Source organism: Scandinavium sp. UTDF21-P1B (genome assembly GCF_040750395.1).
Classification (GTDB): Bacteria; Pseudomonadota; Gammaproteobacteria; order Enterobacterales; family Enterobacteriaceae; genus Scandinavium.
Genome location: NZ_JBFLVD010000015.1, coordinates 227,458 through 283,393 on the forward strand (window position 1 = coordinate 227,458; position 55,936 = coordinate 283,393).

Here is a 55,936-nt window from a genome sequence, read left to right on the forward strand (position 1 = left end):
CTGGTAAAACCATTTCTTTTCAGTTTACCGGACACGTCACGCGTTACCAGTTCTGCTAAGATAACCTTAGTTTCATTATCCTTGATGAAAATGATGTAGTTACTCATGCCGCCTCCTGATAAAAACCTTCCTGATACCCAGAACAGATATGAAGCCAGTTAAACCTTATGTCGAATAATGCAAAGTACGCCATTTAAGAAACAAAAATCAATATTTTTCAGGTTGTTCATCACAAAATACGTTAGTTCTATTTTTATAACCATCATTTATAGCATTAAAGCTGCTGATTAATTCCAAATATGTAACAGGCCCGCTTCGCTTGCATTTAATAATGAGAGGTTGCTTCCGGGAATAGCGCTTGTCTAAATAATCCTTGCCCTGTATTTTTATTTTCGCATTTGCAAAACAGATGCCGGGATTGACCTCCTGAAATCCACACTACAACGACACGAGTTTTGTGTCGGGCACACGGCTACGCTACAATGGCGAGCCGGGCGGGGGCGTCGCAAGACGCGCCGGTGTCCAGTGTGGCCGGTAAGGTCAACCCCGCTCGGTTCCGCCACCCGTGAGATTGACCTCTCCAGTGGTGGATTTAAAAACTACACACCGGAGTTTTAGCTATGACAACTGATCCCGATCACGATCTCCTGACCATTCCCTTCAGCGCCACCACAGACTTTACCGATCTGGCCGACTACTGCGACCGTTTTGCCCTGGCGCTGATGGAGAGTAACGACGTCCCCTACCAGACCGCGCTGCTCGACCGCCTCGGCGCCTGTCTCACCCTGCTTCGCCCTACTCTCGGCGAACCCATCCCCGATCATTTACTTAGCCGTTTTGTCGTGGATACGCTGCCTGAAAGCAAGACAGAGTTTGAACCAGATGCCGAAGCGCTATGTGACTATTGCCAGTCGCTGACGCAGCTATTGAGTGACCAGACACTGTCGCCGGAAACCGAAAAAACGCTGAAGGGATTGTTGTGTGAACTGGTATGGATGTTTGCCGCAGATCTCAAGGCCCCTCGCTGGCTCAGAACGAAGCTGGTGTAATGAGGCGGTTCTCCCCCGGTCTGACCGGGGGCTCATGCTGTAAGCGAAGTTTATGGGAAAACAAGAGCTCCAATTATCGTAATGAACGGCAAAAGGGTAGCAACCGTCCTGCACTCTTTTCCATCAGGATTTTAATTTCGCGACGTAAGGGAGATTGCGGTATTTGTTCTCCCACGGCATGCCAAAACCGATAAGCAGATCGTCATTGTCCATCTCCAGCGCATAGTATTGCTGCGCATCAATCGCCACTCGCCCGGGTTTAACAAACAAGATTGCGACAGAGACCGATCGCGGCGAATAATGCGTTTTCAGGTGCTCAACCAGACGACGCATGGTTCCGCCGGATTCAATGGCATCATCCACCAGGATCACGTCCTTGCCGTTAATATCGCTATTCTGGTGATAGACAATGGTTGAACTGTTATTCCTGTCGCCCGGCGTATGGGGGCAAGAGATGTAATCCATATTGATGTCAAAGGTCAGCTTCCGTACCAGGTCTGCCGTAAAGAGCATGCCGCCCGGCACAACGGTGACAACCACCGCATGGTCAAAATTCTTATTCAGCTGAGCGGCCACTTTCTCTACGCCATGGGAAATCGCCATTTCATCCAGAACCACTGACCCAATATGCTTGTGTTCCATTTCACGTCCTCTTAATAGTCTTTCCCATTGTCAGAGCGTTCACGTTATCAGCAGGCACTGTGGATGAAAACCGCTTATTTACGAGCGGCTACGCAGAATCATCACGTATAACTGAAACGCCTCAACTTCAGGTTTACGCTTCTCCCGTCGCCACAATCAATCATTTTAAAGGGTGTACATAGTACCCACTGAAGTGTACTATGTACCTGCACACGGAGAACGTGCCTGTGAATGAGCATCATGCTATTGAGTTTATAGAGACGGCTTTATTTACCCGCCAGATTAAAGCCATTGCCACAGACGATGAACTGAGGGAGCTGCAAAGGGAGCTCATCCAGTTTCCGAACCGGGGCGATGTTATTCAGAACACTGGTGGGTTGCGGAAAATTCGCCTGGCAACGGGCGTTCAGGGCAAAAGCGGCGGCGCAAGGGTTATCTACTTCGTAGCAACAGCAGAGATTATCTGGTTTGTGCTGGCTTACCCAAAAAACGTAAAAGATACCCTGACAAACGTCGAGAAAGCCGAACTGAAGAGACTGACCAGAAAGTTAAAAGATGAGGTATGAGATGACTTTTTTTAACGAACTAAAGGCATCGCTGGAAGAAGCGGTCGAAATCAAAGAAGGCAAGAAAGCCGCCGGGCGCGTGACCCGCTATGAAATCGCCGATGTGAAAGCGATTCGCGAGCAGCTGAACGTTTCCCAGAGCGAAATGGCCGCCGCATTGGGCACCAGCGTCGATACCATCAAAAGCTGGGAATCCAGAAGGCGTAATCCAACGGGGCTGGCGGCGAAGGTGCTGGCCGTGATCCAGTCGAATCCTGCTTTCTTTTACGAGCTGGCGGCACACTGAGCGCCGAACATGAGAGTGCCGGATGGCGCTGGCGCTTATCCGGCCTACAAAAACCTGCTGACGTTACACCAGGGCATTCACGCAGGGCCGTCCGGCACATTGCATGACTCTCAATAACGCACACAAACCGATTTTGTTTCGCACCAGCCGTCCAGCCAGTCCGGGCCGAAATCGCGCCCTGTACCGGACTGCTTCATGCCGCCGAAGGGCAGGTTCGGATCGATAAGCGTATGGCTGTTCACCCACACCGTCCCCGCCTGCAGGCGATCGCTGTAGCTCAGCGCCTGAGAAAGGTTCTGCGTCCAGACGCTGGCGGTAAGACCGTATTCGGTTTCATTCGCCAGCCGCAGGGCTTCGTCACCGTTGGCCACGCGTACCAGATTGACGACCGGGCCAAATACTTCCTCACGCGTCAGACGCAGACGCGCATCCGGATTCACGACTAACGTCGGGCGTACATAATACCCCTGGCCGCCAGGCCCTGCGTTACCGCTAATTAACTCCGCTTTGTTCTGCTCTGCTTCGTGCAGGAAAGCCGCGACCTTATCGCAGTGCGCACGTGATGCCAGAGGGTTAATCTGTGCGCTTTCAGACATCCCCGGCCCGACGCTAAGCGATTTCACCGCCTGCTCAAATCCCGTCACCAGCGTATCGAACAGCGGCGCTTCAATATAGATGCGGGAGCTGGCCGCGCAGACCTGACCCTGGTTGAGGAAACTCCCCATCATCAGACCTTCGATAACCCATTGCGGATCGGCGTCTTTCAGTACAATCGCCGGGTTTTTACCGCCCAGCTCCAGCGTGACGCGCGTCAGCCTGTCGGCAGCGGTACGGGCAATCTGTTTGCCCGTTTGCGTGGAGCCGGTAAAACTCACTTTGGCGACGTGCGGGTGCGACGTCAGCGCCGCGCCGCATTCCACCCCGCTTCCTGTCACAACGTTGAACACGCCTTCCGGTACGCCTGCTTCGCTTGCCAGTTCGGCCACGCGCAGCAGCGTCAGCGGTGTAGTTTCTGAAGGTTTGATGACTATCGAACAGCCCGCTGCCAGCGCAGGCATCACTTTCCACATGCCAATCATTAGCGGGAAGTTCCACGGCACAATGCCTGCGACCACACCAACCGGCTCTTTACGCGTCCACGCCTGATAACGTGCGCCCGCAGGCATCGGAATGGAAACGTCCAGCGTCTGCCCGGTAATTTTGGTAGCAAGCCCGGCGGTATAGCGCATCCAGTTCAGGGTACAGGCCACTTCAAACGCACGGGAGATATTGATGGATTTGCCCTGCTCCAGCGTTTCCAGCTGGGCCAGTTCTTCGGCGTGCTTTTCCACTAAATCAGCGAAGCGCAGCAAAATACGCTCGCGTTCGGCAGGCATACGCCCCGCCCAGCGGCGGTCGACGAATGCGCGCCAGGCTGACATAACGGCTGCGTCCACGTCTGCGCTGTTGGCATCCGCGGTTGTGGCGATGGCATTGCCCGTCGCCGGATCCCAGACCGTCAGTCTCTTGTCGCTACGTGACGCCTGCTGCGCCCCGTCGATGTAGTTCCCGTGCTGGCGCGCCAGGAAGTGTTGCACGCTCTCAAGCAGTGCGACCTGTGAATCAGACATATCAGCTCCTTATTACCCTTCACGGTTTTATCCAGTGTAGAAGCCGGACGCAGATTCTGTTTTTGTCTCTCTGTCATTCGCTTTGTCGCCTGTGACAGCCCTCGCAAACGGTGACAATAGTCATTCACGCGTCTGTCGTGGGTGATAGTTCTTTCGTATAGTCATCAGGGCATCCTTGTTTACGCAACATAAATGCAACAATGTGGTAGCACTTCAACGACTGAGGCAGATATGGCGCAAATTTCCGGCACCGAGCAGTTCCAGCAATGGCTGGCCCAGATTAACCAGGAGTGCGGCAATTTTGCTGCTCGCCCGCTGGACGGCGAATTCTCTGGTCACCTCGAAACCGGCTATACCCGCGCCCTTAAGCTCAGCACCGTTACCACCGCCAACGTCAATCTTTACCGCACTCAGAACGAGATCAAGGACCACAATGACAGCTGGTTTTACACCGTTTTTCAGCTGGAAGGTCAGGCCATTATTGAACAACACGACAGGCAGACGGTGATCCTGCCGGGCGACATCACACTGGTGGACGCCTCACGCCCCTGCTCCATGGTCTGGCAGCAACCGTCGCGGCAGATCTCGCTGTTGCTGCCCCGAATTTTGCTGGAACAGCAGCTGCGCGTCGGCGAGGCGCACTGCGTACAGAGGCTGGGTAAAAATCTGCCGATGGTACAGATGAGCCATCGCCTGTTGCAGGAAAGCATGAGCAATCGCGACCTGTCCGGCACGGAAAGTGAAGCGGCCCTGGAAGCGATTGTCTGCCTGTTGCGCCCGGTTTTACAGCAACAGGACGTGCAGCCATCGCGCCGCGACAGGCAGTTTGAGAAGGTCGTTCAGATGATTGATGACCATATTCAGGCCGAAACGTTGCGTCCGGAATGGCTGGCAAATGAAGCCGGTATGTCGGTGAGAAGCCTGTACAGAATGTTTGCGGATAAAGGACTGGTGGTGGCGCAGTACATCAAAAACCGTCGGCTCGACCTCTGCGCCAGAGCGCTGCGCCACGCGTCAGATGATGAAAAACTGGCCGGAATTGGCTTTAGCTGGGGATTTACCGATCACAGCCATTTCTCCACCGCATTTCGCCAGCGCTTTGGCGTATCGCCGGGAGAATACCGTAAGCGCTACCGCTAACTATCGTCAGGTGGCGCTTCGCTTACCTGACCTACAAAACCGTAACCATACCGTAGGCCGGATAAGCGTCAGCGCGATCCGGCAGGACGTCACTTGCGTAGCCACTTGCCGTTAATACCCTTCACATATTCGCCGGATTGCGCCCGGGAGACGAGCTTTTGCCCGGCCATCTTCGCCACTTCATCCACCGGCAGATTATTGCTGTCCGCCAGCTGCTGATAGCTTTCGCTGCGGGCATCGTTAATTTTCTTCACCAGAGCCAGGGTCTCTTTATCCTGCTCGCGTGGCGCCAGGTAACCACTCAGCGTTTCCCCCACGCGCCCCTGCGCCCGCGCTTCATCCAGCGTTAGCGCCTGCACGCTCTGGCTGAGCAACCCAAGGCTAAACACAGCCATTAATATGCTTTTTTTCATAGCGGCCTCAGAACAGATCGCTGCGGGATTTCAGCAGGTTTTCAACGTCTTTATCCACTTTAATATGGATTTCATGCTCGATTTTGACGTTCATGTTGATGGTAATGGGCTCCTTCGGAGCGGCCACCTCTATCCGTGGCGTACAGCCGCTGAGGCTTAAAACCATCACTCCGCTCAGCATGGCGGTTATCGCTTTCATTGTTGCTCCTTACAGTCCTTGCCTGCCTGGCAACGCGGGTCCGGAAGGGCCGCGTTTTGCTCAAGCCATGCCTGAAGATTGTCGCCAAAGCGCAAGCTGCGCCAGAGATCGAACACGTTCTCTTCATGGGTATAGTTTAAATTGACCTTGCCGGTTTTTCCGTCGGCCCGACTGGTGCCGGATACCGTGGCCTGCAGGGTCAGCTTCCCGAGATTATCAAGATTGATTTTTGTCCATGACCGGGAAATTTCCATATAGCGCAGCCAGTTAATCGCCGCTCCGGCGGCCATGTTGTCCTTAACCACCGCATCGGCGGTGTCTTTGTCGATACGCAAGGTCATCGTGCCGGGGTTGGTCAGCCAGCCGTCTTTGATTATCCATTTGTCGTTGTCGAGCCACAGCGGCATCGCCCCGCTGACCGGCCCGGACATGGTGAACTGCTTTGGATTTACGGCGCTGATAAGTTCGCTGGTGGAGATATTCTGCACGCGCAGCAGCGCCGGGTCGTGCTGCGGCATGCGCAGCTGCAGCATAGACAGTTTCCCGCCAAGCAGATCAACGGTAACGTCGCTCAGCAGCAGCGGAGCGCTTTCGCTCCAGGGATAGCTACCCTGCAAATCGGCAGAAAAATTGTGTGCGGTGATCTGGTTGACGATTTCACCAATGCGCAGCGACACAGGGCCACGCGTTCCAAGCTGCCAGACGCCTTCACTGAAGCGGAACGGCAGCACAAAATCGACGCCGTTGATTTGGTTATCCGGCATCCAGGCGCTGCCGCCTTTCAGCACGCCGTGGCCACCCGCCTCAAAGCCTTGCCCTGCCGCCGCCGAAAACGCGACCTGGGCGTACAGCGAACCGTCCCGGAGATTCATTTTTAAGTCCGGCGGCACCAGTGGCTGGAAGACCGTCAGCGACTGTTTTGGCCACCAGGCTTCGCCACGCAGGCGTATGCCGTCCCAGCGGCCGTTAACCCGGACCGGGCCAATCGCTTCGGCATGCAAATCGCCTTTGAACTGGAACCATGTCGGATCGCGCCCGTCCACGCTGAATTTCAGGGTCGACGGCGGAAGCACGCTGCCGCCGCTGAAATGCGTCGGACCTGCGTCCAGCGACAGCGCCCCGCTCAGCGACGGATGCTGTTCATCGCGGATCCAGTGAATGGGTTGATCCAGCACCAGCCGCGGCTGGCTGACGGTCATCGTGCCGTACTGAAGTTTATCGAACCCGGTCGACAGGCTGTTGAGCACAATCGCGCTGTCGCGCCACTCGCCGTCGCCCTTCACGTCCCATTTCGCCTGCATCGGCGTAAAGTGTCCGTCGCCCCAGTATCGCCAGCGCCAGCTGCCTTTGTCCGGCAGGAAGTTTTCCGCCTGGCCATCGAGGTGCAGCACAAAATCGCCCATCTCCTGCTCATGAGCACGCAGAATGGCCTGCAAACGCCCGTCCACGCCCTGGCTGCTGACGTGCACACCGGCAAGCGGCCATCGGATCTCATCGATATTCAGGGAATCAATCACTCGCCCGCGCGAGCGCAGCAGTGCGCCAGGCGCGAAGCTCAACAGCGGGTCGGTTAATGGGCCGCTCAGCTGCGCCGGTAAAATGGCATACAGCACCAGATCGTCGTATTTGGCTTCACCGGTCAGCTGTAACGGCATCGCACTGTTATCCATGCTGAGCGTGCCCGGGCCGATCGTCAGTACGGCGTTGCCTTTCCCTGCGGCGCCCTGCGTCAGCACGTTCATTCGCCCGGCGATCTGCATTTTGTCGATGCCCTGCTGCCAGTTATCCACCTTCAGCCCGACTCTGCCGCTCAGCGGTAAACCTTCCTGCCACGGCCAGTTCCAGCGCCCGTCACTGATGGTCAACCGCTCACGGGTCAGCTCCCATGGCAAATCCAGCAATGGATCTGAGTTATCGCGCGCCGTCACCACCAGTTGCCCCTGATTCTCTCGCCACTCCAGTTCAGCATCGACCAGATCCGCCGGATCGGGGAGCAGGAAAGTCGTCACCACGTGGCCGTTCACAGGCAGCCCATCCGGCACCAGCGGCATGGTGAATTCCCCAACCAGTTTTATCGGCGGTTTGTCATCCTGCACCCGTGCTTCGAGACGACTTACGGTGAGCTGTTGCCCTTTCAGGCTGGCCTGAAGATGTACCGCTTCACCGTCATAGCTGAGCTCCTGTTTTGCCGGGGTTAACGATACAGCCAGTTTGCCCTGCCATTTTTCCCACGGCGAAAGACGCAGCTGGTCGATGGTCAGCCAGCTGTTCGGCAGCATGGATTGCCACTCGGCAAGGCTGCGCGGCGCGCCGGGAGCGGGCGTACTTTCCGGGATTTTGCTCAGGCAGGCCGAATTGATATCAAGCGCACCGACGTGCAGTCGCCAGCGGCTGGGATGAGAAAGTTCAACGTTGGTGACTTCCGCCAGCTGGCAGTCGCCCACCAGATAGCGCAGCTCAGGCAAGCGCACAGAGTTTCGGGTTAAGCGCGGGCTGTGATCGATGGCGATTCGCGTTCCCGCCGGAAGCCAGATACCCGCAAGGGTCGGCACCCAGTGCGTCAACGTCAGCAGCAACGTGAGCGGCAGGAGAATAAGAAGCAACAGTAGCGCGATCGCGGCTTTCCAGGTACCCTTCATGGGCGGTTAACATCCTGATTTGTTGTAAGTAAAAGCCGAATTGGCCCGTATTGTGGCATGTTTAGCCCAGTCGTTAAAGTCACCGTCAGGTTTAAGCATAGATGCAGGACTTTGCCTCTTCCTGAGGATCCCTAAAACATCTGCACAATATGCTCTACACTCTCTGATATAACCTGCTAATTAAACTAATTTTTAAAATTTGTATGATTATTTTAAATATGCTACCGTGACGTTAATATCACTGGAGAAAAGTCTTATGAAAATCGCAGTTTACAGCACAAAGCAGTACGATAAAAAGTATCTGCAAGATGTTAATGATGCATTTGGCTTTGAACTTGAATTTTTTGACTTCCTGCTAAGCGAAAAAACAGCCAAAACCGCTCATGGCTGTGATGCCGTCTGTATTTTCGTTAACGACGACGGCAGCCGCCCGGTTCTGGAAGAGTTAAAAAACCATGGTGTTAAGTACATCGCTCTGCGCTGCGCCGGGTTTAACAACGTCGATCTGGATGCGGCTAAAGAGCTGGGCCTGCGCGTGGTTCGTGTGCCTGCGTATTCACCTGAAGCGGTAGCCGAACATGCGATTGGTCTGATGATGTCGCTGAACCGTCGTATTCACCGGGCTTATCAACGCACCCGTGATGCAAACTTCTCCCTGGAAGGCCTGTGCGGTTTTACTATGCACGGTAAAACCGCGGGCGTCATCGGCACCGGGAAAATCGGCGTGGCGACGTTGCGTATTCTGAAAGGCTTCGGCATGAAGCTACTGGCCTTCGACCCGTACCCAAGCGAAGCGGCTCTGGAGCTGGGTGTGGAATATGTCGACCTGCCGACGCTGTTCTCCCGGTCAGACATTATCTCTCTGCATTGCCCGCTGACGCCGGAAAACTATCACCTGCTGGACCATGCCGCATTCAGTCAGATGAAGGACGGCGTCATGGTGATCAACACCAGCCGTGGCGGTCTGATTGATTCTCAGGCAGCGATTGAAGCGCTAAAAACCCAGAAAATCGGCGCGCTGGGAATGGACGTATATGAAAACGAGCGCGATCTGTTCTTCGAAGATAAGTCCAACGACGTGATTCAGGATGACGTCTTCCGTCGCCTGTCGGCCTGCCATAACGTGCTGTTTACCGGGCATCAGGCCTTCCTCACCGCCGAGGCGCTGACCAGCATTTCCGAAACCACGCTGGAAAACCTGCGCCAAATCGATAATGGCGAAACCAGCCCGAACGCCCTCGTTTAACCTTTTCTGCTCCCCGTTTTCGGGGAGCACTTTCGGATAATCCCCACTCTTCAGCCCGGCACTACAGTGTCATGCTGTGTTGGTATTATTTATTTGGTGAATATTTGATGAGCAGTATGAAACTGACGCTCGCCCTGGTGGCGGCAACTCTCCTGGCAGGCTGTGTCTCCACCAGCAAGGTGACCACGCAGCCGGAACAGCTTCAACACCATCGCTTTGTGCTTGAAAGCGTAAACGGCAACAATGTCAGCCCGGCAAAACCGCTGGAGCTGAGCTTCGGTGAGAAAATGCACATTTCAGGGAATATGTGCAACCGCTTTACCGGCGAAGGAAAGCTGTCAGACGGCGAGCTGAAGGTGAAAAACCTGGCGATGACGCGCATGCTCTGCACGGATGCGCAGCTGAATCAGCTGGACGCACTGGTCGGCGCTATGCTGCACGACGGTGTACAGGTTGACCTCACGGAAAACCAGCTGACCCTTGCAACGTCCCATGATTCGCTGGTGTATAAGCTCGCCGATCTGGTGAACTAACGTCAATAGTTACCACAGGACCCGGTGGCAAGAGACTGCTCGCTGCATCGCTTGCCATTGGGAAGTGCGCACATACCGATGGCAGAGCCATCCAGCTGACGGGCAACGGATAATGCGCCGCCAATCATCGCGCAGTTGGCCTGCCCTGAGTCAGACATCGCCGCCCGCATACCTGGCGTGACATGCGCCGCCGTGGCCTGCTGTACGGGTTCACTGCTGCATGCCGACAGCAAAAGTGCCGCGCATCCTACCCAAAAAGCTGCTCGCATTCTCTTTATTCCCCTGTCAAATACGGTTCGCAAAACCTGTTCATAATAGGCAGCAAGCGACGTGACGTCGAGAGACGAGGCACGCATTTTGCCTTTTTGAAACAAATTCTAGCAATTTATCGCCCAAGGGATTGACCTGCTCGTTGTTAAAAGGAATACCAGGGGCGCAAAAGTATAAATGGGGACCTCTGGTTTCAGTCTGACCGTTTAGAAATTTACCATGTTTGAACGTTATTCAGGCCCAAATTCGCCAAGAAGACCTCGCCTGCATAGCCGCAGGGACGATACAACGTCAGGTCCGCAATAAAAATATTATTGTCACAAACAGGCGGTAAGCTGATGTTTCTGTCCATTTGAATTCTCCTCAGGAAGCCCGGATGGCTAAAATAAAATTTGCTAATTAATACTCACCGTGCATTAATGAATGAGTCAAATCAACACACAGACGAACGTAAAAACATTTTACAGAGCAATCCTCATAACCAGGCGCTATCGCTGATATCCCCTCCTTTTGAGTCCATAAGTTTAATATTATACGTTTATAATCAATACTACATTTTTAAAATGGTCAACAGGAGTCAGTATGTCCACAAGAATTAAAGGCCTGGTTAAGTGGTTTAACGAAGGCAAAGGTTTTGGTTTTATCTCCCCGCTTGATGGGAGCAAAGATGTGTTTGTACATTTTTCAGCTCTTCAGGGTGATAACTTCAAAACGCTCTTTGAAGGCCAGAAGGTTGAATTCGCGATTCATAGTGGTGACAAGGGTCCTGCTGCTGCCAGCGTAATACTTTGCGACAAATAAACATTTGTGGGGCTGCGACAACGATGATGGATTATTCCTGAGTAGACAGTCCCCAAACCTGTAGCGCCCGGATTTTTCGGACAAATCGGCCAGTATATTTTAGATTTTACATGAAAATGCTGACTGATATAATGAAGATCAGATTTACTGCATGAACAGCTTGAAAACAGAAGCTAACGGCATATAAAAATAAAGTTAAGAGGCCTGACGACCTCCAAAAGCATCACTTCATTTACTTTGCCGGGTTAGTCACTGTCAATTTCAGTTACCTTATGGAAATATTCAAGAAAAATTAAGTGATCTTATCCCCTGACAGGTGCTTTTCTTTTAAATCACTTTGCTGACTTGAATAAAGTACTACAGTAAGGGCAGACAAGCTGAGACCCTTTTTGAACACGGCTAAAGCTATGCTCAGAATCTTTTGAACAGTTAGGGCAAGGGCATTTTACTAAGTGATTACGACGGGTTTGTGTGTTTTTACGTCCAGACATAGGCATCTCCTGGTTTAAGGGACTGCCACCATACACGTTAAATCACATTCTTGCTTGCCTTTATGGCAACGACTTGCAAAAAAACGAAAATGCAAGGCTTTTCTGCTACTGGCTCCAACTAAAAATCATTAACGAGGTAAATAATATTACTATAAACATTCATTTCAGATGTCCATGCTGTCATGGCTCTCAATACCGAACGTCAATTTTTGATGTGTCCGAGAAAAATCCATTTGGCGCAAAGTGTATTTTCTGTAAATCGACAATGACGTTTGATAACAGCCATCAATTCAGCAAAAATGATATTTTAAGAAATAATACATAGTTGCTCCGGGTTTGTTGTTAACAAACTATCGAGTCTCCTTTTGCAGGGATTTTATATCCATGAAAAAAATCAACAACTCCAGGGTGGCATATGAAAAAGGTAATCGTTTTTTTTAATGCTGAACCTTGCAAGGTCATTACCGTTCTTAAGGGCATTACATCTATCCGTAAGGAGTATCCAAACGGTGAAGAGACACATCTCCAGATAATGTCTGCCGGTTTTCCTTCGCTGACGGGTGATCATGGCATTGTTTACGTAGCATCAGACAGAGAGCTGACTTCACAGGAGATCCGGGATGCTGCCAAAAAACATTTATGATATCTCTAAAATGTTTATCTTCCGTATCATGTTAAAACCTGGGTTTAATCACAACTATAACTCCCCCATTTTATCGGATAAATCATATACAAAAATAATAAGATAAAAATTATTGTTACCCTGCCCAGCATCATTTTTTGTTGTTCGTTATGACTCGAACAAAATTTCTGTTCAGAAAGTTATGAACTTAGACTGGTGCAGATTGTCTAAAAAATCACTCTCAACAGAAAAGGTGATGCTATGACATCCTTAATATTAACAACGGTCATTGCTGCATTTATTGGTTTGATGCTGCTCAGTCTGGTTCAAGTTTGGATCGGTACATCTAACAATCCCGATAAACAGTAGTAAATTCAGGTGCCACATCAGAGAGACTTCCTGCCCAGTAACGGCCAACCGCGATACGTTCCTGCACGGCGGTCAACAGCTTCTTCACGAAGATGTCTCCTGTATTGGTGCTTCAATCGTTTTCTTTACTTCTGCTGATTCCATGTACGATCACCTGGCATATCCAGATGTAAATCTGTTCAGCACTCACCGGGGTATGTTCGTTGGCTCGCCAGCAACAATCATCTAAGACTCAACTGCAAAGCAGCGCTTGAAAGTGGAAACAGCCAGCGAGCCACTGTCGTCGGCGCTAATCTCTGCAGAACACAGACAGTTTCCGTTGATAGCCTGCGGGATTTCTACTGTCCAGCCTTCCGAATTCAGACCAGGACTTCCTGCTACCTGTTAAACCCCGATCGATTTTTTCGTTTCCCCTACATCTTCGTCATTGTATTTCAGAATACCGCCCAAACAATCGCACACTACCGGCAAGACTATCTTGATGAATACGTTCGTATCGAGGGGGCTGTTTGACCTTTCAAACAACCTCCATGGCGAAGTATTTGAAGTGATGAGTCCCGGTCAGCGTCAAATGCTCCAATCTCCATCACATTTGACTTTGCTGTGCCGATATCACGAATAGCACTGCTTCCTCAACCATAAGCAGCTCTCATCGCCAGCCAGATGGGGCATGAAAACGCAAAGATGGTTTACGAGGTATACTCAAAGTGGATCGGGGAAAGGGAGCAGGTTGCCTTAGTGAATGAAAAGCTTGAAAACATTTTGCCCCAAATGCGCCCCATTTGTCCGATAGTGCCCAGGAAGGTTTCACAACTTCAATGAGTTACACGGCAGTCCTATAATAGAACAATAATTACAGGACTCGCCGAGGTTATCGCGGGTCCCTTTTTCTTGCGCAATGTAAGGGTGTCACATGATTACAACTGACGGTAATGGCGCTTGCGCGTCGGTGGCGTTTCGCACCAGTGAAGTTATCGCCATCTACCCGATCACGCCAAGCTCGACGATGGCGGAACAGGCCGATGCCTGGGCGGGAAACGGCCTTAAGAACGTCTGGGGCGACGTTCCGCGAGTCGTGGAAATGCAGTCTGAGGCAGGCGCGATAGCCGCCGTGCACGGTGCGCTGCAAACGGGTGCCCTCTCCACTTCCTTTACCTCCTCGCAGGGCTTGCTGTTAATGATCCCGACGCTGTACAAACTGGCCGGTCAGCTGACGCCGTTTGTACTGCACGTCGCCGCGCGCACCGTTGCCACACACGCGCTGTCGATTTTTGGCGATCATTCCGACGTCATGGCCGTACGCCAGACAGGCTGCGCAATGCTCAGCGCGGCAAACGTTCAGGAAGCGCAGGATTTTGCGCTGATCTCAACGATCGCGACGCTGAAAAGCCGCGTGCCGTTCATTCATTTCTTTGATGGCTTCCGCACGTCCCACGAGATCAACAAAATTGTTCCGCTGGCGGATGACACGATCCTCAACCTGATGCCACAGGCAGAAATCGACGCGCACCGTGAACGCGCGCTGAACCCGGAGCATCCGGTTATTCGCGGCACCTCCGCTAACCCGGACACTTACTTCCAGTCCCGCGAAGCCACTAACCCGTGGTACAACGCGGTGTACGAGCACGTTGAACAGGCGATGAATGACTTCGCCAGCGCCACGGGCCGTCAGTACAAACCGTTTGAATATTACGGCCATCCGCAGGCTGAGCGCGTCATCGTACTGATGGGTTCCGCAATCGGCACGTGTGAAGAAGTGGTGGATGAACTGCTGACCCGAGGCGAAAAAGTCGGCGTGCTGAAAGTGCGCCTGTATCGCCCGTTCTCGGCTAAACATCTGCTGGCCGAACTGCCGGATAGCGTAAAAACCGTTGCCGTGCTGGATCGTACCAAAGAGCCTGGCGCGCACGCCGAGCCGCTGTATCTGGATGTGATGACCGCGCTGGCGGAAGCTTTTAACAGTGGTGAACGCGAAACGCTGCCGCGGGTGATTGGCGGCCGCTATGGCCTCTCCTCGAAAGAGTTTGGCCCTGAGTGCGTGCTGGCAATTTTCAATGAGCTCAGCACCAGCAAGCCAAAATCACGCTTCACCGTTGGTATTTACGATGACGTGACCAACCTGTCGCTGGCCCTGCCGGAAAACACGTTGCCCTCCACCGCGAAGCTGGAAGCGCTGTTTTACGGGCTCGGCAGCGACGGCAGCGTTTCCGCTACCAAGAACAACATCAAGATTATCGGTAACTCCACGCCGTGGTACGCCCAGGGCTATTTCGTCTATGACTCGAAAAAGGCCGGTGGACTGACCGTCTCGCATCTTCGCGTCTCTGAACAGCCGGTGCGCTCAGCCTATCTGGTTTCGCAGGCGGATTTTGTCGGCTGCCACCAGTTACAGTTTATCGACAAATATCAGATGGTCGAGCGTCTGAAGCCCGGCGGAATTTTCCTGCTAAATACGCCATACAGTGCCGATGAGGTGTGGTCGCGTCTTCCACAGGAAGTGCAGGCCGTGCTGAATCAAAAACAGGCTCGCTTCTATGTAGTGAACGCAGCCAAAATTGCCCGTGAATGTGGCCTTGCGGCGCGTATTAACACCGTGATGCAGATGGCATTCTTCCAGCTGACGCAAATTTTACCGGGCGACAGCGCGCTGATTGAACTGCAGGGCGCGATTGCCAAAAGCTACAGCAGCAAAGGTCAGGAGCTGGTCGAACGTAACTGGCAGGCCCTTGCGATGGCCCGCGAGCTGCTGGCGGAAGTGCCGCTACAGCCCGTCGACGACAGCAGCCCGATGCGCCCGCCGGTTGTGTCGGACGCTGCACCGGACTTCGTCAAAACCGTCACCGCCGCCATGCTGGCCGGACTTGGCGATGCCCTGCCCGTTTCTGCGCTGCCGCCGGACGGCACCTGGCCTGTCGGCACAACCCGCTGGGAGAAACGCAACATCGCCGAAGAGATCCCAATCTGGAAAGAAGATCTCTGCACGCAATGTAACCACTGCGTCGCCGCCTGCCCACACTCGGCCATTCGCGCCAAAGTGGTTTCGCCTGAAGAGATGGAAAACGCCCCGGCCAGCCTGCACTCGCTGGATGTGAAATCCCGTGATATGCGCGGCCAGAAGTATGTGCTGCAGGTCGCCCCGGAAGACTGCACCGGCTGTAATCTGTGTGTGGAAGTCTGCCCGGCGAAGGACCGTCAGGATCCGGATATCAAAGCCATCAATATGATGTCACGCCTGGAGCACGTCGAAGAAGAGAAAGTCAATTACGACTTCTTCCTCGCCCTGCCGGAAATCGACCGCACGAAGCTGGAACGAATCGATATTCGTACTTCACAGCTGATTACGCCGCTGTTCGAGTACTCCGGTGCCTGCTCCGGCTGCGGCGAAACGCCGTATATCAAGCTGCTGACTCAGCTCTACGGCGACAGAATGATGATTGCCAACGCCACCGGCTGTTCGTCTATCTACGGCGGTAACCTGCCCTCCACGCCGTACACCACCGACCTCAACGGCCGCGGTCCGGCCTGGGCGAACTCGCTGTTCGAAGATAACGCCGAGTTTGGTCTGGGCTTCCGCCTGTCGGTCGACCAGCACCGCAGCCGCGTAATGCGTCTGCTGCAAACGTTCTCCGACAAGCTCCCTGCTGAGCTCAACGAAGCGCTGCACGCGGAAGCCACGCCGGAAGTGCGTCGCGAACAGGTAGCCGCTTTGCGTCAGCATTTGCAGAACGAAGAAGGTGCGGCAGAGCTGCTGACCGACGCCGACGCGCTGGTGGAAAAATCCATCTGGTTGATTGGCGGCGACGGCTGGGCCTACGACATCGGCTTTGGCGGGCTCGATCACGTGCTGAGCCTGACGGAAAACGTCAATATTCTGGTACTTGATACCCAGTGCTACTCCAACACCGGCGGGCAGGCTTCGAAAGCGACTCCACTCGGTGCCGTCACCAAATTTGGTGAACACGGCAAGCGTAAGGCACGCAAAGATCTGGGCGTCAGCATGATGATGTACGGTCATGTCTACGTTGCGCAGATTTCGCTGGGCGCACAGCTCAACCAGACGGTGAAAGCGATTCAGGAGGCAGAAGCCTATCCGGGACCATCGCTGATCATTGCCTACAGCCCTTGTGAGGAGCATGGCTACGATCTGGCCCTGAGCCATGACCAGATGCGTCAGCTGACCGCAACAGGCTTCTGGCCGCTGTATCGCTTCGATCCGCGTCGTGCCGACGAAGGCAAGCTGCCGCTGGCGCTGGATTCACGTCCACCGTCAGATGCGCTGGCCGATACGCTGATGAAAGAGCAGCGTTTCCGCCGCCTGAATGCCCAGCAGCCGGAAGTTGCTGAGCAACTGTGGAAAGACGCCACGGCGGATCTGCAAAAACGCTATGACTTCCTCGCGCAAATGGCAGGTAAAGCGGAGAAATCCACCAGCGATTGATTCCGTAAGCTGGTTCAGAAATAACTAAAAAAAGCCCGGACAGATGCCCGGGCTTTTCATTTCTGTTGAGAGAAAACGGAGATTTATTAACAGTACGCGGCGCCAGAAAAATGATATTCGTGGCAAATCAGGTATATTATGGTGTGGTTTTAGAACGGGATTACCCGTTCTGATTCTGCTTTGTATGGTGATGAAAACCCGCCCGCTCAGGCGGCTTTTTTTATGCTCACAGCGCGCACGTAACAGGCGTACCCCGCAGAGGCCGCCAGGCACAGCATGTAGCCGAACATTTCGCTGCCTTCCTCTACTGCGTTTTTTACAACTCTGGCGTAGCCATCCTGCAATACTGCGCTCCACAGAACGTTCATGCCAAAAAGCCTTGAGAAGACCAGAATGGCGATTAACCCACTGATCATCACGCCATAATAAGGCGTACGGGTATACATATTTAATTCACGCAACGTTTCTGGCCATTTTTTCAACGGATACCACAGTGCGATGAAAGCTGCACCAAGAGCAAACCACACCCAGCTGCCATGAGCGATAACATCAAAGACAGCATCAAGTTCACGAATTAACATCGTCAGAAAGAAACCACCGACCAGAATGTTACAAAGCCGGAAAGCGTTAAAACGTTTTGCCAGAACAAAATGAATCATCACAATCGCAAGAAGGGTTATTTCCTGCACAACTTCGGTCGCTGAAACTTCGGATAAGTCGTCATGCCAGACGGACATATCGAGCCATAAACAGAGCAGCGTGATCAGCGAGCCGCACGATACAACAAGAAAAAACAGCATGCTTTTTAATAAGGACATCAGATTCTCTTCATTCGGACAAATGCAAAGGATACCGTGATGGCTCAATCCTTTTTTTCACTTCGTGCTTCTTATTTACGTATTTTAACCTTTTGAGCGATACAGACAGCGTATTCCCTACGTCATCTGTCCGTTGTCCTGCGTCATTCATACCATAAATACGGAAGTCTAATTTTTATGCCATCCGTTTTTCTTCCGGTTTTCATCAACCACAATGATTTCATCACCACAGGAGATGAAATCATGAACAACGTCCACAGCTGGTTACGTAACCTGAAAAGCCATTGGCTGAAAGAGCCGAAAGATATGCCATACCTGGGACCGTTTTACCTGACGCCAGCCGAGCGCTATGCGCTACTGAAGGAACTGCTGATGCCGCTCAGCGAAAGCCAAAAACCCGGCAAGTAAATGCGCTGCGACAGAAATCACGCTGGCTTTCGGCGCTGTAATCCGTACCATACACGCCAGACTATCGACAGGACAGCCGTAGAGTGATGCTACACTCCCTATGAACCCTGATGTTCGTCAGTGCTCCTGACGCAGGCTGTCCTTTACCTTCGACCAGAGCCATCATTACATGTCGCAAAATCAAGAAGTTAGTAAGAAAGAAATTTATAACCTGAACAAATTGCAAAAGCGTCTGCGTCGTAACGTGGGCGAAGCCATTGCCGATTTCAATATGATTGAAGAAGGCGATCGCATTATGGTCTGCCTGTCCGGCGGCAAAGACAGCTACACCATGCTGGAAATTCTGCGTAACCTGCAGCAGAGCGCACCGGTGAATTTCAGCCTGGTGGCGGTCAACCTCGACCAGAAGCAGCCAGGGTTCCCTGAGCATATTCTGCCGGCTTATCTCGACACGCTTGGCGTTGAGTACAAAATCGTTGAAGAGAACACCTACGGCATCGTAAAAGAGAAGATCCCTGAAGGGAAAACCACCTGTTCCCTGTGCTCTCGCCTGCGTCGCGGTATTCTCTACCGCACTGCCACTGAGCTTGGCGCGACAAAAATTGCGCTGGGCCATCACCGCGACGACATCCTGCAAACCCTGTTCCTGAATATGTTCTACGGCGGGAAAATGAAGGGTATGCCGCCGAAGCTGATGAGCGATGACGGGAAGCACATCGTGATTCGCCCTCTGGCCTACTGCCGTGAGAAAGATATTGAACGCTTTGCCGAAGCAAAAGCCTATCCGATCATTCCATGCAACCTGTGCGGTTCGCAGCCAAACCTGCAGCGTCAGGTGATTGGCGACATGCTGCGCGACTGGGATAAGCGCTATCCGGGGCGTATCGAAACTATGTTCAGCGCGATGCAGAACGTGGTGCCTTCTCACCTGTGCGATACCGAAATGTTCGATTTCAAGGGCCTGACGCACGGTGCAGAAGTGGTAGACGGTGGCGATCTGGCCTTCGATCGCGAAGAGATCCCACTACAGCCTGCAGGCTGGCAGCCGGAAGATGACGAGTCCGACGTGCTTGCCAACCGACTCGACATCGTCGAAATCAAATAAGCCACTGAATCCTGCTTAAAGCCCTCGCCTGAGGGCTTTTTTGTGCCTGCCGCTCAGTAATGCGGCGGCGGATCGATAATCGGATGCGGATCGGGATCAATCGGTGGCTCAGGTATGGGCTGAGGACGAGGGTTCGGGTCCGGTACGGGAACAGGATCGGTGGGTGTCGGATCGCTGAGTCGCCAGTTCATAATGACCTCCTGGACGTTGAACATCCCTTAAGGGTAGAAGGTCTGGCGCGAGAGGCAAAAAAGGTTATCGCAATTTGGGCTGCCAGATAGCGGCTAAACCTTACCCGGCCTTCGGTGTGGGCCGAATTGTAGGCCAGGCAAGCATAGCGTCGCCGGGCAAAAAGCAAAAAAAAGCCGACTTATCTAAGTCGGCGTCGTACGAATCAATTGTGCTATGCAGTAATTCAAAAAAGGAAGTAAGACAATATGGAGCGCAACGCCCATCGCTTGACGTTGCATTCACCTGCGGGAAAGATATTGCCCTGAATGGGTAGTCCGTTTATTGACTTCGCTCAAATTAAACCGCGTTTTCGGCGCATTACCGGTCATAAAACTGATTTCTTACAACCATTTACTTCGATGTAACCACCAGGTAACACCGCCGATCAGCACCACTAAGCCAATGCAAAACAATGAAAAACCAAACTGCCAGCCGCCGCCGGGAATACCGCCTAAGTTGACGCCAAACAGGCCCGTCAGGAACGTGCTCGGCAAAAAGACCATCGCCATCAGCGACATGGTGTAGGTTCTGCGGGCCAGAGACTCCTGCATGACCTGCGCAATTTCATCGGCCATCACGCCGGTACGGGCGATACAGGCGTCAATCTCATCCAGTCCTCGCCCCAGCCTGTCGGCAATATCCTGCATCCTCCGGCGATGATCGTCGCTCATCCAGGGAAAACGCTCGCTGGACAGCCGCGCGTACACATCACGCTGCGGCGCCATATAGCGGCGCATGACGATCAGCTGTTTGCGAAGCAGTGCCAGGAAACCGCGGGGTGGCACCTGCTGATCCAGCAGATTGTCTTCGAGATCGATAATCTTATCGTGCAGCTCCTCAATAAACTCACTGGCGTGATCGGTCAACGCATCACAAACGTCCACCAGCCACCCGCCGCAGTCCGTCGGGCCTGTACCCTCTTCCAGATCTTTTACCACATCATCGAGCGCCAGCACTTTGCGCTGTCGGGTCGACACAATCAGGCGCTCGTCCATGTACAGCCGCATTGCGACCAACTGATCCGGACGTTCATCGGTGCTGCCGTTGATACAACGCAGGGTAATTAACGTTCCTTCCCCAACGCGTGTGACGCGTGGGCGCAAACTGTCGCCCGCCAGCGCATCGCGCACGCTGTTTGGCAGCAGCGGCGTGGTCTCCAGCCATTGTGCGCTTTCAGGGTGGGTATAGTTGAGATGCAGCCAGCAGGGGTTGTCTTTATTGATAACCCGCTCATCCGTCATCGGGATGACGCCGCCCTTTCCGTCCAGCATCCAGGCAAACACCGCGTCAGGTACGTTCACTTCAGCTCCCTTAATGGCTTCCACAGCGCCTCCACTTATCGGGTCTTATGCAATGAAGTCTAGCCCGGCGAACGTAATTAACAATATGCACGCCCTCCATCGCACTGAATTTATTCATGAAAGCAGAATTATCTGGCAGGCACAAACCGTATGCAATCGTCAAATCGTGAATAAGGATAATTTCGGCATCCGGATATAATAAAACGGGCCCGCAGAATGCAGGCCCGTTTTATCGCTCCAGGAGAGAATTAAAAAGAGTGCCAGTAATTTTGCTCACCACCGGAAACCGCTACCGCTGCTGGCTTTGAAGGCGTGGGTACCACAGCCTGTGCGGGTGCCTCATTTCCCAGGCGGAAATTACGCGTTCTGGTTTGTAATTCCACCACCTGATGTTTAAGCACATCAGACGAACCGGCCAGCTCCTCCACCACGGCGACGTTACTTTGCGTGACTTTCTCAAGCTCTGAAAGCGCCAGGGTTATCTGTTCGATGCCTTTTTCCTGCTGCAGCGTGGAACAAGAGATCTGCTCCATCAGACTGCTCAGCAGGCCCGATCCTGAGACAATCTCCTGCATATTTTTCTCCGCCTCGGCAACAATATTCGCCCCCTGAGTCACATTATCGCTGGTGACGCTAATCAGGGTTTTGATATTTTTCGCCGCTTCGGCGCTACGATGAGCAAGATTACGCACCTCGCCTGCCACCACCGAGAACCCTTTCCCATGATCGCCTGCCCTTGCCGCTTCAACCGCCGCGTTCAGCGCCAGGATATTGGTCTGGAAGGCAATGCCGTCGATCATAGTGATAATCTCGGTCATCTGGCGGGCGCAGTCGGTAATGGACTGCATGTTGGTTGCCACATCGCCCATCAGCTCGCCTCCTTTCCGGGCACAGAGCGTGGCTTCTCCCGCACGGCCGCTGGCAAGACGAGTATTCTCAGCATTATTTTTGGTGCTGGCAGCAATCTCTTCCATGCTGGAGGCCGTCTGCATTAGCGTGGCCGACTGCTGCTCCGTCTTCACCGACAGTTCCGCGCTGCGATTCGCCAGCTGTTCGGAAAGCGTCATTGCCGTTTGCGACGATGAGCGAATTTCCGATACCAGCGTGGAAATATTGCTCGACAAACTATTAATACCGGGAATTAAACGTCCTGCACAGTTATTACCAAATTCAGGGATATGCACTGAAATATTTCCGGAGACCACTTCATCAATGCTGCGCTTAACCGCATTAATGGGCGTCACCAGATATTTTGTCATATATAACCATAATAAGGAGAGCGCTAGCAGCCAGCTGATATTAAGCATAATCAGGACGGCAGTATTGGCGGAAAATATCACTGCTAAAATATCGACAATAAAGACAACCACCAGTAAAAACATCAATATGAAAGTTCTGACACTCATATTTCTTAGCATAATCAGGCTCACAGAGATCCTCGGAGGGGTGATCTGGTTATAGCAGCTGGCCTGGCTATTTCAATCCGATCACTATGAGAAATTGATATTCACGGTTAAACACGGTGAGTTTGAGTTTAGAACTTTATTTATCCGACAATTCGCCGACCAGGCAGTTATTCACACCAAAAAACACCGTTTTATTGCCTAATAGCAACAGATTATCTCACAGCAAAGCAGTAATGACGGACTTCATTTTATTGGTGCTATAAGATGCTTAAGCAATACTTAAGTCGATGAGGGTGTTTTGTGCGACAGGTTTCAGCGTGTCGATAAAAATGTGATGCACAAGACCAATCAAAAGAAAATTTGCAAGGGTTCCTCTTTGCCAGGGCGCTCCCCGCAAAGGAGATTCCGCAATTATTAGCCCAGATTGAAAGCGCAAAGCATACTCCGGCAACGGCGTTACACACGACCGTGCAAAAAAAGCAGGCGTGAACAGACACCAGTCAGGAGAAACCATTGATGAAATATTCAAACGCGTAGACAAGGCGCTGTATCAGGCCAAAAATGACGGACGAAACCGGGTGCTTGCCGCATAAAACACAAAAACCGCCCGCAGGCGGTTTTATGCTCAGAGGACGTTAGTGGTGCTTATACTCCCCGGCGCTGTGCTGAGGACCAATACGCCCGGCCTCCACCAGAATTTCCTCTATTAACTCTTCAAGGCACTCTTTGCCGTGCTTGTCGCAAACCAGATGCACCTGCCGGAAAATTTCCTCGGCCTGCATCCCGTCACAGAGCGCGGATTTCAACATCAGAGTAGCCCATCGTTTAGCTTCTGAATGCGTCAACATATCCCCTCCTGATAAAGGATATCAACTAAGCTTAGCCCGCAAATACGACCTTATCCACATTTATGGCGTGGTCTTAGCCATAAAAAAACCCGGCATGCGAGGCCAGGTTTTTACTGCGGGAACGATCAGTGCTTAATGATGTACATCGTACGGCTGTAGGCCACGTCTTCCGGGTTATCGATCGGATAACCTTTCAGCCACGGCTTGATTAATCGACCGTTGGTGTACTGATAAATCGGCGCAATCGGTGCCTGTGCGGCAATGATTTTTTCGGCTTCGTTATAGTCAACATTACGCGCTTTCTCGGTGGTTTCCAGCGTTGCCTGGTTAATCACTTTGTCATAGGCCGGATCGTTGAAGCGCGAAATATTGCCACTGTGCGTGGAGGTCAGCAGCGACAGGAAGGTTGATGGCTCGTTGTAGTCGCCAACCCAGGAAGCGCGGATCACATCGAAATTGCCGGTATTACGGCTGTCGATGTACGTTTTCCACTCCTGATTTTGCAGCTTCACGTCCACACCCAGGTTTTTCTTCCACATTGATGCCACCGCAATGGCAATTTTCTGGTGGTTTTCAGAGGTGTTATAGAGCAGCGTCAGCTTGAGCGGTCGGTTCGGACCGTAGCCCGCTGCGGATAACAGCATCTTCGCCTGAGCATTAAGTTCCGCCTGGCTCATTTTCTCTTCCGCAGAAGGCTGCGGCGTAAAGCCTGCCGTCACGTCCGGCGTAAAACGCCAGGCCGGTTTCTCGCCGGTGCCCAGTACCTTTTCCGCCATGATGCGACGGTCGATGGTCATGCTCAGCGCCAGACGCACGCGGGCATCGGCGGTTGGGCCTTTCTGAGTGTTAAACGCATAGTAATAGGTGCCGAGCTGCGGCGGCGTATAGACCTGGCCAGGAATGTTTTTCAGCAGCTGCTGATACTGATTTTTTGGGAAAGATTCAGTGATATCAATATCGCCCGCCAGGTAGCGTTTGGTGGCATTTGACTCCTGGTTGATCGGCACAAAGGTGACCTGCTTGATCACGGTTTTGGCGTTATCCCAGTAGTTTGTATTCGGGACGACCACCAGCTTTTCATTCACCACGCGGTCTTTCAGCACGTACGCGCCGTTGCCAATCAGCTTGCCAGGACGCGTCCAGTTAGGATCGCTTTCAACGTTGGCTTTTTGCACCGGATAGAGAGAGAAGTTGGCCGTCAGGTTTACGAACCAAGGCAGTGGTTTATCAAGCTGCACGCGCAGCGTTTTCGCATCCACTGCCGTCACGCCGAGCTTATCCGGCGTTGCTTTGCCATCGATAATATTCTGGGCGTTTGTAATCCCCGCCAGTGCCGCAAACCAGGCAAATGGCGAAGTTGTCTTCGGATTGACCAGACGCTGCCAGCTGTAGACAAAGTCCTGAGCCGTCACGGGTGTACCATCGGACCATTTTGCGTTGTCGCGCAGCGTAAACGTCCAGATGCGGTTATCGTTGGACTGCCATTTGGTCGCCACGCCTGGCACAATGTTGCCCTTGCTGTCCTGATTCACCAGGCCCTCAAACAGGTCGCGGATCACCTGGATTTCAGGTAGCCCCACCGCTTTCGCCGGATCCAGAGAAGCCGGTTCATCTTTAATGTGGCGAACCAGCGTCTGCTGCTGCGCCAGGACGGTTCCCTGCGGCACATCCGCCGCGAATGAGTAAGACGCGGTACCACCGAGCGCCAGCGCAAAACAGAGAGACGAAACAGGAAACTTCATGGGATCCCCTTTATTGAAATGAACCCAGTTCAAATAAACCCAGCCAACTTAGACGGGTAATTATTTGTTTCAGCAGGAAGAATTGCAAACGACTTATGGCAAAAAATTGAAGGAAGCAGCGAAATGATTTCAGAAACAGTCTGTATGAAACTATTTGATTCCCGGTGAGTTTTGCACAACACTGCCAGAAACAACACAATTATGCAGGATACGTATGTCTTCCACCCGTCCTCGCCAACAGCGCGGCGCATTTCCACCCGGTACGCAGCACTATGGTCGTTCGATATTAGGCGCGCCGCTGATCTGGTTCCCCGCGCCGCTCGCCGATCATAACAGCGGACTGATTATTGCCGGCACCCACGGCGACGAAAACTCTTCCATCGTCACGCTTTCCTGCGCCCTGCGCACGCTCGCACCGGATCTGCGCCGTCATCACGTGGTGCTGACCGTCAACCCTGACGGCTGTCAGTTGGGGCTGCGCGCCAACGCCAACGGCGTCGATCTCAATCGCAATTTTCCGGCAGCGAACTGGAAGGCAGGCGAAACCGTTTACCGCTGGAACAGTTCGGCAGAAAGCCGTGATGTGGTATTGCTTACGGGCGATAACCCCGGCTCAGAACCCGAAACGGAAGCGTTATGTCAGCTGATTCACAAGATTCACCCGGCGTGGGTCGTATCTTTCCACGATCCGCTGGCCTGTATTGAAGATCCGCAGCAGACGCCGCTTGGCAAATGGCTGGCAGAGTCGTTTGAGCTGCCATTGGTGACCAGCGTAGGCTATGCGACACCGGGTTCGTTCGGCAGCTGGTGTGCCGATATCGGGATGCACTGCATCACCGCTGAATTCCCGCCCATCTCCTCGGACGAAGCCAGCGAGAAATACCTCGCCGCGATGACGGCGCTGCTGCACTGGCATCCGGAATTAAAGGTCAAACGATAACCATGAGAATTGCCCGGCAACACGCCGTTGCCGGGCCTACAAAATCAATCTTTTGCCGTAGGCCGGGTAAGCATCAGCGCCATCCGGCATTCAGTCAGCCGACAATCCCCATTCAGATAAAGCACAGGGCGGCAATCACAACAACCAGAAGAACAACCAGACCCACGGTATCAATCATCCGCTTCGTTAAAACATCCTGCGTAGAGACGCTATCTTCTTCCCAATCAACCATCTCAAATACCCTCAAATCCGATGCGGCTATCCTAAGTGCGCCGCGTGAAGGAGCTATGATCGTTTTGTGCCTGATTTTATTTAAAAATAAACTTGAGCCTTACAGGTATAGCGTACCGGTGCCGAAACGCAACGCGGGTTCTGCATCTACTGCAAGCCAGGTTGGGCCGTCGAGATCGGCAAAGCGAACCTTTGGCGTCAGCGGCAATGCTGCATTGATTGCGCGAGAGGTACACAGCATACAGCCCAGCATCAGCCCAAAGCCCTGGGCATCAGCCTCGGCGGCCAGCGCCAGCGCCTCCGTCAGACCACCTGTTTTGTCGAGTTTGATATTGACCATCTCATAGCGACCGGCAAGCGTCGTCAGGCTTTCACGGGTATGACAGCTTTCATCGGCGCAGATCGGCAACGGGTGAATGAAATTCGCCAGCGCCGCATCCTCAGTCGCCGGAAGCGGCTGCTCCAGCATAGCCACATCAAGATCGGCCAACAGCTGGCAGCGCGCGGCGAGGCCATCGCTGTGCCAGGCTTCGTTGGCATCAACAATCAGCGTCGCCTCCGGCACGGCGGCGCGAATGGCGACCATTCGCTCACTGATCAGGTGATCGTCCAGCTTCACCTTCAGCAAACGCGCGCCGTTATCCCACAGCGCTTTGGCGCTGTTTGCCATCTGATCCGGCGTGCCAATCACCACGGTCTGCGCCGTTATCACGCTGGAGGCCAGCTCCGCCCCGGCCATTTGCGCCAGCGTTTTACCCGCCTTAAGCGCTTCCAGATTCCAGAGCGCGCAGTCCACGGCATTACGCGCCGCGCCTGCGGGCAGTAATTGCTGTAACGCTTCGCGGCTGATGCCTAATTCCAGCTCCTCTCCAATGCTGACGATCTGCGCCATTACAGAGTCAATGCTCTCCCCGTAACGCGGATATGGCGTGCATTCCCCGACGCCTTTCACGCCGTTTTCTTCGATCTCAACCACCACAACTTTCGCTTCGCTACGGCTTCCGCGCGAGATGACGAACGGCGTATGCAGCGGCCAGGCTTCCTCGTACACTCTCAGACTTCTCATTCCCTGCCCCTCGTTATAGATGGCACCAAAAGCATTTGCTGTCGTTATGATTGTTGGCATACACTAGCCGCGACGTTAACTATATGTAAACAGGAAGATAATCATGTCACAAACTGTGCATTTCCAGGGCAACCCCGTCTCCGTTCAGGGCACCATTCCTCAGGCGGGCGCCAAAGCACCAGCATTCACACTGGTTGCCAAGGATCTCTCCGACGTCGCACTGAGCCAGTTCGCCGGCAAACGTAAGGTGCTTAACATTTTCCCGAGCATTGATACCGGCGTATGTGCGGCATCCGTGCGTAAATTCAACCAGCTGGCGACCGAACTGGACAACACTGTGGTGCTGTGCATTTCTGCCGACCTGCCGTTCGCGCAGTCCCGCTTCTGCGGCGCAGAAGGTCTGAGCAACGTGATTACCCTCTCCACCCTGCGTGCGCCAGACTTCCTGCAGCAGTATGGTGTTGGCATTGCTGAAGGCGCGCTGAAAGGCCTGTCCGCTCGTGCCGTCATCGTTCTTGATGCAAACGACAACGTCGTACTGAGCGAGCTGGTGAACGAAATCACCAACGAGCCGGACTACGCTGCCGCGCTGGAAGCTCTGAAAGCCTGATCTTTTCACGGATAAAAAAGGCCGCCTTCATTTTTTGCAGGCGGCCTTTTTATTACTCTTCGTTTTTCTTCTGACTTAAGCCGTATTCACGTAACTTATTGGCAATCGCCGTATGCGACACGCCGAGGCGTTTGGCGAGCTTGCGCGTGCTCGGGAAGCTCCGGTACAGCTGGGTCAGCACCGAACGCTCGAAGCGGCTGGTGATTTCATCCAGCGATCCTTCCATCGCATCTTCGCCAACCGCTACGGTTGTGGTGTCGTAATCCGGCAGCAGGATGTCCTGTGGGCGCAGCTCGTAGCCTTCCAGCTGCGTCAATGCACGGTAGACCGCGTTTTTCAGCTGACGGACGTTCCCCGGCCAGCCGTAGCGCGTCAGCACGGTGTTCAGGTCAGCGGCCAGTTTCGGGCGTGCAATCCCCTGCTCATCGGCGAATCTCGCCACGAACAGCTCGGTCAGCGGCATGATGTCCTGCGGACGATCGCGCAGCGGCGGCAGGTTCAGCGTCAGTACGTTCAGACGATAATAAAGATCTTCGCGGAACAGTCCTTTCTGCACCAGTTCAACCAGGTTCTTCTGGGTAGCGCAGATGACGCGCACGTCGACATGAACTTCATGATCCTCGCCGACGCGGCGGAAGGTGCCGTCGTTCAGGAAGCGCAGCAGCTTAACCTGCATCCGCGGCGACATTTCACCGATTTCGTCCAGCAGCACCGAGCCGCCGTTCGCCTGCTCGAAGAAGCCTTTTTTGCCCTCCGGCGCATGGCCAAACAGCTCGCTTTCTACAGCATCTTCCGGGATAGAAGCACAGTTCAGGGCCAGATACGGCTTCTGCGCGCGTGGGCTTGCCAGGTGGCAGGCGTTCGCCAGCAGATCTTTCCCGGTGCCGGTATCCCCGACAATCAGCAGCGGCGCGGTCAGCAAAGCCAGCTTGCGCGCCTGCTCCACTACGTGGCGCATTTTCGGGCTGACGGCGATGATCTGGCTGAATGCGCTGACATCCTGGCTGGTCATGGTTTGCAGCTGGCGGCCCATACGTAATGTGGAGCGCAGCATCACTACCGCCCCCATCAGCACGCGGGTGGCATTTTCCCCTTCCAGGGTGACCGGGGTAATTTCCAGCAGGAAGTTTTGCCCATTGATGACAACATGCTCGGCGTGGGACTCCACCGGCGAGCCCTCCAGCCAGCGCTGGAAGTTGAAACCGTTAATCAGTTGGGCGACGTGATGAGCACGCAATTTGTCCTGCGATTGCCCGAACAGCTGGCTGCTGGCGGGGTTAGCCAGCTCGACTTTGCCTTTGGTGTCCAGAGAAAGTACCGGTTCCGGCATGGCCTCAAGCAGCGCACTCAGCGCCAGATGCTCGCGCTCGGACGGCATCCAGGGCACCGTGCGCACGTCCGTTACGCCCGCAATACGGCGGATCTCCGCCATCAGCGTGCTGAAGGCATTAAACTCCAGCTCGGCAAAATTAAGGTAGATTCGGCCAATGGGGTCGATATCGATCCCGCGCAGATCAATGCCGCGCAGCACCAGCAGATCGAGCAATTCACGGGTCAGACCAAGGCGGTCCTCACAAAAAACTTCAAGACGCATGGGAAGTATCACCCTCAGAGCCAATAACGCATGGATGATAAGACAGTTCTCCGCCTGCGGGAAGATGGCTGTCAACAATTATTGACAGTATGGCGGAAAATCAGGCGCTTTGCCGTAAAGCTCACGATAAAGTGCACAAAGCGCAAAACATCAGCGCTGAAACATTGCTTCCAGCGTCCCGCTAATCGCAGTGCCCGTCGCGAAGATCGCACGGCCTCACGACCGTGCAGGGAAAAGATCAGGCAGGACGCTTGTTGATGGTCTCTTTCAGCTGCCCGATAAGCTCGCGGCGGAAATCACCGAGCTTCGGTTTGTCGTTGTCTATCCACGGCAGCGGACGGCACACTTCCATCGCCTTGATGCCAAGACGAGCGGTCAGCAGACCGGCACCAATCCCCTGAGCTGCACGAGCAGAAAGACGCGCCGCCAGATCCTGAGACATCCAGTCCATACCCACTTCGCGCACCAGTTCACTGGCTCCGGCAAAAGCAATATTGAGCAGCACCAGGCGAAACAGGCGCAGGCGGCTGTAATAGCCGAGCTCGATACCGTAGAGCGTAGCGATACGGTTGATCAGACGCAGGTTGCGCCAGGCGATAAACGCCATATCCACCAGCGCCAGTGGGCTGACGGCAATCATCAGCGTCGACTCTGCCGCAGAACGGCTGATTTCGCGCCGTGCCTGCGCATCCAGTACCGGCTGAACCAGGTGCGCGTAGAGCGTCACCACTTCACGATCGTTTTGCGTTTCGTGGATCGCGGCGTACCAGCGCTGAAGCGCCGGGTGCGACTGATCGAGCCCCGCCTGGCTGGCAAGCTGCTCGCAGAACGCGCGACCTTTGCCAGTGCCGTGACTGTGCAGGAGATCCCGCGCTTCATCACGCTCCTGCGCGCGCTGGCGTAATCGCCACAGACGACGCCATTCGGTAGCGACGGAACCGACGCCTGCCCCGACGATCAGCGCCCCGGCAGCGCAGCCGCCCAGCGCCACCCAGTCCTGAGTTTGCCAGGCGTTCATCGTCCACTGCACACCCTGAGCGATAACGCTGACGCCGAAAATCGCCAGCCCGGCGCTGACCATCCGCCGCCACAGGCTGCGCTTAGGACGCAGGGCAGCTTCAACCACGGCCTCCGCCTGGCCCTCATCTTCCAGCGGATCGTCCACCAGCGCCGGGGCGAAGGTTTCGGCCTGGTTCTGTTCAAACAGCTGCGCACCGCGAAGCTGCTCTGTTTTGTCCGCTTCCAGCGGCCCGGCAAAATCAATGCGCGGTTTTATCGGTTCGCTCATCGCAATTTGTCTCCAATCAAAAACTCCAGCGCGGCATCCAGCCGGATATGCGGCAGCGGTTTGTCGACGTCCATCGCCTGCGGACGGAACGCTTCAAACTGAAAACCCTGCTGTTCCCAGAACGCCTGGCCCGGCAGGCGCGCCGGAACCTCACCCGGATAGACCGTCAGCGGCTCGCCGTCGCTCAGACGATGGCCGCGCAGCGCCGGGATTTTCTCGCCGTTGACGTCAATCAGCCCGCTCTGCGTCGCCTGCACCGAGGCCAGCCCAAGGCAGTCCATGCTGATGCCTTCAAACGCCGCATTCTGCCACGCATCCTGAATCAGCTGTTGCAGCAGCGACACCATGTTGGCGTGCTGATCGACGGTGACGTGGTCGGCTTTGGTGGCAGCAAACAGCAGCTTGTCGATCACCGGGGAAAACAGGCGGCGAAATAGCGTGCGCTGCCCGTAATGGAAGCTTTGCATCAGCTGCGTCAGCGCCAGGCGCATATCGTTGAACGCCTGCGGGCCGCTGTTCAGCGGCTGGAGGCAGTCGACCAGGACTATCTGGCGGTCAAAGCGCAGGAAGTGATTTTTATAGAAATCTTTAACGATATGTTCGCAGTAGTAGTCAAAACGCGCACGGAGCATCCCGGCGTTGGTGTGCTTATCGGCCTGCGCCAGCTTTGCCTCGCCTGCGGCATCCACATCCGGCCACGGGAAGAACTGTAGCGCAGGCGCACCGGCCATTTCTCCCGGCAGCACAAAGCGGCCCGGCTGAATGAAATGCAGACCTTCTTTTTTGCAGGTGTGGAGATAGTCGGTCCAGGCCTGGCTGATTTCCGCCAGCCGGTTTTCATCGGCCGGGGCCAGCGGATCGAGCCCTTCGCACAGCTCACGCCAGCGCACAGACCATTCGGCACGCTGGCCCGTCAGCAGGCCAGTCATCTGCCGCGACCAGCTCAGATAATCCTGCGCCAGCATCGGCAGGTCCAGCAGCCACTCGCCGGGATAGTCGACGATTTCCAGATACAGCGTGGACGTGTCTTTGAAGTGTCGTAAAAGTGAGTCATTGGAACGAAAACGCAGCGCCAGGCGAATTTCACTCACTCCGCGCGTGGGCGTCGGCCACGTCGGCGGCGTGCCGTATAACTGTGCCAGTCCCTCGTCATAGGTAAAACGCGGAATACCGTAATCGCGCTGCGGCACGCGCTTCACGCCGAGCAAACGCTCTTCCCGCACCGCACTTAACAAAGGTAAACGTGCGCCCGCGTGTAAATTCAAAAGCTGATTGACCATCGCCGTGATAAACGCCGTTTTACCGCTGCGGCTGAGCCCCGTGACCGCCAGGCGCAGATGTCGGTCCACGCCGCGGTTCATCAGGGCATTGAGTTCGTTTTTGAGTCGGTTTATCGCCATTCCATTGCGTCCAGAAGTGGGAATATCAGTCAAGGATATTACATGAGGGCAAAGCAGGAAGATGCAATGTAAAAAATTCTTAAGATTCTGGCACTTCCGTGGCTGTGCCTCTCATTGCTACTTGAGGTTTCGGGATAAGCGGCTGGCAAGACGCGCCAGCACGGGTTCGAGCGCCACCGCCAGCAGCATCTTCAGCGGCCTGCGGGCAACGGATTTGATAGCCCAACCGGCAACGCCCGCCGGGCCGTAACGCAGCGCGGTCAGCAGCACGAGCTTGCCCGCAATTTTCAGCCCGGGTTTGACCTTCTGCCCGGTGCGTTGCCATTTTGAATTCATGCTTTTCTCTCTCAGTTACAGCTGGCGGAACCGGCTGCGCAGGGAAAACGTATCAGAGGTGACATAGCGTTCCATTTCGCGCAAACGCTTCTCACCCGCCGCCAGTTCAGCATCGACCGCATTAAGCAGCTCGCCGCTGGACGGCATTTTTTCGCCGTACATTTCGCTCTCCGGTATCGGGTCAAGGGCGAACGTCAGGATGATATAGGCCACCACCACGAAGAAAAACAGCCCAAAAATCATCGCCAGCACGGTAATAAGGCGCACCAGCTTCACCGGCACGTCGAGCCAGTGGGCGATCCCGGCACACACGCCCTTCACCATGCCCTGCTGCGGAATACGCCACAGCTTTTTGCTGAAATCTAATGCCATTATTTTTCTCTCCAGTTCGGGTGTTCCGCGTCGAGAATGTCTTCCAGCGCCTGAAGGCGTTCACGCATCCGTTTCGCTTCGTCAGTCAGCTGCGCCAGCCGCTGCTTTTCGCCCGACGTTAAATCTGCGCTGCTGCGGTTGCTGTAGTGCATCCAGAGCCAAACCGGCAGAACAAACAGCACAAACAGCGTCAGCGGAATGGCAAGAAAAAGCGCGCTCATAAGGTCTCCTTACTGATGATGAGCGGCGACACCCGCGGTGCCGCCTGGACGATATTATTGATTATCCTGCTTCATTTTGGCGCGCAGTTCAGCGATTTGCGCGCTGATATCGTCGTCCGCCTTCAGGTCAGCGAACTGCTGATCCAGCGATTTTTGTTTACCAAAGCCGTGACTTTCCGCTTCAGCTTCCATCTGGTCAATACGACGCTCGAAGGATTCAAAGCGCGCCATAGCTTCATCCAGCTTGCCGCTGTCGAGCTGGCGGCGCACGTCGCGGGATGAGTTCGCCGCCTGATGACGCAGCGTCAGCGCCTGCTGGCGAGCGCGGGTTTCGCTCAGTTTGTTCTCCAGCTCGCCAATCTCTTTTTTCATGCGCGCCAGGGTGTCGTCCACCAGCGTCACTTCCTGCTCCAGCGTGACGATAAGGTCGGTCAGCTTTTGCTTTTCAATCAGCGCAGCACGTGCCAGATCTTCTTTTTCCTTACGCAGCGCCAGTTCGGCTTTCTCCTGCCATTCGGCCTGCTGCGCGGTCGCCTGCTCGATGCGGCGGGTCAGCTGTTTCTTTTCCGCCAGCGCGCGGGCTGAAGTGGAACGCACTTCGACTAAGGTGTCTTCCATCTCCTGAATCATCAGGCGGACCAGCTTCTGTGGATCTTCAGCCTTTTCCAGCAGCGAATTGATGTTGGCGTTCACGATATCGGCAAAGCGAGAAAAAATACCCATATTCACATCCTCATACAGTCAGTTTTGTCATCGGGCAAAGCCCTGCTGCAAGGGATAATACAAACGGCGTGCCAACTTTTTATCTTATTGATTTAGCGAGAGGTGATTGAGTTTTACTCAGCTGGCCGCTACAGTGAAGTGGTCAATTACACTAACGAGTGGCGAATTTCATCATGGCAGAATATAAGGACAACCTGCTCGGCGAAGCGAACAGTTTCCTCGAGGTGCTGGAACAGGTTTCACGGCTCGCGCCGCTGGATAAGCCCGTGCTGGTGATTGGTGAACGGGGTACCGGGAAAGAGCTGATTGCCAACCGCCTGCACTTTCTCTCCTCGCGCTGGCAGGGGCCGTTTATCTCGCTCAACTGCGCGGCGCTGAATGAAAACCTGCTCGATTCAGAACTTTTCGGCCATGAGGCGGGAGCCTTTACCGGCGCCCAAAAACGCCATCCGGGGCGATTCGAACGCGCCGACGGCGGCACCCTCTTCCTTGATGAACTCGCCACCGCCCCGATGCTGGTCCAGGAAAAACTGCTGAGGGTGATTGAGTACGGCGAGCTGGAGCGCGTCGGCGGCAGCCAGCCGTTGCAGGTCAACGTGCGGCTGGTATGCGCCACCAATGCCGACCTGCCGAAGATGGTGGAAGAAGGCACCTTCCGCGCCGACCTTCTCGATCGCCTGGCCTTCGACGTTGTACAGCTCCCGCCGCTGCGAGAACGCCAGAGCGACATCCTGCTGATGGCGGAACATTTCGCGATTCAGATGTGTCGCGAACTAGGATTACCGCTCTTCCCGGGCTTTACCGAACACGCGCGGGATACGCTGCAAAACTACCGCTGGCCGGGCAATATCCGCGAACTGAAAAACGTGGTCGAACGCTCGGTCTATCGCCATGCCAGCATTGAAGAGCCGCTGGATAATATTATTCTGGATCCGTTCCAGCGGCCGGTTCCGGCTTCTGATTCGGTGGATATTGAGGAAAAAAACCAGGAAAGCGCCCTCTCGCTGCCGCTCGATTTGCGCGAATTTCAACAGCAGCAGGAAAAGGGGTTGCTGCAACAAGCGCTACAGCAGGCAAAGTTTAATCAGAAAAAAGCGGCTGAGCTGCTTGGGCTGACTTATCACCAGTTGCGGGCTTTGTTGAAGAAGCATCAGCTTTGAAGGCCTAGGCAGTTGATTGTTGTTTGGTACATAGGGGCTGCTTTGTGCAGAAGCGGACTTCATTTGCAAAGCTGTCCCAACAAAATTTAGTATAAATTTGAGCAATTATCATGGTTAAATATTCGAGTTATGAATGTATTTTTTCGTTCTAACTAACAGTATTTTTCTGTCAGGTTCTTAAATTTTAGTTACTTCGATTTATTATTAAAAATATAGGGCATAAGGGATATCCCATACTTAAAACATGGAAGCCCTTTTGCTAAACATGCCATACAGCATAAGGAGTAATGCAAGTGAGTTTCCCTCTAGAATTGACAGCGCAAATTGCTGGTAACAATGAAAACTTCAATCGCAAAGTCACTTTAAACAATGGCCTTACCGTTCTACTCGGCCCTAACGGTTCTGGAAAAACGCACCTTTTGAGGGGGCTAAAGCAAAGTCTATACCAGCATACAAATGGAAAGCATGTGCGCTTTCTCTCTGCTGGACGAATGGGGATGTTGGAGCAGTTCAGGTCAGACTATGACGGGTATCGAGGAGGCTCGCCACACTACGATGATGCAAATTATGGAAGTAAGAGCGATGTTGTTCGCAGACATCAGATGGAAACAATTAATGGTGATTTCCAAACGCTTGCTGAACGGGCTGATATTCTAATTAAAATTCAGGAGAGGCTTCGGAAATTATTCAAGCGCGACATTCTTATTGAATGGGATGGTGGATCACTAAAAATATTATTTTCGCGATTGGATATAGACGCAAAATCATACTCGTCTGGCCGAGAAGCATCCGGATTGATGCATTTAGTTGGGATTTTAGCTGCACTTTATGATGATGATGTAGGGGCGCTTCTTCTTGATGAACCAGAGGTTTCCTTGCATCCTCAGTTACAGGCATTTCTTCTTCATGAAATCCTTAGTGTCTCGGGCCACCCCTCTGAGGGAGGTAACAAAAAGATTGTTATCATCGCTACTCATTCAACAGAAATGCTCCAAATTCAAAAACCAGAAGACTTACTATCTCTCGTCTTCTGTTATGACCTAATCAGTGAGCCAGTGCAAATTCCAGTTGACGCTGGTGAACTCAAGAATAAAAAAGTACAAAACTTAATTGCCCGTCTCGGACAAGAGCATAAGTTATCACTGTTTTCCAAGCGGCCTTTATTAGTTGAAGGGCCTTCTGACGTAATGATTTGCAGTGCGCTTGCAAACAAGCTTGATGTACATCTCGAAGCCGCTGGATCACAGTTATTACCTGTGATTGGTAAAGGGCAGATGCCAACCGTGGCAAAATTATTGCGATTACTCGGCAAAAAACCAGTTGCGTTGGCAGACGCTGATGGAATCGCTGATGGCCTTGATCTTGTCAACTCATACCTTAATGATAATCCCACCGCAGAAAGACGAGCAAGTGAGTTAGGGTACCGATCCTCGCAACAAATGGTTAGTGCCATATTCACGGATTTTTGCAAATTGGTAGATTGCCGGTGGGATGAAATTTCTGTAACTGCCGAATCGCACCCGTATTGGGTGAACAAGAAAACAGAGGAAGAGATACAAGCAAAGCGTCGCTCTGCTTTCTGTACACTTTTCACTATCAATGAGAATGAATTATCAAATTTAGCTAAAGACAATGAGTGGAGTAGTATAAAGACCCGCTTAAATGTGCTACTCGATCTGCTGGAACAGTGTGGTCTATTTATTTTACGCAAAGGTTCGGTAGAATCTTACTACCAGAATTCAGACCCATTTACTTCAATTGGAAAGCCAAGTGCAGCTGTTGGTGAAATTGATCATATCAATCAGCTATCGCATGACGATGTTAACACTGGATATTCAGATTTGATCCGCTGCGTCAAGCATGCCTCGAGCACTGAAATAATATGTGAGGCTGATGCGTTGAGAGATCTTTTACTTTCGATTGTTGCACCCGCACATGCCAGACTAAAGAGCGGAGAAGCCTCAACAAACTTCAATAACCTAGCTCGTTCAATCTTGGGGGAACGTTCTAAAATATTTGGCTTGGATATTGAAGGTGAAAAACTTGTTATTTCAATTAAGAGTAACATTCTTAACATTAGAGGTTTTCCCGTAGCTATTGGAAAAGATGATGATGTACTAAAATGTATCAATGCAGCCCTTGCCACTAATCTTTAACTAATTAGTTGAGCGGACCTGCGTGAAGAAGGCTATTTCATGTAAACGTCCGCTCCTCGCTCATAGCAGTTATAAGCTATGAGCGAACTGAAATCAATAAAACGGATAAAACCCGCCAAACCATTCATTCAATTTATGTAAACAAACTCAATGAATTACACTCAATAATGAGACCCTCCTTCCAGTAATAACCCTTGTTGACACCAGCCTATAGCCGTATTCTTTTCGGGCATCTGCAAAAAACAGTTGCCGGGATTGGTCTCCCGAATCTACCCTACCGACGACACATTGGCGCGTTAGCGCTTTTTTTGTGTCGTGCGCACGGCTACATCTCGATGGTGGGCCGGGCGGTGGCGTCGCAAGACGCGCCGGTGGCTGGTAGGGCCGGTAAGACCAACTCCGCTCGGTTCCACCACCCGTAAGATTGGCCTCTTCGGTGGTGGTTTAGACCTTACCTACCAGAGGCTTCAACATGACAACCCCCACTACAGATCAAGACGTCCTGAACCAGCCCTTCACCGCCGCGGCGGACTTTCTCGAACTCGCCAATCACTGCGACCGCTTTGCTGAAACCCTGATTGACTGTGACGACACAGCCGAAAAGCTAGCGCTGTTGGGCCGCATCGGAGCCTGTCTGGCGCTGCTGCGCCCGACGCTTAACGATCCCATTCCGGATCATCTGATTGATTGCCTGACGACCAAAACGCTCCCTGCCCCTCAATCTCATTTCGAACCGGACTCTGAGGCGCTCTGCGATTACTGCCAGACTTTGGCGCAGGTGCTGTGCCAGCAATCGTTTTTGCCTGAGACGGAAAAGACATTGAGAGGGCTGCTTTGCGAACTGGTCTGGATGTTTGCAGCAGATCTGAAAGCCCCACGTTGGGTTTCAGTTAAGCTCCCGCAGTAAAACAATATGCCCGGTGGCACAAGCTTACCGGGCCTACGCCCCTGCTGAATTGATCAAACCGCTTTGAAGTCAGTCTTGAGAGCGTAAACTGGCCCTTATACTTTCCATGGGAAAATACACCGCTTTTGCGACGGTGGTTCAACCTCAAGCGTAAAGAGGTTGAGTCAAAACGATTGCCGCTGATCGTACGCATGTTTGCTGAATCGGCTAAATCCGGGCTGTAGAGGGTATGACTGAACTAGCGTTACTGCTTTTCTTCATCATAAACAGGTTTGCATCATGCCTGATGGAGAAAGCTTACCAAGCATGCGGCACTGCGAAAGTTGGTTAAAGACAAATATTTAAATATCGTAGCAAAAAAGCTCCATAAGGAGCTTTGTTTATTTGGGTATGCACAATCAAGCTGCGCGCCAGTGATCCGGGTTACCTTTGCTGGTATTCCTTACCCGCGCAACAAGAGGTTTAAACCCCTTTGCTTTCGCAGCGCTGATTGCACTTTCCTGTGTAGCATGATTCTTTCCATCAATACTCTGTCCGCCTGCATACTCAACAGTGTAATGCGTGATAGCCGTCCCTTCCGGGCGCCCAGTCGGTTGTGGTTCTACATAAACATTTGACATCAAGATTTCCTTTCAAAAAGTAAATGAACAATTATTAATTTTCCCAGCGTAGATTTTTTCTACGCCTGTTTCTTAAATAGGCTTCTAAAATTAAATATTCAACATCAATTTATACATTTGTCATAATTATTCGTTTGCGATCACATATTTCTTAATACAAACATCAGGGGGAAATTCACAACCCACTGATCAATAGGTCATTTTCAAAAAGACAACCAAGAATCATTGATTTTAGTGTTGGTTTACTGAATTACATATTCCCCTTACTAATAAAAACTGGAGAGCCATTGACATCAAAAATAGAAAGAAAAGCTTTCAATTGCTTTGGCGTTGCTATTTATAAAGCAAGGAAATAAATACTCCACCACATATACACAGGGTGAATACACACCTCCAACCTCACTCTTTTTTTAGTTAAAAGCCTGACAAAATCATGCTACCTTTCATATTCGCACCAACATTTACCGGAGGGAACTGGATATGTATTACAGTGATTTAATCATAAGCGAAACGCAGGCAGACAAAATATTGGCTTTGCAACTTGATAAGTCTCTAGCAGGGATGAAGGATGAAATGTTAGACGCAGCGGCTAGGATACAAGATGGCGCGACACGGGCAATTTATTACACCTCTTGCTTTACTCAGAATTATCAAAATGTGTGCGCAAAGCTGAAAAGTGAAGATAGTCGTTTTCTCTCCGGGATAGTTCAGTTGGTACGTAATCGAAGGATCATTTATGACTTAATTGGCATTTACTTTGACGAAGTATTCAAGAACAAAACGCAGCAGCAAGTTCTGGCCATCGGCATGGCACTCGAAAAAGTTGGCGTTAACGTCTCAGCCAGCACATTGACTGCAAAGTCGTTTGTTGCGGGGCTGACCACAACCGTATGTTTGAGCGCCGGATTTAGCCCTCTAATTGTTGCAAAAGTCCGTAAGCTATCAGGTGGAGCCGTATTTCTTGCAGGAGCTTATGGTTATGTACAGCAGGCATCGGAAAGCGCTGACAGATTGAAGCTCCTTAGCCCCATGTATTACCATGCCCTTTACATGCAGCAGCTTGAAATGATGTATTTTTTAGTTGAGCCGGTATTTACTAAGGCGGGAGCATTTGCACCTCACTACTATATGTCAGATCATGACGTGGTTAACATTATACAAAGAATGGTCCGTTAATTATGTTAAAACTATTAAAGAAATGGATTAGGTATGAAGCATCGTTCTTTTTATGGTCATGCCTGCCCGTTGTTTTGACCGTGCTATTCGGTATGTTTGCGGTGACCTGGTTCCCATCCTTCGCTATTCAGTCAATAGGAATCTTTATAGTTTTCGTGTTTGTTCTTATGTGGTTTTTTCCACGAAAACCCAAATAAGAAAAAAAAGGAAATTTATATGTCAACTCCAGCGCACTTATGGTTAACAGACGAAAATGGCTCACCCATTGTTGGCGGGTGTTTAATGCCTACCCGACTCGGTTCCATTGAAATTCAAACGTTAACGCACAATGTTTGTATCCCCGTCGATCCCAATTACGGAAAACTTACCGGGACGAGGGTCCATTCCCCAATCGTTATGCAGAAAGAGTTTGATCAGACTACTCCCCTGCTTTTCAGGGCGTTATGTGAGGGGCGAACGCTTAAGACTGCTACCATCAAGATGTACCGGATTACTGATGCAGGAGTCGAGGCTGAGTATTTTAATATTACATTGGAGAATGTGAAGATTTGCAGCATTACGCCTGCCCTGCTACCGAGCGGAGTTTCCAGTACGCACCTGGAAAACATTGAGCTACGCTACGAGAGTATAACATGGAAATATACAGACGGTAACGTTTCGTACAAAGACGGCTGGAATGTTCGCTGGACTGCATAACAAAAAGGGCGCAACCTCTGCGCCTGACATCTCAGCGCAACAGAGGTATTTTTATTAAAATATTCAATGCCAATATAATTTAACAATCCATTCATTCAAGAGATATAATCATTCCTATTATGGTGATGATTTTTGCGTAATCAATATTAAATTTAAATGTATGCAGCAGACCGCCTTCTAATGACAGAAATAATCGAAGATGTTTTAGTGTTATTCCACGAATAAATCCCCGTCTATTTAGACAGCGACTGGAAGGAGATTCCATCAGAGCTTGATTCTGATTTATTTGAGCATCCACGTGCTGATTTGTAAGATACTTTAGACAAATACCAAAAGCAGTTTGGCGTATGTCTTGAACAGGTAAACAGGACATCTTACTTCCCGTGGGAAAATACACCGCTTTTGCAACGATGGTTCAAACTCAAACGTGAAGAAGTCGAAGCAACCCGCTTGCCGCTGAACGTACGAATGTTTGCTGAATCAGCAGAAGCCGGGAAGTGGCTCTATGGCTGAACAGACGCGCCCTCAAATCATAGGGGCAAACTATTTACAGTGGAGCTCAGCGCCAGCACTGCCCGGTGGCACAAGCTTACCGGGCCGACAAATTCCTTCAATCGGGTAATTTACTCACCAATCGGCTGGTAGCCCTGCCACTCAGGCTTGTCGCGCGTTCCGGTGGCGCAGGGCGTTAAATGCACATAAAGTTCACCCACTTTATCGAGCAACAGACAATCATCCACCTCTTTGAGGTTGTCTTTATGCTGCTGATCGACGCCGCACAGGAGCGTATCCAGCGCTTTCTTTTTTGCCTCCTGCGCAGTCGCCGCAACGAACAAATCGAACTCGTGCAGTTCAGCTAGCGTGTCCGGACGATATCCCCCGGCGTTAACAAAAAAGAGCCTGAGGCTGGAAGAGGATGGTTCGGCAGAGAGCGTGACGCTATAGCCATCCGCCCAGGTAATCTGGCTGTAGCCATCAATGTGAATTTTATCTTTATCGCCAAACCACGCGGCCCTTAGCGCAGGCCATGCCTCGCGTGGAGAGTTAGCGGCGACAAACTGAATGTCATGAACTTCTATATTGGACTTGCCGGCATTGCCGCCGACGTAAAACATATACAGCCTCATCGGAACGCTCTCCTTAACTAACCGATATGCATTTAATTATATAGCGATTATTACTGCAACCCTTGACGAGAATAACAGAGGGATAAGTTCAGGAAGGTTGTCAAGCCGCAGCGGGCGTGACAGGCAAAATCAGGCCTGCTCGTCGTCTTTACCGTAGTAAAGCTTACCGAGCTGAATGAGAGGACGGCCCTGAGATTTACGGTGCAGATTGCTGTCACGCAGTGAGTAAACACAGCCGCAGTATTCCTGCTGGTAGAACTGTTCGCGTTTGCTGATTTCAATCATGCGCGACGAACCGCCCTGCTTGCGCCAGTTATAGTCCCAGTACATCATGCCCGGATAATGCGCAACGGCCCGCTGTCCGCAGTCGTTGATTTGCTGCATATTCTTCCAGCGTGAAATGCCCAGCGAGCTGCTGATCACGCTGAAACCATTTTCAGCGGCGTACAGCGCCGTCCGCTCAAAGCGCATGTCAAAACACATGGTGCAGCGGATACCGCGCTCGGGCTCCCACTCCATGCCTTTGGCTCGCTCAAACCAGTTGTCGGTATCGTAATCCGCATCGATAAACGGCACGCCATGCTGTTCAGCAAAGCGAATATTCTCATCCTTACGAATCAGATACTCTTTCTGCGGATGAATATTCGGGTTGTAGAAGAAGATGGTGTAATCGATGCCCGAGGCCTGGATCGCCTCCATCACCTCACCGGAACAGGGAGCACAGCACGAATGCAGCAACAGTTTGTCTGCCCCCTTCGGGAGTTCCAGCTTAGGACGTTTGAAATCAGCGGTAGTCATAAGAGATTCTTTGGGGTGGTGTAACATGTGGAGGATTGTAGCATCAGAGCCGCATTGGTGGGATTTTTCGCAGCGTTCAGGTACAGACCTTCATACGTTGCCGAAGTTAAACTGCCGATGACGCTCGCCGTGCGCGATGAGCATCTGCACGACAGTTGGCAGATGGTGGATTCACTGGAGAGCAATGCGCTGGTGCTTTATGAGCTGACGCCGTTGAATGCGTAACTTCAGCGCCGCTCGATACACTCGATGTATTTTCGCGCGGATTGCTGCACGATATCTGCGGCGTTGTCCGGAATATCTTTGCCTTCAAAAGCACCGTACAGCGCGCTGTACCGGACGTCTTTTAACCGTTGTGCGATATCAGCAACGGTGGTGGCAGAAAGCGGCAGCATATTGGGGTAGCTCCACATAAAGGAGACGCTGCCCGCACCGGGTGCCACCTGAATAATATCCCCGGTCAGCAGCACGCCCTGATTTTCTTTGTGAAGCAGAACGCTGCCACCGGCAAAATGACCGCCGAGGCGCAAAAGCTCCACGCGGCTGTTAATGGGCAGCGACTCCCCATCCCATAAATGGATATGCGGACTGTCGCGCTGAATCCATTTGCGATCGGCGGCGTGCAGATAAACCGGAGCGTTAAACTCTGCCGCCCAGTCCTGCATGGTGCTGTAATAATGCGGATGCGAAATCGCAATGGCTTTTAGCCCGCCGAGCGCGGTGATAATCGCCTTTGTGGCATCATCCAGATTGGGAATACAGTCCCAGAGAATGTTGCCCTCTTCGCTTTGCACGACGATCGCGCGCTGACCAATCGCAAAACCAGGTACGCTTTCCACGCTGAGAAGCCCGGGCGCAAGCTGGCGCCACTTATTCGCGTGCCCCGCGTGAAGGGCTGAAGGTTCAATCCACGCCTGCCCGCTCACCGGAACGTATTGCCGCTCGTCCTCGCAAATCGGGCAGTTTTCCGGATGCCCCGCCGCAACGTCGTAAGAGGTTCCACACGCTTTACATAACGTTATCATCATCTTCCTCGCCTCAGCCCGAATGCTTTTAAGTGATAACCGAGCATGGCACAGGGAGACGAGGGGATGTGTTGGAAAATGCTTAACGTCCGGATTTTATGCCAGCCTGCTGCCGTTCAGGAGCAGACATCATGCATCACCAATAGTCAGCCAGAAGCAAGCTTAACCGGTTCAGATAATGTGCCGATCGAGCCCACCGTTACACGGTTGGAATGGTGCCGCCATCTATCACAAATTCAGTACCGGTAATGGCGGCCGCATGAGACGACGCGAGGAAAACAATGAGATTCGCCACTTCAATGGGCTTTGACGGACGGCCCAATGGAATACCACCGAGCGCATTCATGATGATCTGCTTCCCGCCTTCATAATCCGTGCCCGCTTGCTCTGCCAGCCGCTCAGCCAGCGCCACCGACGCTTCAGTTTCGATCCAACCTGGCGCAACGCGAACCACCCGAATGCCCTTCGGCGAGACCTCTTTTGACAAGCTTTTGCTGTAAGCAGACAGCGCCGCCTTGGCCGCTGCGTAGCCGGTAGTCGACTCCGGTAACGGCAGTTCACGCTGGATAGAGGTGACGTGAACAATCACGCCGTGGCCCTGAGCTAACATCCCCGGCAGCAGCGCGCGATCCAGGCGTACCGCCAGTAACAGATTAAGGTTAAGCTCCTGCTGCCACTCCGTCTCGCCCAGCGCCGCAAAACCACCGGCCGGTGAGCCAGATCCGCCCACCACGTGAATGATAATGTCGACGCCGCCAAGATGCGCCTGCACGGCTTCCGCAACGGCGGCACATCCGGTGATAGTGGTCAGGTCCGCCGCCACGAAGGCGTCAGCGACCGCTTCCTCCGGCGCGTGGCGGGCGGTCGTTAACACCTTCGCGCCCCGCTGTTTGAACAGCCCGACAACCGCTTTACCGACGCCTTTGGTTCCTGCGGTAACCAGCACGCGCTTGCCCTGAAAATCGGTATCTGATGACATCATGCAATCTCCAGCGTGTTAATTCTGTCGCCAGTCAAGCCAAACACGTACCTGAGTACGACAGGGCTACCGGGAAAATTCCCGACAAGGTTGGCGGTGACCGTAAACCGGCTACCGTCGGCGTGGACATCAATCGGTTCGACGCTATAGTCAAACGATGACTGCACTGAACGCAGCCATGCTTCAATAGCCGCATGTCCCTGATGCGTTTTACCTTCATCGATCACAATCGCATCGGCAGTAAACCAGCGTCTGATGCCGGTAAGATCGCCCCTCTTATCAATGGCAAACCAGGCAGAAACAGCATTCGGTAGAACTAATGACATGGCCTTTACCTCCCTTGATTTACAGTACCCGCATTTTCGACATAGACTGTGAAATTGACAAGTACGCACAAAAAAGTGAGTGGCTGAACAATGAGTAAGTTATACAGTCCGGAATCTGCCGCAAGCGGCGTGGAGCAGGTCATTCGTTTGCTGGAAGGCCGCTGGAAATTAATCCTCCTTTTTCATCTTTTCGATGGAAAAGTACAGCGCTATTCAGATTTCGAAAAACTGATCCCGACGATTTCGCAGAAAATGCTCGCACAGCAGCTGCGGCAGCTCGAGGCCGATGGGATCGTGTCACGGCAGGTGTATCCCCAGGTGCCACCTAAGGTGGAATATCGCCTCACGGAATGGGGGCAGGCCCTGTGCCCGGCTCTGGATGCGATGCTGAAATGGGCGGAAAAACGCGAAATCCAGCCATAGCGGGATCTTGTCGCGTGAATAAAACATAACCAGGCGGATCCGCACAGTTCGTCGTACTTCACCCCATATCAATGAAGAACAGAAGCGTTTCTGGCTGAGAATCGCTTTTGTTCTGGTCAGAACGCCTTCCCTTTTCTGCCCGCCACGATCGTTTGCCTGCGTATTACAACGTCGATGCCATCCTGATACAGATCGCGCCCGGAAACACGCCTTCCGGACAGGTGCGAACACACTGTGTTACCAAACTTTTCCGGGATAAGAAAAGGGTTGAAGAAATCAGGCCAAAACCCTAAGTTACGTTATACCATAACGCCCCACACCCGTTGGCTCCCCTGCACGCTCACCCAAAGTGACAAAAAACACAATGGCAGGCTCGTGTACCCGGGGATAAGCAAAAACCATTCGTAGAATGTGCAGGATCCTTTCAGGCATCCGTTAAGCCGCGTGCGTTGTGGATAGTCCCTTTTTATCCCTGAGCGAAATGACGCGTTTCGTTTTTATATTGTTAATCAGGAGCTTTCATGGAGCCTTCTCCTCAGAATACCGTTCCGCCCCAGGACAGCCGTTTGCGCTCGCGATTATTATGGTGTCGGGCCATCGTTGGGATGGTATTAGGCGCCTTCGCTATTCTGTTTTTCATGCTCGAATTATTTGATGAGCAAAGCGGCTGGATGGTTCTTATCCGGCCTCTGCTGGCCTCAGGATTGTTAACGTTCGCGGTGGCAGAAAATGCGCTGCGGGCGTCTTCATTCCCGCCCCCCTGGGAGCCAGAGCACGGCGAAGAGGCAGCAGAAAATAAAAGAAAGAAAAAACCGGACTGGCTTATCAGGCTGGATACGCTTCTCGCGCAATGGGAACCCCATATTATTCACCTGGGGATAACCGCTATCTGCGCCCTTATTGCCCTCTCGCTTGTCAGCAAAAATTTCACCACCGACAATGTTTTTACGCCGCTGGACAGCGGTATGATCCCGGCCGGCGCAGTACTTCTGGTGGGCTGCTTCGCCCTGCTGGTCTGTGAACGAACCCTCAGCTTCCGGCGTATAAAAACCTGGCCGCAGCAGGCCGCGATTATTGGTTTGATTCGCACCATGCTCAGCATTGGCTTGCTGATAGCCGCCGCTTTTGCGGTCTCCGCGTTTTCACTTGCGATCGCGTTCTGGATAGTCCAGGTCGCAAGCATAATCGTGTTTCTGCTTGCCCTTGAGTTTCTTCTCCGGACGCTGGCTGCCGCCTGCACGTTACCCGCCCCTGACGAAAAACCGCCCTTTCTGACCCAAAGCCTGATTGCTGAACAGTATCGCTGGCCGCTACATCCTTTACTGGCGCTGCGGAAAAAGATCGTTCAGCATTTTGGCGTGGACATTGGAAGGATTCAGGCATTCAGGCTAATAGGACAGCTATTTTTACCGGTTTTTCTGGGCATTGCCCTGACGGGCTGGCTGGTCAGCGGACTGCAAGAAGTCTCTCCTGCTCAGCGCGGGGTTTACGAACGCTTTGGGCGCCCTATTGCCGTGCTGCCACCAGGTTTACATATCGGCCTTCCCTGGCCTTTTGGGCGGGTCATCCCCGTTGATTTTGGCACCGTGCATGAGCTTCAGCTGAGCGAAAAAGCCCCCGAAGCAAGCGCAAATGCCCTCATCCCCGATACCATTGAGGGCCCGGCACCGCAGGAAAGCTGGCGTCTGTGGGATAATACCCATATCACCGACCAGGCACAGGTTATCGCCAGCGCCCTTGGCGATAAACAGAGCTTCCAGATAGTCAATATGGATATTCGCCTCATCTGGCGCGTGGGGTTGCGGGACAAAGACGCCATGAACAGCCTCTACCAGACCGATGATTTGCCCACCACTATCCAGCGCATTGCCCGTCAGGTTCTGACGCAATATTTCGCGCATCAGCAGCTGGATGCCCTGTTGAATGAGCAACGCGCGTCGATGTCTGCGGCGATGAATACCGCCATCCAGCAACGTCTGGACCAACTCCATTCCGGCGTTGAACTGCTCTATACCCGTGTTGAATCTATCCACCCTCCGGCCGGTGCGGCAAATGCCTATCACGGCGTACAGGCCGCCCAAATTGCCGCCAGCACTCAGATGACGAAAGAGAGAGGCTACGCCGCATCGCAGGGGCAAGAAGCGCAGCGTAACGCAACCACGGCTATCAATGCAGCCGAGGCGTCGGCAGGTGAACGTATGGCGCAGGCCAATGTCGCCCTGACGCGCTACAGCGCAGAGCATAATGCCTGGAAAATGAATCCGGAGGCTTACCTTAATGAACGCCGCTATCAGACATACAGCAAAGCGCTGTCCAGAACGCCGCTCTTCATTCTCGATAGCCAGGTGGCTGAAGGCCATGAGCCCGTGCTCGATTTACGTCAATTTTCCCAGCCCGCACGATAGTGCTGCATAAATAAGGTTCGCTGAGAATGAAAATCCGTACTCTTTCCCCCTCTGCAGAAAACAGCAAGGTGGGTTTCAATCCTGTCGCCGCACGGAAGCACGTTTCACACTCTTCACGTCGCTGGCTGCGTTACAGCATCGCCGCCCTGCTGGTGGTACTGGCGTTGCTGACCGCATGCCTTGTTCAGGTGCACGCCGGGAGCGCCACTATCATGACCCGTTTTGGTAGCCCGGTTCGGGTTTTACTCTCCCCGGGGCTTGCCTGGCGTCTTCCGGCGCCTTTTGAAACGCCAGTCGATGTCGATTTACGCACCCGCTCAACCTCAAGTGGCTTACAGGATGTAGGAACGCGTGATGGGTTGCGGGTCATCGTTCAGGCCTGGGCTATCTGGAAGGTCAGCCCTGAACAGACTCACGTGCTGCGCTTTATTCGCGCGGTGCAGAACCAGCCAGAAGAGGCCGCACGCCAGATTCGGACCTTCATCGGCTCTTCCCTCGAGACGACAACCAGCAACTATGCGCTGTCCGAGATAGTCAATACGGACGCCAGAAAGGTAAAAATTCCGCAGTTGGAGCAGCAGATCAAAAATCAGCTAAAAGCTCAGCTTCTCAGCAGCTATGGCATTGAGCTGATTGATGTCGGCATTGAGCGACTGACGCTGCCCGCCGTTACCCTTAATGCAACGGTTGATCGAATGCGGGCAGAACGTGAAACCATCGCGACTGAACGGACGGCGGAAGGAAACCGAATGGCGGCAGAAATCCATTCCACAGCTGATAAAGAAGCCCGCATTATCGAAGCGGATGCCTCAGTAAAAGCGGCCGCCATCACGGCTCAGGCGCAACAGGACTCCGCCGCTATCTACGCCAAAGCCTATGCGCTGGACCCTCAGCTCTACAACCTGCTGCGCTCCCTCGACACGCTTAACGACGTGGTGAATAAAAGCACCCGCATTGTGTTGAGTACTGATGCCGCGCCGTTCAATGCCCTGGTGCAAAAACCGGCTGACGGGCAAAAGGCGAATCCATGAAAAAACAAGCCTCAAGCATGAGCCCGTGGGGACAGTCTTACCGGATTGCCTTTTTTAGCTTGTATGCCGCCACCGTGCTGGCCGCTGTGTCGTGGATCTTTTCCAGTTTTCACCAGGTGACGCCCGATACTCAGGCCATTATTTTTCGTTTCGGCAAACCCGTAACGGTCGAAAGCTCGGGCATGCTGTTTGCCTGGCCCAAACCGGTGGATCGCGTTGAAATCATCCCGGGCCCGGCCCGTATCATGCAGCACGATGTTCTGCCGCTGCAGCGACATGAACAACTCAAGCAACTGACTGGCGATCAATACACCAGCGATGCCGGAGCCGGGGCGGGTTATTTACTGACGGGCGATTCCGGTGTCGTCCAGCTTAATATGCAGGTGTATTACCGCATCAGTTCGCCTCTCCAGTATGTGCTCCAGGAGCAGCACATTGGTCCACTGCTGGACAGGCTGGCGCAACGCGCCGCGACGCTGGTTAGCGCAGGACGCGACCTGGATACCATCCTGGTTGCCCGCCCTGAAACGCTAAAGGATGACAGTCGTGCCGCGCAGGAGCGTTCACGATTACGCAGCGATTTGCGCCTGGTGATGATGCAGGATTTGCAAGCGCTGAAAGGCAGCGATAACGATCCGGGCATAACCATCGAGCGCATCGATGTCTCTTCGTCCCTGCCGGACAACGCGGTGGACGCTTTTAATGCCGTTCTGACAGCCAGCCAGCGCGCGGAGCAAAGCGTCGCGCAGGCCCGCAATGACGCGACGATCCGTTTACAAAAAGCCCGGCAGCAGGCCGATCGGGTGATTCAGCAGGCGGAAGCTGACAACCGGGAAATGCTCGCGCACGCCGAAGTGGTGACAAAGTCCATGACTAAACTCGCTCAGGCACGTGCGACAGGTAGCGATCCCGGCATGCTGTCACGCATTTGGCGCGATCGGATTTCAACCATCTTCTCCCATGCCGGACAGGTGTTAACCGTTACGCCAGAGACTCAAAGTCGTCTCGTGCTTTCAGGGCCTGAGGATGAGGGAGCCCGTCTACCAGCATCTGGCCGCTCAGGTGAATCCGCTGGCAATACTTCAGGCGGTTCTTCTGCGTCATCTTCAGCCACGACGCCAGCATCAAGCGCCTCCACCACTCTGTCTGATGTATTTGGAGATCTGCGATGAGCCATCAATGCAGCCACGGTCATATTCATCCCAACTTTAGCCAGGCGCTTCTGACGCCCGAGGAGCAACGGCGGATGACCGTGCAACTGGCCCTGGCTATGACAACTATCGGTCTGATTTTGCTCAGTTTGCTTTGGCGGTCGCTGGCCCCTGAACAAACCGCAATTAGCGATCTGCTCGCGGGCGTTGCCTGGATCATTGTCGCTATTCCTGTTTTTCGGGCAGGTCTGCACAGCCTTCGTCATCCGGACCTGCACGGCGTGACCGATTTATTGATTGTGCTGGCAATGCTTGGCGCGTGGGCTTTGGGAGACTTGATCACCGCCGCCCTGCTGCCGGTGCTCATGATTTTCGGCCATATCCTTGAGGAGCGCAGCGTCATGGGAACACGTCAAGCCATTGCCGGACTGACGAAGCTGACCCGCAGCACAACGCGACGTATCTGCGAAGATGGCTCATTCGAATCGGTCGACAGCGCCATGATCCGACAAGGCGACATTGTGGAAATCCGCGCCGGGGATAATGTCCCGGCAGACGGTAAAATTTTGAGCGGCTATGCCAGCCTGGATGTGGCTTCCATCACCGGGGAGTCGGTTCCGCAGGAAGCCGGGCCAGGATCGCTTATTTTTGGCGGCGCCATCAACCTCAACGGGCTGCTGCGCATGGAGGTAATGTACACCGGCGATCGCTCCACGCTCGGAAAAGTCATCGCTCTGATGAAGGATGCCGAACAGGCAAAACCGCCCATTACGCGCTTACTCGAACGCTATGCCTCACACTATCTGGTACTGGTGCTGTTAATCGCCGCCAGCACCTGGTTTTTTACCTACGATAGCCAGGCAATGCTGGCGGTGCTGGTTGCCGCCTGCCCCTGTGCGCTGGTCCTTTCCGCACCAGCAACGGCTATGGCGGGCATTGCGGTTGCGGCTCGCCACGGCATACTGATCCGCAATGCGGCGTTTCTTGAGGAGCTGGCAGATGTCGATGCGCTGATCGTCGATAAAACGGGCACGTTGACGCAAGGTCGACTGAAGCTGGTTGATGCGGTTCTGGCGCAGGGTTCCGACTATGGCGATGTTGTACAGCTTGCGGCAACTCTGGGAGCGACCAGCAGTCACCCTGTCAGCCACGCCCTCGCTGAATATGTGAGCGCAGAGAACCGCCTGCCGATACTGGACGTACAGGAAAAACAGGGCTTAGGCATTGTGGCGCAAACCGAAAAAGGAACCGCTCTGCTTGGGCGAGCCGATCTGTTTACGGAGCATGGCGTCACAATGTTGCCACAGCCGGATCATCAGGGGCCGATGGTGGGTGTTGCGCACCAGGGACAGTTCCTGGGCTGGCTGCTGCTGGCCGACACGCTGCGCCCTGAAGCTTCTGAAGCGCTCCAGGCATTAAAGCAATTGGGCATTGATAAGCACCTGCTGCTTACCGGAGATCGCCTTCCGGCCGCGCAAAGCGTCGCCGGCGAACTGGGCATTCAGGAGATTGTCGCTCAGGCCCTCCCCGCCACCAAGTTGCAGGAAGTGCAAAAAGCGGTGAACGAAGGCTGGAGACCGCTGGTCGTGGGGGATGGCATCAATGATGCTTTAGCATTAAAGGCCGGGGCCGTTGGCATGGCGATGGGGGCAAACGGGGCGGATATCGCGCTGGTTTCCGCAGACGTGGTGCTGACAGGCAGCGACCTGCGACGTATCGCTTCGGCAATCAGGCTCAGTCGCAAATGCCGAAGAACCCTGATGGTGAATGTGTTCATTGGTCTTGGCTGGACCCTCGCGATCGTCACCGCAGCGGCGCTCGGCTGGCTGGGTGGCGCAGGCGCGCTGGTTGCCGCGTTGCTGCATAATTTGAGTACGCTAATGGTCCTGGGCAATACGGGTCGTTTGCTGCAGTTCGATGAAACCCGTTAATGTATTCAGCAGCCCGGTATCCCTGGGCTGCTTTTATCAAAACTCACTTCTTCTTATTGAGCATCGACTTTAAATCAGCAAACGGGTTGTAAGTCGCGGCTTCAACGTCATTCTGCGCGTCTTCCCCGGCGACGACTCGCGTGCCGTACTGATCGGCCTCCGTGTATTTCGAGTGCTCGTGATCGTGACAATACAGGCACAACAGCTCCCAGTTGCTGCCGTCTTCCGGGTTGTTGGTATGATCGTGGTCGATATGGTGCACGGTGAGTTCACGCAGGTTCGAATAAACAAACTCTCGCGAGCAGCGTCCGCAAACCCAGGGATAAATTTTGAGGGCTTTTTCGCGGTAGCCGCTTTCCAGCCGTGCATAGTTTTTAGGGATCAGAGCCATGGTAAATATTACCTGTAATAAAGAAGGTTGAGGAAAGTGCGCCCAATATATCCCACATCGGAACCGAGGGAAATTGCCGGGTGGCGCCTTCGCTTATCCCACCGACAAAACATCAGGCCTGCGTAAGCCCAATGCCGCCGGGCAAGCCTCCCCCTTACCCCCACTGAATTGACGACTTTTACAGCGGTCAGTCGCGAAGTTTGTACGACGCCGCCTTAAGTGCGATACACTTTGCAGATCGGTCTGAAATTTGAAGAAGATATGCGCCTGAAATTCTCCTCTTTACTGGCACTCCTGGGATGCCTGTGCGGCAATGCGATGGCGGTGACGCCACCTGCGCTGGCACCAAAAGCCGACATCCGCGACAGCGGTTTTGTCTACTGCGTCAGCGGCCAGGTCAACACCTTTAACCCGCAAAAGGCAGGTAGCGGCCTGATCGTCGACACCCTTGCGGCGCAGATTTACGATCGTCTGCTCGACGTGGACCCGTATACTTACCGGCTTGTACCGGAACTGGCGGAGAGCTGGGAAGTGCTGGACAACGGCGCAACCTACCGCTTCCATTTACGCAACGGCGTGCAGTTCCAGAAAACCGCCTGGTTTACCCCCACCCGGACGCTCAACGCCGACGACGTCGTGTTCACCTTCCAGCGCATCTTTAACCGCAGCCATCCGTGGCATAACGTCAACGGGCCAAACTTCCCCTATTTCGACAGTCTGCAGTTTGCCGACAGCGTGGAGAGCGTGCGCAAGCTCGATAACCGCACCGTTGAATTTCGTCTGAAGCGCCCGGACGCCTCGTTTCTCTGGCACCTGGCGACGCACTACGCCTCCGTGATGTCCGCCGAATACGCGGCGAATCTCACTAAAATCGATCGTCAGGAGCAGCTCGACCGCCAGCCGGTCGGCACCGGGCCTTATCAACTGGATGAATATCGCACCGGGCAATATATCCGCTTACAGCGCCACCCGAACTTCTGGCGCGGCAAGCCGCTGATGCCGCAGGTGGTGGTTGATTTGGGCTCCGGCGGTACCGGGCGCCTGTCAAAGCTGCTGACCGGCGAATGCGACGTGCTTGCCTGGCCTGCCGCCAGCCAGCTCTCCATTCTGCGTGATGACCCACGCCTGCGCCTGACGCTGCGTCCTGGCATGAACATCGCCTATCTGGCGTTCAACACCGACAAGCCGCCGCTGAACAACCCGGCCGTTCGCCACGCGCTGGCGCTGTCGATCAACAACGAGCGCCTGATGCAGTCCATTTATTACGGCACCGCCGAAACCGCCGCGTCGATTCTGCCGCGCGCATCGTGGGCCTACGATAATGAAGCTAAAATTACCGAATATAACCCGGCGAAATCGCGCCAACAGCTGAAGGCCCTTGGGCTGGAAAACATGACCCTGCGCCTGTGGGTGCCCACTACCTCTCAGGCATGGAACCCAAGCCCGCTGAAAACCGCCGAGCTGATTCAGGCGGACATGGCGCAGGTCGGCGTCAAGGTGATCATCGTGCCGGTGGAGGGCCGTTTCCAGGAGGCGCGCCTGATGGACATGAATCACGACCTGACCCTTACCGGCTGGGCGACGGACAGTAACGATCCGGACAGCTTCTTCCGCCCGCTGCTGAGCTGCGCGGCGATCGGTTCGCAGACCAACTTTGCGCACTGGTGTAACCGTGAGTTTGACGAAGTGCTGCGAAATGCGCTCTCGTCGCAGCAGTTGGCCTCGCGCATCGACGCCTATGACGAAGCGCAGCAGATCCTCGCGAAAGAGCTGCCGGTGCTGCCGCTGGCCTCTTCGCTGCGGCTTCAGGCCTACCGCTATGACATCAAAGGTCTGGTACTGAGCCCGTTCGGCAATGCGTCGTTCGCGGGCGTGTCCCGTGAGAAAGAGGAAGAGGTGAAAAAACCATGATTATTTTTACCCTTCGCCGTCTGCTTTTACTGCTGGTGACGCTGTTCCTGCTGACCTTCGTTGGCTTCAGCCTGAGCTACTTCACGCCGCACGCACCGCTGCAGGGTGCCTCACTCTGGAACGCCTGGCTGTTCTGGTTTAAAGGCCTGCTGCACTGGGATTTCGGGGTATCGAGCATTAACGGGCAGCTGATTTCCGAACAGCTGAAAGAGGTTTTCCCGGCAACCATGGAGCTGTGCATTCTGGCCTTTGGCTTTGCGCTGTTGGTCGGCATTCCCGTCGGCATGCTGGCCGGGATCATGCGCAACAAATGGCAGGATAACGTCATCAGCGCCTTCGCCCTGCTCGGCTTCTCCATTCCGGTCTTCTGGCTGGCGCTTTTACTGACGCTGTTCTTCTCGCTGACGCTCGGCTGGCTGCCGGTCTCCGGGCGCTTCGACCTGCTGTATGAAGTGAAAAACGTCACTGGCTTTGCGTTGATCGACGCCTGGATTTCCGATTCACCGTGGCGGGATGAGATGATCGTGAGCGCCGTGCGCCACATGATTTTGCCGGTGCTGACGCTCGCCGTTGCACCAACCACCGAAGTTGTACGCCTGATGCGCCTGAGCACCATCGACGTGTACGACACCAACTACGTTAAAGCTGCGGCTACACGCGGGGTGTCGCGCCTGACGATTCTGCGCCGCCACGTGCTGCATAACGCCCTGCCGCCGGTGATCCCGCGTCTTGGGCTACAGTTTTCCACCATGCTGACGCTCGCCATGATCACCGAAATGGTGTTCAGCTGGCCGGGCCTCGGCCGCTGGATGATCAACGCCATTCGCCAGCAGGACTACGCGGCGATTTCCGCAGGCGTCATGGTCATTGGCGCGCTGGTGATCATTGTGAACGTGATTTCTGACATATTGGGTGCCATGGCTAACCCGCTGAAACATAAGGAATGGTATGCCTTACGATAGCGTCTATCTGGAGAAGCGCCCGCCCGGCGTGCTGCGCACCGTGTGGCGTAAATTCTACGGCGATACCACCGCGATGATCGGCCTGTACGGCTGCATTGGCCTGGCCGTGCTGTGCGTTTTCGGCGGCTGGTTCGCGCCTTACGGCCTCGATCAGCAGTTCCTCGGTTATCAGCTGCTGCCGCCTTCGTGGTCGCGCTACGGCGAAGTGTCGTTCTTCCTCGGCACCGACGACCTCGGCCGAGACGTGCTGAGCCGCCTGCTGAGCGGTGCGGCACCCACCGTTGGCGGCGCTTTTGTCGTCACGCTTGGCGCAACGCTGTTCGGCCTGGCGCTGGGCGCTTTTGCCGGCTCCACTCGTGGCCTGCGTTCAGCAATATTGAATCACATTCTCGACACCCTGCTCTCGATTCCGTCGCTGCTGCTGGCGATCATCGTCGTCGCCTTCTCCGGGCCGCATCTGCTGCATGCAATGTTCGCCGTCTGGCTGGCACTGCTGCCGCGCATGGTGCGCTCGGTCTACAGCATGGTGCATGACGAATTAGAGAAGGATTACGTCGTTGCCGCACGTCTGGACGGCGCCACCACGCTCAATATTCTGTGGTTCGCGGTGCTGCCAAACATCGCCTCCGGGCTGGTGACGGAGATCACCCGAGCCCTGTCGATGGCGATTCTGGACATTGCCGCACTCGGTTTTCTCGATCTCGGCGCGCAGCTTCCTTCCCCGGAATGGGGCGCGATGCTCGGCGATGCGCTGGAGCTGATTTATGTGGCGCCGTGGACGGTGATGCTGCCGGGTGCCGCCATCAT

The 55,936-nt window shown here is 53.7% G+C and carries 56 protein-coding genes and 3 pseudogenes (2 of these 59 running past the window's edge); 31 read left to right on the forward strand and 28 right to left on the reverse strand.

The annotated features are described in order from the left end of the window. Positions 1-107: the 5' portion of a hypothetical protein gene (locus tag AB1287_RS13290; protein ID WP_435618067.1), read on the reverse strand. The gene continues 166 nt to the left of window position 1, outside the view; only the first 107 of its 273 coding nucleotides appear in the window; the start codon lies at positions 105-107; its stop codon lies beyond the left edge, outside the window. A gap of 513 nt (positions 108-620) precedes the next feature. Between AB1287_RS13290 and AB1287_RS13295 the strand changes: the two genes are divergently transcribed. Then, complete coding sequence (locus tag AB1287_RS13295; protein ID WP_435618068.1) at positions 621-1,049, forward strand: hypothetical protein; 429 nt, start codon at positions 621-623, stop codon at positions 1,047-1,049. A 123-nt stretch (positions 1,050-1,172) separates the two neighbouring features. Here the strand turns inward: AB1287_RS13295 and AB1287_RS13300 are convergent, their stop codons facing one another. Then, complete coding sequence (locus AB1287_RS13300) at positions 1,173-1,691, reverse strand: phosphoribosyltransferase (protein WP_312626733.1); 519 nt, start codon at positions 1,689-1,691, stop codon at positions 1,173-1,175. A 227-nt stretch (positions 1,692-1,918) separates the two neighbouring features. On the opposite strand from AB1287_RS13300, the gene AB1287_RS13305 reads away from it, so the two are divergent. Continuing rightward, positions 1,919-2,257 (forward strand): type II toxin-antitoxin system RelE/ParE family toxin, encoded by a 339-nt coding sequence (locus tag AB1287_RS13305; RefSeq protein WP_436799837.1) that lies wholly within the window; start codon positions 1,919-1,921, stop codon positions 2,255-2,257. 1 nt (position 2,258) lies between these two features. Further along, entirely contained in the window at positions 2,259-2,543 is a 285-nt protein-coding gene (gene nadS / locus AB1287_RS13310; RefSeq protein ID WP_312626731.1) for a NadS family protein, read from the forward strand. Between the two features lie 110 nt (positions 2,544-2,653). Here the strand turns inward: nadS and AB1287_RS13315 are convergent, their stop codons facing one another. After that, entirely contained in the window at positions 2,654-4,153 is a 1,500-nt protein-coding gene (locus tag AB1287_RS13315) for an aldehyde dehydrogenase family protein (RefSeq protein ID WP_435618070.1), read from the reverse strand. 231 nt (positions 4,154-4,384) lie between these two features. Here AB1287_RS13315 and feaR point away from each other — a divergent pair, with 231 nt between their 5' ends. After that, positions 4,385-5,293, forward strand: a complete 909-nt coding sequence (gene feaR / locus AB1287_RS13320; protein ID WP_435618071.1) for a transcriptional regulator FeaR — start codon at positions 4,385-4,387, stop codon at positions 5,291-5,293. 89 nt (positions 5,294-5,382) lie between these two features. Here the strand turns inward: feaR and AB1287_RS13325 are convergent, their stop codons facing one another. From AB1287_RS13325 to AB1287_RS13335, 3 genes are read right to left on the reverse strand one after another with little or no spacing between them, the layout of a single operon-like run. After that, positions 5,383-5,706, reverse strand: coding sequence for a YdbL family protein (locus AB1287_RS13325; protein ID WP_312626727.1), 324 nt, complete (start codon positions 5,704-5,706; stop codon positions 5,383-5,385). A 7-nt stretch (positions 5,707-5,713) separates the two neighbouring features. Further along, positions 5,714-5,905, reverse strand: coding sequence for a YnbE family lipoprotein (locus AB1287_RS13330; protein WP_312626725.1), 192 nt, complete (start codon positions 5,903-5,905; stop codon positions 5,714-5,716). Next, on the reverse strand, positions 5,902-8,544 hold the full coding sequence (locus tag AB1287_RS13335; protein ID WP_435618072.1) for a YdbH family protein: 2,643 nt from the start codon (positions 8,542-8,544) through the stop codon (positions 5,902-5,904). The genes AB1287_RS13330 and AB1287_RS13335 overlap by 4 nt, the downstream gene beginning before the upstream one ends. Before the next feature lie 256 nt (positions 8,545-8,800). Here AB1287_RS13335 and AB1287_RS13340 point away from each other — a divergent pair, with 256 nt between their 5' ends. Then, positions 8,801-9,790 carry a 2-hydroxyacid dehydrogenase gene (locus AB1287_RS13340; RefSeq protein ID WP_435618073.1) on the forward strand — a complete coding sequence of 330 codons (990 nt, stop codon included), beginning with the start codon at positions 8,801-8,803 and terminating at the stop codon, positions 9,788-9,790. A gap of 116 nt (positions 9,791-9,906) precedes the next feature. Then, positions 9,907-10,323, forward strand: coding sequence for a heat shock protein HslJ (hslJ, locus tag AB1287_RS13345; protein ID WP_312626782.1), 417 nt, complete (start codon positions 9,907-9,909; stop codon positions 10,321-10,323). 2 nt (positions 10,324-10,325) lie between these two features. Here the strand turns inward: hslJ and AB1287_RS13350 are convergent, their stop codons facing one another. Beyond that, the gene (locus AB1287_RS13350; RefSeq protein WP_312626721.1) at positions 10,326-10,592 is read right to left on the reverse strand and encodes a putative hemolysin; all 267 of its coding nucleotides are present in this window, start codon (positions 10,590-10,592) and stop codon (positions 10,326-10,328) included. A gap of 583 nt (positions 10,593-11,175) precedes the next feature. On the opposite strand from AB1287_RS13350, the gene AB1287_RS13355 reads away from it, so the two are divergent. Further along, complete coding sequence (locus tag AB1287_RS13355) at positions 11,176-11,394, forward strand: cold-shock protein (protein ID WP_312626719.1); 219 nt, start codon at positions 11,176-11,178, stop codon at positions 11,392-11,394. A gap of 332 nt (positions 11,395-11,726) precedes the next feature. Here the strand turns inward: AB1287_RS13355 and AB1287_RS13360 are convergent, their stop codons facing one another. Further along, entirely contained in the window at positions 11,727-11,891 is a 165-nt protein-coding gene (locus AB1287_RS13360; RefSeq protein WP_435618074.1) for a YnfU family zinc-binding protein, read from the reverse strand. Positions 11,892-12,030: 139 nt separating this feature from the next. Between AB1287_RS13360 and ymcF the strand changes: the two genes are divergently transcribed. The 4 genes from ymcF (at position 12,031) to nifJ (ending at position 17,314) form a co-directional block, all read left to right on the forward strand. Beyond that, entirely contained in the window at positions 12,031-12,210 is a 180-nt protein-coding gene (gene ymcF, locus AB1287_RS13365) for a cold shock small protein YmcF (RefSeq protein WP_312626781.1), read from the forward strand. A 90-nt stretch (positions 12,211-12,300) separates the two neighbouring features. Continuing rightward, positions 12,301-12,528 (forward strand): hypothetical protein, encoded by a 228-nt coding sequence (locus tag AB1287_RS13370; protein ID WP_312626716.1) that lies wholly within the window; start codon positions 12,301-12,303, stop codon positions 12,526-12,528. Between the two features lie 240 nt (positions 12,529-12,768). Further along, positions 12,769-12,876, forward strand: coding sequence for a YnaM/YnfT family protein (locus AB1287_RS13375; RefSeq protein ID WP_435618075.1), 108 nt, complete (start codon positions 12,769-12,771; stop codon positions 12,874-12,876). A gap of 913 nt (positions 12,877-13,789) precedes the next feature. Continuing rightward, entirely contained in the window at positions 13,790-17,314 is a 3,525-nt protein-coding gene (gene nifJ, locus AB1287_RS13380; RefSeq protein ID WP_435618076.1) for a pyruvate:ferredoxin (flavodoxin) oxidoreductase, read from the forward strand. A gap of 206 nt (positions 17,315-17,520) precedes the next feature. On the opposite strand, the gene AB1287_RS13385 is transcribed toward nifJ, so the two are convergent. Next, entirely contained in the window at positions 17,521-18,132 is a 612-nt protein-coding gene (locus tag AB1287_RS13385; RefSeq protein ID WP_312626697.1) for a transporter, read from the reverse strand. 243 nt (positions 18,133-18,375) lie between these two features. On the opposite strand from AB1287_RS13385, the gene AB1287_RS13390 reads away from it, so the two are divergent. Both AB1287_RS13390 and ttcA read left to right on the forward strand, forming a co-directional pair. Further along, positions 18,376-18,540 (forward strand): hypothetical protein, encoded by a 165-nt coding sequence (locus tag AB1287_RS13390; protein ID WP_435618077.1) that lies wholly within the window; start codon positions 18,376-18,378, stop codon positions 18,538-18,540. Positions 18,541-18,709: 169 nt separating this feature from the next. After that, positions 18,710-19,645, forward strand: a complete 936-nt coding sequence (gene ttcA, locus AB1287_RS13395) for a tRNA 2-thiocytidine(32) synthetase TtcA (RefSeq protein WP_312626695.1) — start codon at positions 18,710-18,712, stop codon at positions 19,643-19,645. Positions 19,646-19,698: 53 nt separating this feature from the next. On the opposite strand, the gene AB1287_RS13400 is transcribed toward ttcA, so the two are convergent. From AB1287_RS13400 to AB1287_RS13410, 3 genes are all read right to left on the reverse strand, one after another. Further along, on the reverse strand, positions 19,699-19,836 hold the full coding sequence (locus AB1287_RS13400; protein WP_435618078.1) for a hypothetical protein: 138 nt from the start codon (positions 19,834-19,836) through the stop codon (positions 19,699-19,701). Between the two features lie 381 nt (positions 19,837-20,217). After that, positions 20,218-21,201 (reverse strand): zinc transporter ZntB, encoded by a 984-nt coding sequence (gene zntB, locus AB1287_RS13405; RefSeq protein ID WP_312626693.1) that lies wholly within the window; start codon positions 21,199-21,201, stop codon positions 20,218-20,220. A gap of 224 nt (positions 21,202-21,425) precedes the next feature. Continuing rightward, positions 21,426-22,595: a methyl-accepting chemotaxis protein gene (locus AB1287_RS13410; RefSeq protein ID WP_435618185.1), complete on the reverse strand. Its 1,170-nt coding sequence runs from the start codon at positions 22,593-22,595 to the stop codon at positions 21,426-21,428. A 470-nt stretch (positions 22,596-23,065) separates the two neighbouring features. Here AB1287_RS13410 and AB1287_RS13415 point away from each other — a divergent pair. Then, positions 23,066-23,176, forward strand: a pseudogene (locus AB1287_RS13415) (diguanylate cyclase domain-containing protein); the annotation flags it as partial. Positions 23,177-23,218: 42 nt separating this feature from the next. Here the strand turns inward: AB1287_RS13415 and AB1287_RS13420 are convergent. Both AB1287_RS13420 and AB1287_RS13425 read right to left on the reverse strand, forming a co-directional pair. After that, a complete protein-coding gene (locus AB1287_RS13420; RefSeq protein ID WP_312626692.1) occupies positions 23,219-23,431 on the reverse strand; it encodes a hypothetical protein in 213 nt (70 codons plus the stop codon). Between the two features lie 125 nt (positions 23,432-23,556). Continuing rightward, positions 23,557-25,173, reverse strand: a complete 1,617-nt coding sequence (locus AB1287_RS13425) for an ABC transporter substrate-binding protein (RefSeq protein WP_435618079.1) — start codon at positions 25,171-25,173, stop codon at positions 23,557-23,559. A gap of 214 nt (positions 25,174-25,387) precedes the next feature. Here AB1287_RS13425 and mpaA point away from each other — a divergent pair, with 214 nt between their 5' ends. Next, entirely contained in the window at positions 25,388-26,113 is a 726-nt protein-coding gene (gene mpaA, locus AB1287_RS13430) for a murein tripeptide amidase MpaA (protein ID WP_435618080.1), read from the forward strand. Between the two features lie 331 nt (positions 26,114-26,444). Here the strand turns inward: mpaA and ycjG are convergent, their stop codons facing one another. After that, positions 26,445-27,410, reverse strand: coding sequence for an L-Ala-D/L-Glu epimerase (gene ycjG, locus AB1287_RS13435; RefSeq protein WP_435618081.1), 966 nt, complete (start codon positions 27,408-27,410; stop codon positions 26,445-26,447). 103 nt (positions 27,411-27,513) lie between these two features. Between ycjG and tpx the strand changes: the two genes are divergently transcribed. Next, on the forward strand, positions 27,514-28,020 hold the full coding sequence (gene tpx / locus AB1287_RS13440; protein WP_312626686.1) for a thiol peroxidase: 507 nt from the start codon (positions 27,514-27,516) through the stop codon (positions 28,018-28,020). 52 nt (positions 28,021-28,072) lie between these two features. On the opposite strand, the gene tyrR is transcribed toward tpx, so the two are convergent. The 7 genes from tyrR to pspA form a co-directional block, all read right to left on the reverse strand. Beyond that, entirely contained in the window at positions 28,073-29,614 is a 1,542-nt protein-coding gene (tyrR, locus tag AB1287_RS13445) for a transcriptional regulator TyrR (protein WP_312626685.1), read from the reverse strand. Between the two features lie 238 nt (positions 29,615-29,852). Next, complete coding sequence (locus AB1287_RS13450; protein ID WP_435618082.1) at positions 29,853-30,902, reverse strand: TIGR01620 family protein; 1,050 nt, start codon at positions 30,900-30,902, stop codon at positions 29,853-29,855. Then, positions 30,899-32,296, reverse strand: a complete 1,398-nt coding sequence (locus AB1287_RS13455) for a YcjX family protein (RefSeq protein WP_435618186.1) — start codon at positions 32,294-32,296, stop codon at positions 30,899-30,901. Before AB1287_RS13455 ends, AB1287_RS13450 begins: the two co-directional genes overlap by 4 nt. 123 nt (positions 32,297-32,419) lie before the next feature. Beyond that, positions 32,420-32,638 carry a phage shock protein PspD gene (gene pspD, locus AB1287_RS13460; RefSeq protein ID WP_097161054.1) on the reverse strand — a complete coding sequence of 73 codons (219 nt, stop codon included), beginning with the start codon at positions 32,636-32,638 and terminating at the stop codon, positions 32,420-32,422. 15 nt (positions 32,639-32,653) lie between these two features. After that, positions 32,654-33,010 (reverse strand): envelope stress response membrane protein PspC, encoded by a 357-nt coding sequence (pspC, locus tag AB1287_RS13465; protein WP_436799838.1) that lies wholly within the window; start codon positions 33,008-33,010, stop codon positions 32,654-32,656. Beyond that, on the reverse strand, positions 33,010-33,231 hold the full coding sequence (gene pspB, locus AB1287_RS13470; RefSeq protein WP_435618083.1) for an envelope stress response membrane protein PspB: 222 nt from the start codon (positions 33,229-33,231) through the stop codon (positions 33,010-33,012). The genes pspC and pspB overlap by 1 nt, the downstream gene beginning before the upstream one ends. A 54-nt stretch (positions 33,232-33,285) precedes the next feature. Further along, positions 33,286-33,954 (reverse strand): phage shock protein PspA, encoded by a 669-nt coding sequence (gene pspA / locus AB1287_RS13475; protein WP_097161057.1) that lies wholly within the window; start codon positions 33,952-33,954, stop codon positions 33,286-33,288. 158 nt (positions 33,955-34,112) lie between these two features. Between pspA and pspF the strand changes: the two genes are divergently transcribed. The 7 genes and pseudogenes from pspF to AB1287_RS13510 all read left to right on the forward strand — a co-directional run bounded on the left by pspF (position 34,113) and on the right by AB1287_RS13510 (position 41,182). After that, positions 34,113-35,114 (forward strand): phage shock protein operon transcriptional activator, encoded by a 1,002-nt coding sequence (pspF, locus tag AB1287_RS13480; protein ID WP_435618084.1) that lies wholly within the window; start codon positions 34,113-34,115, stop codon positions 35,112-35,114. A gap of 287 nt (positions 35,115-35,401) precedes the next feature. Continuing rightward, positions 35,402-37,270 carry an ATP-dependent endonuclease gene (locus AB1287_RS13485; protein WP_435618085.1) on the forward strand — a complete coding sequence of 623 codons (1,869 nt, stop codon included), beginning with the start codon at positions 35,402-35,404 and terminating at the stop codon, positions 37,268-37,270. 472 nt (positions 37,271-37,742) lie between these two features. Then, complete coding sequence (locus AB1287_RS13490; RefSeq protein WP_435618086.1) at positions 37,743-38,177, forward strand: hypothetical protein; 435 nt, start codon at positions 37,743-37,745, stop codon at positions 38,175-38,177. A 59-nt stretch (positions 38,178-38,236) separates the two neighbouring features. Further along, positions 38,237-38,401: pseudogene (locus AB1287_RS13495) on the forward strand (DUF1493 family protein); the annotation flags it as partial. 876 nt (positions 38,402-39,277) lie between these two features. After that, on the forward strand, positions 39,278-39,973 hold the full coding sequence (locus AB1287_RS13500) for a hypothetical protein (protein ID WP_312626677.1): 696 nt from the start codon (positions 39,278-39,280) through the stop codon (positions 39,971-39,973). Positions 39,974-40,189: 216 nt separating this feature from the next. Then, a complete protein-coding gene (locus AB1287_RS13505) occupies positions 40,190-40,669 on the forward strand; it encodes an Hcp family type VI secretion system effector (RefSeq protein ID WP_435618087.1) in 480 nt (159 codons plus the stop codon). A gap of 225 nt (positions 40,670-40,894) precedes the next feature. Beyond that, positions 40,895-41,182 (forward strand): annotated as a pseudogene (locus tag AB1287_RS13510) (DUF1493 family protein). Between the two features lie 110 nt (positions 41,183-41,292). Here AB1287_RS13510 and AB1287_RS13520 read toward each other — a convergent pair. The 5 genes from AB1287_RS13520 to AB1287_RS13540 all read right to left on the reverse strand — a co-directional run bounded on the left by AB1287_RS13520 (position 41,293) and on the right by AB1287_RS13540 (position 44,924). Next, positions 41,293-41,796, reverse strand: coding sequence for a DUF1543 domain-containing protein (locus AB1287_RS13520; protein WP_312626673.1), 504 nt, complete (start codon positions 41,794-41,796; stop codon positions 41,293-41,295). 129 nt (positions 41,797-41,925) lie between these two features. After that, positions 41,926-42,594: an epoxyqueuosine reductase QueH gene (locus tag AB1287_RS13525; RefSeq protein ID WP_435618088.1), complete on the reverse strand. Its 669-nt coding sequence runs from the start codon at positions 42,592-42,594 to the stop codon at positions 41,926-41,928. A gap of 227 nt (positions 42,595-42,821) precedes the next feature. Further along, the gene (locus AB1287_RS13530; protein WP_435618188.1) at positions 42,822-43,619 is read right to left on the reverse strand and encodes an MBL fold metallo-hydrolase; all 798 of its coding nucleotides are present in this window, start codon (positions 43,617-43,619) and stop codon (positions 42,822-42,824) included. 199 nt (positions 43,620-43,818) lie between these two features. Then, entirely contained in the window at positions 43,819-44,598 is a 780-nt protein-coding gene (locus AB1287_RS13535) for an SDR family oxidoreductase (protein WP_435618189.1), read from the reverse strand. Next, on the reverse strand, positions 44,598-44,924 hold the full coding sequence (locus tag AB1287_RS13540; protein WP_312626671.1) for a nuclear transport factor 2 family protein: 327 nt from the start codon (positions 44,922-44,924) through the stop codon (positions 44,598-44,600). Before AB1287_RS13540 ends, AB1287_RS13535 begins: the two co-directional genes overlap by 1 nt. A 90-nt stretch (positions 44,925-45,014) precedes the next feature. Between AB1287_RS13540 and AB1287_RS13545 the strand changes: the two genes are divergently transcribed. From AB1287_RS13545 to AB1287_RS13565, 5 genes are all read left to right on the forward strand, one after another. Continuing rightward, a complete protein-coding gene (locus AB1287_RS13545; protein WP_312626670.1) occupies positions 45,015-45,347 on the forward strand; it encodes a winged helix-turn-helix transcriptional regulator in 333 nt (110 codons plus the stop codon). Between the two features lie 521 nt (positions 45,348-45,868). Further along, a complete protein-coding gene (gene hflK / locus AB1287_RS13550; protein WP_435618089.1) occupies positions 45,869-47,752 on the forward strand; it encodes a protease modulator HflK in 1,884 nt (627 codons plus the stop codon). A gap of 26 nt (positions 47,753-47,778) precedes the next feature. Beyond that, positions 47,779-48,783, forward strand: coding sequence for a protease modulator HflC (hflC, locus tag AB1287_RS13555; protein WP_435618090.1), 1,005 nt, complete (start codon positions 47,779-47,781; stop codon positions 48,781-48,783). Continuing rightward, entirely contained in the window at positions 48,780-49,955 is a 1,176-nt protein-coding gene (hflK, locus tag AB1287_RS13560; RefSeq protein ID WP_435618091.1) for a protease modulator HflK, read from the forward strand. Before hflC ends, hflK (AB1287_RS13560) begins: the two co-directional genes overlap by 4 nt. 74 nt (positions 49,956-50,029) lie before the next feature. After that, positions 50,030-51,865 (forward strand): heavy metal translocating P-type ATPase, encoded by a 1,836-nt coding sequence (locus AB1287_RS13565; RefSeq protein WP_435618092.1) that lies wholly within the window; start codon positions 50,030-50,032, stop codon positions 51,863-51,865. 43 nt (positions 51,866-51,908) lie between these two features. Here AB1287_RS13565 and yajD read toward each other — a convergent pair whose 3' ends face one another. Beyond that, a complete protein-coding gene (gene yajD / locus AB1287_RS13570; protein WP_312626666.1) occupies positions 51,909-52,256 on the reverse strand; it encodes an HNH nuclease YajD in 348 nt (115 codons plus the stop codon). Between the two features lie 261 nt (positions 52,257-52,517). Here yajD and sapA point away from each other — a divergent pair, with 261 nt between their 5' ends. The 3 genes in view from sapA to sapC are tightly spaced (each overlapping or abutting the next) and all read left to right on the forward strand, a layout consistent with a single transcriptional unit that may run on beyond the window. Continuing rightward, entirely contained in the window at positions 52,518-54,167 is a 1,650-nt protein-coding gene (gene sapA, locus AB1287_RS13575; RefSeq protein WP_312626772.1) for an ABC transporter substrate-binding protein SapA, read from the forward strand. Further along, positions 54,164-55,129 carry a putrescine export ABC transporter permease SapB gene (gene sapB, locus AB1287_RS13580; RefSeq protein ID WP_312626665.1) on the forward strand — a complete coding sequence of 322 codons (966 nt, stop codon included), beginning with the start codon at positions 54,164-54,166 and terminating at the stop codon, positions 55,127-55,129. The genes sapA and sapB overlap by 4 nt, the downstream gene beginning before the upstream one ends. Then, positions 55,116-55,936 carry the 5' portion of a putrescine export ABC transporter permease SapC gene (sapC, locus tag AB1287_RS13585; RefSeq protein WP_435618093.1) on the forward strand. The gene runs 70 nt beyond the window's last position, so only the first 821 of its 891 coding nucleotides appear in the window; it begins with the start codon at positions 55,116-55,118; its stop codon lies off the right edge, out of view. The genes sapB and sapC overlap by 14 nt, the downstream gene beginning before the upstream one ends.

What these genes read in the sequence shown, in the direction of transcription:
- tyrR (WP_312626685.1), bottom strand. Translation starts at nt 29,614, where the DNA reads ATGCGTCTTGAAGTTTTTTGTGAGGACCGCCTTGGTCTGACCCGTGAA.
- ttcA (WP_312626695.1), top strand. Translation starts at nt 18,710, where the DNA reads ATGTCGCAAAATCAAGAAGTTAGTAAGAAAGAAATTTATAACCTGAAC.
- AB1287_RS13390 (WP_435618077.1), top strand. Translation starts at nt 18,376, where the DNA reads ATGAACAACGTCCACAGCTGGTTACGTAACCTGAAAAGCCATTGGCTG.
- pspC (WP_436799838.1), bottom strand. Translation starts at nt 33,010, where the DNA reads ATGGCATTAGATTTCAGCAAAAAGCTGTGGCGTATTCCGCAGCAGGGC.
- AB1287_RS13295 (WP_435618068.1), top strand. Translation starts at nt 621, where the DNA reads ATGACAACTGATCCCGATCACGATCTCCTGACCATTCCCTTCAGCGCC.
- sapA (WP_312626772.1), top strand. Translation starts at nt 52,518, where the DNA reads ATGCGCCTGAAATTCTCCTCTTTACTGGCACTCCTGGGATGCCTGTGC.
- AB1287_RS13370 (WP_312626716.1), top strand. Translation starts at nt 12,301, where the DNA reads ATGAAAAAGGTAATCGTTTTTTTTAATGCTGAACCTTGCAAGGTCATT.
- AB1287_RS13450 (WP_435618082.1), bottom strand. Translation starts at nt 30,902, where the DNA reads ATGAGCGAACCGATAAAACCGCGCATTGATTTTGCCGGGCCGCTGGAA.
- AB1287_RS13545 (WP_312626670.1), top strand. Translation starts at nt 45,015, where the DNA reads ATGAGTAAGTTATACAGTCCGGAATCTGCCGCAAGCGGCGTGGAGCAG.
- AB1287_RS13400 (WP_435618078.1), bottom strand. Translation starts at nt 19,836, where the DNA reads ATGAACTGGCGACTCAGCGATCCGACACCCACCGATCCTGTTCCCGTA.
- sapB (WP_312626665.1), top strand. Translation starts at nt 54,164, where the DNA reads ATGATTATTTTTACCCTTCGCCGTCTGCTTTTACTGCTGGTGACGCTG.
- AB1287_RS13425 (WP_435618079.1), bottom strand. Translation starts at nt 25,173, where the DNA reads ATGAAGTTTCCTGTTTCGTCTCTCTGTTTTGCGCTGGCGCTCGGTGGT.
- AB1287_RS13315 (WP_435618070.1), bottom strand. Translation starts at nt 4,153, where the DNA reads ATGTCTGATTCACAGGTCGCACTGCTTGAGAGCGTGCAACACTTCCTG.
- AB1287_RS13485 (WP_435618085.1), top strand. Translation starts at nt 35,402, where the DNA reads ATGCAAGTGAGTTTCCCTCTAGAATTGACAGCGCAAATTGCTGGTAAC.
- AB1287_RS13350 (WP_312626721.1), bottom strand. Translation starts at nt 10,592, where the DNA reads ATGCGAGCAGCTTTTTGGGTAGGATGCGCGGCACTTTTGCTGTCGGCA.
- AB1287_RS13500 (WP_312626677.1), top strand. Translation starts at nt 39,278, where the DNA reads ATGTATTACAGTGATTTAATCATAAGCGAAACGCAGGCAGACAAAATA.
- AB1287_RS13505 (WP_435618087.1), top strand. Translation starts at nt 40,190, where the DNA reads ATGTCAACTCCAGCGCACTTATGGTTAACAGACGAAAATGGCTCACCC.
- AB1287_RS13520 (WP_312626673.1), bottom strand. Translation starts at nt 41,796, where the DNA reads ATGAGGCTGTATATGTTTTACGTCGGCGGCAATGCCGGCAAGTCCAAT.
- nadS (WP_312626731.1), top strand. Translation starts at nt 2,259, where the DNA reads ATGACTTTTTTTAACGAACTAAAGGCATCGCTGGAAGAAGCGGTCGAA.
- AB1287_RS13335 (WP_435618072.1), bottom strand. Translation starts at nt 8,544, where the DNA reads ATGAAGGGTACCTGGAAAGCCGCGATCGCGCTACTGTTGCTTCTTATT.
- yajD (WP_312626666.1), bottom strand. Translation starts at nt 52,256, where the DNA reads ATGGCTCTGATCCCTAAAAACTATGCACGGCTGGAAAGCGGCTACCGC.
- AB1287_RS13410 (WP_435618185.1), bottom strand. Translation starts at nt 22,595, where the DNA reads ATGCTAAGAAATATGAGTGTCAGAACTTTCATATTGATGTTTTTACTG.
- AB1287_RS13360 (WP_435618074.1), bottom strand. Translation starts at nt 11,891, where the DNA reads ATGCCTATGTCTGGACGTAAAAACACACAAACCCGTCGTAATCACTTA.
- AB1287_RS13330 (WP_312626725.1), bottom strand. Translation starts at nt 5,905, where the DNA reads ATGAAAGCGATAACCGCCATGCTGAGCGGAGTGATGGTTTTAAGCCTC.
- AB1287_RS13355 (WP_312626719.1), top strand. Translation starts at nt 11,176, where the DNA reads ATGTCCACAAGAATTAAAGGCCTGGTTAAGTGGTTTAACGAAGGCAAA.
- mpaA (WP_435618080.1), top strand. Translation starts at nt 25,388, where the DNA reads ATGTCTTCCACCCGTCCTCGCCAACAGCGCGGCGCATTTCCACCCGGT.
- tpx (WP_312626686.1), top strand. Translation starts at nt 27,514, where the DNA reads ATGTCACAAACTGTGCATTTCCAGGGCAACCCCGTCTCCGTTCAGGGC.
- AB1287_RS13340 (WP_435618073.1), top strand. Translation starts at nt 8,801, where the DNA reads ATGAAAATCGCAGTTTACAGCACAAAGCAGTACGATAAAAAGTATCTG.
- AB1287_RS13490 (WP_435618086.1), top strand. Translation starts at nt 37,743, where the DNA reads ATGACAACCCCCACTACAGATCAAGACGTCCTGAACCAGCCCTTCACC.
- AB1287_RS13300 (WP_312626733.1), bottom strand. Translation starts at nt 1,691, where the DNA reads ATGGAACACAAGCATATTGGGTCAGTGGTTCTGGATGAAATGGCGATT.
- AB1287_RS13540 (WP_312626671.1), bottom strand. Translation starts at nt 44,924, where the DNA reads ATGTCATTAGTTCTACCGAATGCTGTTTCTGCCTGGTTTGCCATTGAT.
- hflC (WP_435618090.1), top strand. Translation starts at nt 47,779, where the DNA reads ATGAAAATCCGTACTCTTTCCCCCTCTGCAGAAAACAGCAAGGTGGGT.
- hslJ (WP_312626782.1), top strand. Translation starts at nt 9,907, where the DNA reads ATGAAACTGACGCTCGCCCTGGTGGCGGCAACTCTCCTGGCAGGCTGT.
- pspA (WP_097161057.1), bottom strand. Translation starts at nt 33,954, where the DNA reads ATGGGTATTTTTTCTCGCTTTGCCGATATCGTGAACGCCAACATCAAT.
- AB1287_RS13375 (WP_435618075.1), top strand. Translation starts at nt 12,769, where the DNA reads ATGACATCCTTAATATTAACAACGGTCATTGCTGCATTTATTGGTTTG.
- nifJ (WP_435618076.1), top strand. Translation starts at nt 13,790, where the DNA reads ATGATTACAACTGACGGTAATGGCGCTTGCGCGTCGGTGGCGTTTCGC.
- AB1287_RS13325 (WP_312626727.1), bottom strand. Translation starts at nt 5,706, where the DNA reads ATGAAAAAAAGCATATTAATGGCTGTGTTTAGCCTTGGGTTGCTCAGC.
- AB1287_RS13385 (WP_312626697.1), bottom strand. Translation starts at nt 18,132, where the DNA reads ATGTCCTTATTAAAAAGCATGCTGTTTTTTCTTGTTGTATCGTGCGGC.
- AB1287_RS13420 (WP_312626692.1), bottom strand. Translation starts at nt 23,431, where the DNA reads ATGTTGACGCATTCAGAAGCTAAACGATGGGCTACTCTGATGTTGAAA.
- pspB (WP_435618083.1), bottom strand. Translation starts at nt 33,231, where the DNA reads ATGAGCGCGCTTTTTCTTGCCATTCCGCTGACGCTGTTTGTGCTGTTT.
- feaR (WP_435618071.1), top strand. Translation starts at nt 4,385, where the DNA reads ATGGCGCAAATTTCCGGCACCGAGCAGTTCCAGCAATGGCTGGCCCAG.
- AB1287_RS13565 (WP_435618092.1), top strand. Translation starts at nt 50,030, where the DNA reads ATGACCGTGCAACTGGCCCTGGCTATGACAACTATCGGTCTGATTTTG.
- ycjG (WP_435618081.1), bottom strand. Translation starts at nt 27,410, where the DNA reads ATGAGAAGTCTGAGAGTGTACGAGGAAGCCTGGCCGCTGCATACGCCG.
- AB1287_RS13530 (WP_435618188.1), bottom strand. Translation starts at nt 43,619, where the DNA reads ATGATAACGTTATGTAAAGCGTGTGGAACCTCTTACGACGTTGCGGCG.
- hflK (WP_435618089.1), top strand. Translation starts at nt 45,869, where the DNA reads ATGGAGCCTTCTCCTCAGAATACCGTTCCGCCCCAGGACAGCCGTTTG.
- AB1287_RS13535 (WP_435618189.1), bottom strand. Translation starts at nt 44,598, where the DNA reads ATGTCATCAGATACCGATTTTCAGGGCAAGCGCGTGCTGGTTACCGCA.
- pspD (WP_097161054.1), bottom strand. Translation starts at nt 32,638, where the DNA reads ATGAATTCAAAATGGCAACGCACCGGGCAGAAGGTCAAACCCGGGCTG.
- AB1287_RS13525 (WP_435618088.1), bottom strand. Translation starts at nt 42,594, where the DNA reads ATGACTACCGCTGATTTCAAACGTCCTAAGCTGGAACTCCCGAAGGGG.
- hflK (WP_435618091.1), top strand. Translation starts at nt 48,780, where the DNA reads ATGAAAAAACAAGCCTCAAGCATGAGCCCGTGGGGACAGTCTTACCGG.